The following is a 56,789-nucleotide window of genomic DNA, read 5'->3' as shown; positions in this document are numbered from 1 at the left end:
CTCTGGGGTTTCAGCCGCCACGGCATCGTGCCCGACATCGTCACGCTCGGCAAGCCGATGGGCAACGGAATGCCCATCGCGGCCATGCTCGCCAGGCGGGAACTCGTCGACGAGTTCGGGTCGACGACGCGCTACTTCAACACCTTCGGCGGCAACCCGGTGTCGATCGCCGCCGCACAGGCAACCCTCGACGTCGTGCGTGACGAGCGCCTTCACGACAACGCCGCTCACGTCGGCGGCTACCTGGCCGACCAGCTGCGTCAGCTGGCCAGCACGACGCCAGAGCTCGGTGCGGTGCGTGGGGCTGGGCTCTTCATCGGCGTTGACATCGTGGATGCCGCCGACGGGAGCCCCGACGAGGCACGCACCATCCGACTGCTCAACGAACTTCGCAGGCGGCACGTGCTCATCGGGGCATCCGGTCTTGGCAACAACACGCTCAAGGTGCGCCCGCCGCTGCCATTCAGCATCGCGGATGCCGACCTCTTCCTCACCGAGCTGGACGGCGCGCTCAGCGCCCTGCGCTAGCTCGTCGCCCATCGGCTCGGCGGGTCTCGAGACACTCGCTGGCGCTCGTTCCTCGACCAACGGGAGGGACAGAGGGCAGGCGGCTAGAAGATCCGAACGGCAACCTCCGCGGGCGCCGCGAGCAGCTCCTCGATCTCGTCGTCGAGCTTCACCAGGGTGAGCGAGGCGCCCGCCATGTCGAGCGAGGTGCAGTACTCCCCCACATAGCTCCGGCCCACGGTGATTCCGCGCTCGGCCAGCTGCTGGTGCGCGCGCCCGTACAGGATGTACAGCTCGCTGATCGGAGTGCCGCCGAGTCCGTTGATCATGAGGGCCACGCGGTCGCCCGACTGATAGGGCAGGTCATCCACCACTGCGTTCAGCAGCTCATCCACGATCTCATTCGCCGAGACCAGCTTCGCGCGGCGCCGTCCTGGCTCCCCATGGATGCCAACGCCCACCTCCATCTCGTCCTCACCCAGTTCAAACAATGGCGACCCCTTCGCCGGCGGCGTGCAGGAGGTGAGCGCGATGCCCATGGTGCGCGTGACGCTGTTCACCTTCTCGCCGATCCGAACGAGCTCATCGAGGTCTGCGCCCTTCTCTGCCGCAGCACCGACGGCCTTCATCACGAAGAAGTTGCCTGCGACGCCGCGTCTGCCCACCGTCCACGTCGAGTCCTTCACCGAGACATCGTCGTCGATGAACAGCGTCTTGACCGTGATGCCGTCGGCCTCACTCAGTTCCGCCGCCATTTCGAACGCCATCTTGTCGCCGGTGTAGTTGTTGACCAGCAGCAGCACACCCTTGGGCGAGGCCAGCAGCTTCGTCGTCTCGTAGACGTATTCCATGGGAGGGGCGGAGAAGATGTCACCGGGGCACGCGGCATCCAGCATGCCCTTGCCCACCGTCATCACGTGTGCGGGTTCGTGACCGGAGCCCGAACCCTGGATGATCGACACCTTGTTCGGGTTCGGGGCGTCTTTCCGCATGATCAGGTTGTACTCCGGCACATACGTGAGAGTGTCGGGGTTGGCCAGCGCAATGCCGGTGAGCATCTCTGGCACGTACTGCTTCGGGTCGTTGACGAATTTCTTCATGTCCTGGGCTCCATTGCCTTCAGTTGTTACTCCGCCCTGCGCCCCTCCGGCACAGGTTTGATCAGGGAAAACACGGCCGGGTCAGCGCCCGCCCATCCAACGCCGTTCAACGCGCCGCCCACTCGGAGCTCAGCCGCTCCAGCATCACGGCCACCGCAACGGCGCCGGGATCCGGAGACCCGATGCTGCGTTCTCCGGTGTAACTGGCGCGGCCACGCATCGCCTGCATCGGGGTGGTGGCATCGGCGCTGGCCCGCGCAACGAGCGCGAGCGCCGCGAGGGTGTCGGCAGCGTCGGCCGCGTCGCCGCCCGTGCCAGCCGCGTCCTCGAGCGCATCCGCTACCGGCACCAGCGCGTCGAGCAGGGTCTTGTCGCCGACATCCGAATTGCCGCGTGCCTTGATGCCGTCGATTGCGGCCCGCAGCATCTCCACGACGTCGGCGGCAGTGAGCTCGTCCTTGCCCCTGGCCGATGTCGATGCGCGCAGGAACGCGGTACCCCAGATCGGCCCAGACGTACCGCCGATCCGCCCCGAAATGACCATGGCAATCTTCTGCAGGAACACTGCTGGGCTGCTCCTGTCGTAGCTGTCCCAGTCGGCCAGCACGATCTCGAAGCCGCGGGCGAGCGAGTATCCGAAGTCGCCGTCTCCGACGACCGCATCGAGGTCGCCGAACTCCTTCTCGTTGTCGACCGCCGTCTGCGCGATGCTGCGCACGACGAACTCGGTGTCTGCCACGCCGGATGGGCTCATGTGAGGTTCCTCTCTGGTGCCTGGAGTATGGCGTCGAAATCGGCGAGGGTGACCCACGCGCCAGGGGTGAGGTTCCGCGGATCGCCCAGCGTCACCGTCGCTTCCCCATCGGGGTCGCCGAGGGAGGACACCACGAGGGATGCCCCATCGAAATGTTCGGCTGCTGTGTAGCTGCTCACGGTGATCACCGTCTTCAAGCCTGCGGCGAGCGCTGCGCGCAGTCCGTTCTCGCTGTCTTCGACCACCACGGCATCCGTAGCGTCGATGCCAAGCTCCCTGATCGCATGCAGGTAGATGTCGGGAGCCGGCTTCTTCGCGGCCACGATATCCCCGGCGAAGACGCTGAATCGTGCGGCCAGCTCGTCACCAACGGCATGGCTGAGCACGGCGCGAACGGATGCCTCAGCCGACGTCGACGCGACGGCCAGCGTCCAGCCTGCTGCCGCGGCATCCGTCACGATGCGCCTGATACCCGGACGCGCCGGCATCACGCCTGACGCTACCCGCTCTGTATAGATCGCCGTCTTTCGCTTGTGCCACGCGGCGACGGTGTCTGCCCACTCCGCGGGGTCGTCCGACAGGCCGATTTCGGCGGCAATGCTCGGTGTGAGGATGCTCGTCATGCGCTCCTTGCCGCCGCCGATCTTCACCTTCTCGGCGTAATCTTCGTCGCTCCAGTGCACTGGGACGCCGAATTCCTCGAAGGTCTGGTTGAACGCAGGCAGGTGGCCGTCACGCTCCGTGTCGGCGAGCACCCCGTCACAGTCGAAGATGAGCGCCGGCACGATCAGTCGGCCTTGCCTGCGCTGCCGAACTGCTCGGCCAACGCAATGGTCATGCTGACGATGTCACCGCGGACGAAGCTGAACAACGACGGCGGATCCCATTTGTCCCTGGCCTCGGCGTCTTTCAAGAAGGCCAGGTTCGATTTCATGTAGGTGATCTTCAGCGCCGTTGAAATGTTCACCTTGGCGCAGCCGCGCGCGATGAGATCGGCGAACTGGGCGTCGGTAAGACCGCTGCCGCCGTGCAGGGCGATCGGGATCGGATGCGCTTCGACGATGTCGGTGACGCGCTGGAAGTCGAGTACCGGCTCATGCTTGTACACGCCGTGGGCATTGCCGATCGCCGGCGCGAACACGTCGACCCCCGTGGCTTCGATATAGCGGAGCGACACCTCGAGCGTCTGCCTGGCTGACGGCGTCTCAGAGCCGATACCGTCTTCCACGCCCGTGATCGACTCGATCTCGCCCTCGACGTGGGCGCCGAAGGTCCTGGCCTGCTTGACCACCTCGACCGATTGCCGCTGGTTCTCTTCAACCGGCAGCGTCGAGGCGTCGAAGAGCACGGAGTTCCAGCCGCGCTCAAGGCACTCTGTGATGAGGTCGCGATCCGGGCAGTGGTCGAGGTGCAGGGCGACGGGCACGTCGATCCCTGCGGTCATCGACTCCCACATGGCGTACAACACCTTCGACCCGATCGATCTCACGGTCTTGACGGATGTCTGCACGATGACGGGCGAGCGGGCCTCAACAGCCCCGGCCAGTACGGCTTCCATCGTCAGGTCATTCACGATATTGATTGCCGGAACGCCGTAGCGCGCAGCAAATGCGCGGTCGACGATGTCTTTCAGAGTGGAAACAGCCACATTGCTCACCTACCCCATCTGGGGGTCATCCTAGGGCGAGTGGTGCGTGCCGGACAAGAGTGGACGGCGGGTCTCGAGACACTCGCCTGCGCCACATGGACGGAATGTCGCCCCGTTGGTCGAGGAGGCCGTTCACGGCCATCTCGAGACCTACAGTGAGGAGATCGGCCAGCCAGATTTCGAGACGCTCGCTGGCGCTCGCTCCTCAATCAGCGGTTGGCGGGTCAGCGTTCGAAGATGAGCAGCGTGGATGTCGCACTCGCGTACAGCCGGCCATCGGCATCCGTCAGCGTTGCCTGTGCGAATGCCACACGCCTGCCCGATGACAGCAGCGTGGCTTCTGCACGCACGAGCCCTGTGTCGGCGAGTATGGCGCGGTGGTACGACACCTTGAGCTCCAGCGTCGTGTAGCCCTGGGTCGGGCTGAGCTTGGACTGGGTCGCGCACCCGCACGCACTGTCGAGCATCGTGGCCGCATAGCCACCGTGCACTGAACCGATCGGGTTGTAGGCGTGGTGGCCTGGCACGCCCTCAAAGACCGCCCGGCCGTCGTCGACCTCGACGAGCTGGATGTCGAGCGACTCCGCGATCCCTGGGCGGCGGCCCGTCGAGATTAGCGCCCGCAACTGGTCAAGTCCTGACTGGCCGGGGGCGACCTCGTCGTTGAGCGTCACCGGTGGTCTCCTTCGCCTGCGCGGGTTGTTGCGGCTTGGGTTGGGGCCGACGACGGCGTCGCAGGCGGCGTGGCGAATCTCGACGCAACCTCCTCCAGCACCGATTCGGAGCCGGCGTAGATGCCGGTCTCCCGCGGCCAGTGGCTGATCACATCGGTGAAGCCGAGTTCTGCCGCGCGGCCGACCGCATCGTCGAAGGCGCCAACGCTCGACAGCGAGTATGCGCCGCCGCTGTCGAGTGAGAGGTAGCGGTCGAGTGTGGCCGGGTCCCTGTCGACCGCGACTGCGGCGTCGTCAAGCCGTCCAGCCAGGGCCTCGACGGCCTTCCACCAGTCCTCGCCCACGGCGCCGTCCTTGCCGGTGGTCACCCAGCCGTCGCCGAACGTCGCGACAAGTTTCAGCCCCTTCGGCCCGTTGGCTGCGATCACAAATGGAACGCGCGGTTGCTGGCTCGGTCGCCCCACCATGCGCGCCTTCACCGCGGTGTACCAGTCGCCAGAGAAGCTGATGCCGCCAGATCCCGGCGTCTCGTGCCTGAGCAGCTCGTCGAGTCTGGTCACAAACTCCGCGAACCGTTCGTGCCGCTCTGCTGGCGAGTATTCGGGCTGGCCGAGCACGTACGCGTCGAAGCCTGTGCCGCCAGAGCCGATGCCGAGCAGCAGGCGGCCACCCGAGATGTCGTCGATCGTCGCGACTTCCTTCGCAAAGGGCACCGGATGCCGGAAGTTGGGCGACGACACGAACGTGCCGAGGCGGATCCGACTGGTGACAACGGCCGCGGCGGCCAGCGTTGCCGTCGTGGCATGCCAGGGCTCGTCGGCCAGCGTCCGCCACGACAGGTGATCGTAGGTCCAAGCGTGGTCGAAGCCGAGGCTCTCGGCGCCCTCCCACTTTCGGCGGGCATCCGCCCACGAGTCTTGCGGAAGAATCGTGATTCCATATCGCATGATGCGAGTCTACGGATGCGGCATCCGCTCGCCACTCCCAGCGGCTCGTTTCGTGTGATTGGCCGTCGTCCACAGTTTCGTCGTCACTGTTCTTCGCCGCTGGCCTTCGTCGCTGAAATTTCTTCACTACTGTCGGTTGTCGGTGCCAGACTCTCGGCATGACAGGCATCCAGAGTTCAGCACCCCGTCAGCCGCACCCCACAGCGCACTGCGGCATTGTTCCGCCGTACCTGTTGGCACGACTGGCAGACCAGCGCGACCCGCAGTTCCAGGCTGCGGCTGAGGCGGCCAGGCGCTCGCTGGCGCATGACGAGCCGATCCGGTCAGCTCGGCAGTTCGTGCACCCTACGGTGACCGGTAGCGCGACGACAAAAAAGGACACGCACCCACTCAACGAACCGCAGCGCATTGTGTCGGATGCCGGCGGCCGCGAGACGCTGCCCGGCGCTGTCGTGCGCAGCGAAGGGCAGCCAGCCACAGCGGATGTCGCGGTGAACGAGGCCTATGACGGTCTCGGGCACACCTTCGACATGTTCCTGAGCGCCTTCTCCCGTGCCTCGATCGACGGAGCAGGCCTGGCGCTCGCTGCGACGGTGCACTACGGGCTCGAGTACGACAACGCATTCTGGAACGGCGAGCGCATGGTGTTCGGCGACGGAGACGGCGAGGTGTTCAATCGCTTCACCATCTCGCTCAGCGTCATCGGCCATGAGCTCACCCACGGTGTCACGCAGTTCACCGCAAATCTTGACTATCGGGGCCAATCTGGCGCACTCAACGAGTCCGTCTCCGACGTCTTCGGTGCTCTCGTTGAGCAACACGCCCAGCGGCAGACCGTAGCGGAGGCCAGCTGGCTCATCGGAGAGGGGCTGTTCACCGATGAGGTGCAGGGCGTCGCGCTTCGGTCGTTGAAGGCACCGGGTACCGCGTACAACGACGACGTTCTCGGCACCGATCCACAGCCGTCGAGCATGGCCGACTACGTGACAACGACGGATGACCACGGTGGGGTGCACATCAACTCCGGCATTCCGAACCGGGCGTTCTACCTCGTAGCGGATGCCATCGGCGGGTTCGCGTGGGAGGCGCCAGGCCAGATTTGGTACGACACACTGACCTCTCCAGACCTGTCATCCGACGCCGACTTCGCCGAGTTCGCCGCGGCGACGCTCACCGCTGCCGCTGCACGGTTCGGCGGTGACTCACCGGAATACGACGCGGTGGTTGCCGCGTGGACGACAGTGGGCGTGCCACTGCCGGATGCGCCTCCCCCGGCGGGGACACCACCGGTCACACCGACGCCGAGCGCGCGAACAAAGCGGAGTAGCATCGCGGCATGAGGGTCATGGTGTCGCGAAGCGGCGGAATCGCCGGCTTGCAGCGTGTCTGGGAGGTGCGGGTCGACGACCAGCCGGATGCTCTCGACTGGCGTGCACTTCTGGCCGCGCTGCCCTGGGATGACACCCCGCAGACCGCGCCCGAACCCGATCGGTACATCTACCGCATCCGCTGCGCGCCGCACGAGGTTGTGCTCGCGGAGCCGCAGGTCTCCGGCCAGTGGCGCGAATTGGTGGATCGGGTGCGAGCAGCGGCCAGCGGATGACGAAACGGACGTCGCGTGGGACGATGAAGCATGGCTAACGACGAGGGACCCGTAGAAGTACTCTCCGCCGACGAATGCTGGGACACGTTGCTGTCGACCAGCCTCGGACGTCTGGGCGTCGCCGTTGCCGGCGAACCCGAGATTTACCCGGTCAACTTCGTCACGGCAGACCGCAAGTTGTACTTTCGGACAGCTGAGGGCACCAAGCTGCTCTCCCTGGTGGTGAACCAGCGCGTGGCATTCGAGGCAGACGGCGTCGGCAACGACCAGGCCTGGAGCGTCGTCGTGAAGGGTACGGCGCGCATTATCGAGAAGCAGTCGGAGATCGACTCTGTCAACGCACTTCCATTGCAGCCGCTGATTCCCACCCTGAAGTACATCTTCGTGGAGATCACCCCAACCGAGATCTCGGGGCGCAGATTCGAACTCGGCCCTGAGCCTGAACGGTACTAATCCAGGAGCGCGAGGAGTGGGCTGCGGGGTAAACCGTCAGTCGCCCGCTCGCTTGCCTACCGCAGGACCAGTACCGACAGCAGCGCGACCGCGTAGGCGTCGGCCGGGCTGGATGCCTCGCAGACTGAGACCGTGTCATCGTGCTGCACATCGACTTCGAAGCGGTCATCCGCCAGCCGTCGCAGTGCGCGAAAACTCGATCCGAGAAGCTCTCTGAGCTGGTCTTCACGTGGCAGCCAGAGCGCATCCTCGAGGGCGAGCGAATCGAGCGCCCACTCCGTTGTTCCGTTGAATCCCAGGATCGTGCCCGTGTCGAACACGTGCGGCTCGATCGTCATGTCGCTGACGGTGAAGACGTCGCCCTCCAGCTCGGCGCGCTCAATGCGGAAGGCATCCCCAGACAGCGGATGCCACACCACTCCGAGCAGCCGCAGCTCGCGGGCCAATTCGGTGGAAATCATCCCCCATTATTTGCACCGTCCGACGCGGAATGGAAGAGCGGGCACGGAGATGCCTGCAGCGCGATCAGCCGCGTGCCGACGTGCGCCGCGCCACGGTGGCCAGACGCCGTCGTGAGCCCGCACAGCACAACGGCGTGGTCACGAGTGCCGTCGGCATCCGTGGCCACGCCGTGTGCGTGAAACAGGTCGAGTGGTTAGCTGACGCCCAGCAGGTCGATCACGAAGATCAGCGTCTGGCCGCTCAGGTGGTGTCCTGAGCCGGCGGGTCCGTATGCCAGGTGCGGCGGAACGATGAGCTTGCGACGGCCGCCGACCTTCATGCCGGGAATGCCCTGCTGCCATCCGGCGATCAGGCGGTCAAGCGGGAAGTTGATGGACTGGCCGCGACCCCACGACGAGTCGAACTCCTCACCGGAGTCGTACTCGACGCCCAGGTAGTGCACGTCTACCGTCGCGCCTGGCGTCGCTTCTTCGCCGTCTCCCACAACGATGTCAACGATCTCGAGGGCCTCGGGCGCCGGGCCATCTGGTGCGTCAAGTTCTGGCTTTGAATTCAAATCAGTCATGTATCCATCCAAGCGGATTCTCGCCCAGTTCGCACAACCGAGAATTCCTCCTTGCGCGAACGGATGCCCGGGTGCAGGCTGTTAACAGATGAACTCGTTGACCCGGGAGAGTCGTAGGCAGTGCCACACCACCGGGCGGCGAGTTCTTCCCGTTAAGGGCGATGTCTGCGCGCGACGGCGGTTTCGAGACGCGACCTCCTTTCCGCCGGGGCGGGCTACACGCGGTCGAACATCGTCTCCGGGTTCAGGATGCCGAGCGGATCGAACACGGCCTTCAGCTGACGCTGCAGTTCGTAGCTGGTGTCACCCAATTCCTCAGCGAGCCAGCGCTTCTTCAGGATGCCGACGCCGTGCTCTCCCGTGAGCGTGCCGCCGAGTGCCAGCGCCGCGTGGAAGAGTTCGCTGGCCGCATCCCAGACGGCGTCAGGTACGAGCGGAGCATCGACGGCGCGGTCGGGGTCGGCCTTGATCACGAAGTTCGGGTGCAGGTTTCCGTCGCCGGCGTGCGCGACGGTGGGGATGAGGATGCCGGTGCGCGTGCTGATCTCGTCGATCGCCGCGAACATCTCCGCCATGCGTGAGCGGGGCACGCTGACATCCTCGATGAGTACCTCACCAAGTGCGACGAGCGCCGGGTGAAATGACCGGCGAATCGCGAGCAACCGCTCCCCCTCTGCGGCATCCGTCGACAGGCGAGCGGTGCCGCCGCTCGCGGCGAGGATCTCCATGGCCAGCTCGGCCTCTGCGACGGCTGCGACGCCATCCGTTTGAACCAGCAGGAACGCACCATCATTGATCGGCAGTCCGGCCGTGCCCGCGTCGCCGAGGTAGGCGGCGATGGTGGTGAGCGCCATTGGGTCGAGGAGTTCCATGACGGCAGGTTGCACACCCTCAGCGATGAGGCGAGCGGATGCCGCCGCCGCTGTCGTCACATCGGGGAACACTGCGCCGATGGTCATGGTGACGCCCTGCACGATTCGTCGCGTGCGCACTGTCGCCTCGACGATGACGCCGAGCGTGCCCTCTGAACCCGTCATCAGGGCAGTGAGGTCGTAACCGGTGACGCCCTTGACGGTTCGATGACCCATTTCGAGCAGGCGGCCGTCGGCCAGCACCACCTTCAGGCCGAGCACGGCTTCCCTGGTGACGCCGTATTTGGCGCACAGTAAGCCCCCGGCGTTCGTCGCGATGTTGCCGCCGACGCTGGCGATGGCCTTGCTGGCCGGATCTGGCGCGAACCACAGTCCGTGTTCGGCGAGCGCATCGTTCAGGTTTTGGTTGATGACCCCCGGCTCGACGACGGCAAGCTCGTCTTCCGGCCTGATTTCGAGGATTCGGTTCATGCCGGCGACGCTCAAGACGATGGAGCCCTCGCCGCCGCAGGCGCCGCCGGCGAGCCCGGTTCCGCTGCCGCGGGTGACGACAGGAACCCTGAACTCTGTTGCGATGCGCAGCGTGGCCTGCACGTCCTCGATCGAGCGAGCGTGGACGAGCGCAATCGGCGTGCCGTCGGCGACCCAGCCGGATCGATCGACCCGGCTGGCCGCACGTTCGTGTGGATCGGTGCTGACAATGCTCCCGAGTTCGGCGACGAGACGGGAGAGGAGAAGAGCAGACATAATCGCTAAATTACACTGCGCCAGCAGGTCTCCCCCGACGCGTGACGCCCTCTTACCGAGAGGGCGCTACGGGGCGGACGCTATCTAGATGACGCCCTGGGCGAGCATGGCATCGGCCACGCGGGTGAACCCTGAGATGTTGGCCCCGAGCACGTAGTTTCCCGGCTCGCCATACTCTTCAGCCGTCTGGGCGCAGCTCTCGTGGATTCCGCGCATGATCTCGGCCAGACGTGCTTCCGTGTGCTCGAAAGTCCAGGAATCCCGCGATGCGTTCTGCTGCATCTCCAGGGCAGAGGTGGCAACCCCACCAGCGTTGGCCGCCTTGCCCGGCGCGAACAGCACGCCGCCCTCGACGAGGATGCGGACGGCATCCGGTGTGCACGGCATGTTGGCACCCTCAGCGACAGCGCTCACACCATTCGCGACCAACACGGCAGCGTCGTCGGCGTGCAGCTCATTCTGCGTGGCGCACGGCAGCGCAACGTGGATGGCCGTCTCTGCCGCGATGGACCAGATGTTGCCTGCTGCACGGTATTCAGATGCCGTGCCGCGCAGCTCCGCGTAGTCGGCGAGGCGACCGCGACGGTTTTCCTTGATCTCACGCAGCAGCTCGACGTCGATGCCGTCCTTGTCGTAGACGACGCCGGACGAATCGGAGCAGGCCACGACGGTGCCACCGAGCTGGTGCACTTTCTCGATGGCGTAGATAGCGACGTTGCCCGATCCGGAGACCAGCACGCGCTTGCCGTCGAAGTTCTCACCGCGGGTGGCGAGCATCTGCTCCGTGAAGAAGACCGCGCCGTAACCGGTGGCCTCCGTGCGAGCACGTGACCCGCCCCAGCCGACACCCTTGCCGGTGAGGACACCGGACTCGTAGCGGTTGGTGATCCGCTTGTACTGGCCGAACAGGTAGCCGATCTCACGGCCGCCGACACCGATGTCGCCGGCGGGAACGTCGGTGTACTCGCCGATGTGACGGTACAGCTCGGTCATGAACGACTGGCAGAAGCGCATGACCTCAGCGTCAGACTTGCCCTTGGGGTCGAAGTCGCTGCCACCCTTGCCGCCGCCGATCGGCATGCCAGTGAGTGCGTTCTTGAAGATCTGCTCGAAGCCCAGGAATTTCACTGTGCCGAGCGTTACTGACGGGTGGAAGCGGAGCCCGCCCTTGAACGGGCCGAGTGCTGAGTTGAACTCAACACGGAAGCCGCGGTTGATCTGCACGCGACCGGCGTCGTCGGTCCACGGCACTCGGAAGATGATCTGGCGTTCCGGCTCACAGATGCGCTGCAGGATCGACGCTTCCGCATACTGCGGGTGCCGGTTCACGACGCGGCCGAGGGACTCGAATACCTCTCGCGCGGCCTGGTGAAATTCCACCTCGCCAGCGTTGCGTCGGAGAACGCTGTCGAAAATGGGCTGGATTGCAGGGTCAAGCGAGTTCATAGGTGGATCTTCCTGACGGGAACGGAAGCTTCCAGACTAGCCCTCGTGCTGCGGCCCCAAACTGGGTGCCGCTCAACCTGAGCGTGCAGACCTCCAATGTCCGACAGTGCCAGTTGTGATATCGCGCAGTGGCAAGTGCAGAAGCGCCCGCTAGCCTAAGAATGTGAAATTTGCGCACCTCAAAGTTGAAGGCCAGTCCACCCCACGTCTTGCTGTGACCATTGGAGACTCGGTTCTCTTCCTTGACGAGGTGATGGAAGACGCGCCGCGCGACCTGCAGGAGCTCCTCGATGCAGGGGGAACGGAATACGACCGCGTGCGTGCGCACGTCGACAATGCGCGTGCCCAGAATGTCTCCCTGACGCCACTTGAGGGGCTGCGATACGCCTCTGCCGTGCTGCGTCCGCCGCAGATCATCGCCATCGGCGCCAACTACGCCGCCCATTCCTCAGAGTTGAAGCTGCGCTCGGAGACGGCGGCCACCGTGTTCTCGCTGTGGCCGAACTCGCTCACGGGACACGAATCGACGGTCACCTGGCCGAAGGATCTCGCCACCCAGGTCGACTACGAGGCCGAGGTCGGCGTCATCATCGGCAAGGCCGCACGCAATGTCTCTGTGCACAATGCCCTCGACTACGTCTTCGGATACACCGTGGTCAACGACATCACCGCGAGGGACCTGCAGTTCTCCGAGGCGCAGTGGTCGAGATGCAAGTCGTTCGACGGCTTCACGCCGACAGGCCCCATCGTCGTGACGGCCGATGAGATCGGTGATCCGCAGGACCTGTGGCTGACCACCCACGTCGATGGTCGCATTCTGCAGGATGCCTCAAGCGGCGACATGGTGCGCACCGTTGCCGAGCTCATCGCCTTCCTCTCGAGCACCGCGACATTGCTGCCAGGCACGCTGATCTCCACGGGTAGCCCAGGAGGTGCCGGGTACAGCCGCAAGCCGCAGGTTTTCCTGCGTGACGGCTCCACCGTCACCGTCTCGATCGACAAGATCGGCTACCTCACGACGTACTGCCGCGAGATCTAGGGCGGTTCCCGCGGAACCGGCAGCTGCACCGGCACACATCGCGCCAACCTGAAAAGGCGTGAAGAGTGCTCGTCAGCCTGCCGTTTTGAATGGCCAGAAGCGTAGGCTGTGAACCATTCTGCTGCCGCACGTGGGGAGGAGGCGGTTCATGTCACAGATCTCCGTGGTCATACCCGCCTGGAATGATGCCCGCATGCTCCGCGTGGCACTTGATGCACTCGCGCAGCAAATCAGGCCGGCCGACGAGATCATCGTGGTCGACAATGCGTCAACGGATGACACGGCCGAGGTCGCACGAGCGGCCGGCGCCACTGTTGTCTACGAGCCGCTCCAGGGCATCTGGCCGGCGGCATCCGCTGGATATGACGCCGCTAGTGGCGACATCATCGCCCGCCTGGACGCTGATTCGATCCCTCCCGTCGACTGGCTGATGCACATCGACGCCGAATTCACCCTGTCGCCGGAGGCCGATGTGATCACCGGTCCTGGCGATTTCTATGACTGCAATGCGTTTGTCGCGCTGCTGGGTGGAACCCTCTACATCGGTGGCTTCTTCTTCGCCATGGGATTTTGGCTGACGCAATCCCCGATTTTCGGATCGAACTTTGCCATGCGCAGGGGTGTCTGGCGAGACGTACGCGACCGGGTGCACCGCACCCTGCCTGACGTGCACGACGACCTCGACCTCAGCCTGCACCTCGGGCCGGCGGTGACCGTCGTGTACGAGCCGTCGTTGCGCGTGGGGATTTCGGCCAGGCCGTTCAGCACCTGGAGCGGCTTCAGCAGGCGCATCAGATGGGCATACCGCACGCTAGCCATGCACATGCCAGAGGAGACGCCGTGGCGAAGAGCCGCCGTGAAACGGGGCCTCGCTGCGGCGCAGTCCGACCGGGCCCGCCGGGCGGCATAGTCCGACGACCGGGCCTGCAGGGGGCCTAGGTCGACACTGGCTTCAGCTGGTCGGAGCCGCTCCCCGGTAGAGCTCAATGAGGTCGTACGCCAGCAGGTGCGGAGTGGTCTCGCACGGGCTGTGCCCGGTTGGATACACCCGGAACTCTGCGTTGATCCGATCGGCGAACTCGTGATGCAGATCAATGGGCCACAGATCGTGGTGACCGACAGCGATAAGCGCCGGCACTCTGCTCGCGCGCACGGCGTTGTCGGTGAACGGCACCTGTTTCATGAGCAGGGCGATGTCATCCACGCTCTGTCTGCTCGTGTATTGAAAACGCATCCGCACCAGGTCGAGTCTGCCCGGCGGCACTCGGTTCTTGTTGGTGACGATCCCCCAGACGAGGAGACTCGCGATGCCACGCGGTGGAATCACGTAGCTGAGCGGACCGATCCAGCGCACCCCTGCAAACGATTGCCCTGAGCGAGGGGGAACGCTGAGCAGGGCAAGCGTGGCGAACAGCTCCGGTCGTTTCGTGAGGGCCAGTTGAGCGACGACGCCGGCGAACGAGTACCCGAGCACGTGCGCGGGTGCTGCGCCTTCGTCCAGGAAGGCCACGAGGTCGTCGACGAACAGGTCGTAGCTGTAGTGGCCCTGCTCATTCGGTCCGGCGAGCGCCGACTCATATTGACCGGCCATGTCGTAGCTCTGCACGAAATACCCGGCATTTGCCAGCAGCGGCGCGAGGAGCACAAAGTCTTCCTTCGAGCCAGTGACGCCGGGAACCAGCACCACCCGCGGGGCCTCTGGTTTGCCAAGGGAGATGACGGCGAGCGATCCGCTTGGGGCAGCGAAAATCGATCGCACGGCGCCAGGCGGAAACACCGTCCAGTCGATGTCAGGCAACGTTTCATCACGCGTCGCGAGTTCTTCCCGCGTGCTCTCACCGATGTTCAGTCGGAATTGCTCCCAGATGGACACCTGCTCAGCGTATCGCTGCCGGGGAGAATGAACATGGCATCCGCCCCAACAGCGATCGAAACAGCTCGGTGCTGGCTACTCGATGATCGGAATCGCGGTCGTCGGTGTGGCCACCGTGACTCCCGACAGCCTGGCCGGCTCGAGTTCCCGCATGACGTCGACCCTGGTCATCAGCTTGGACTCGACGACGAGGTCGGCAACATTTCGACCGGTGAGCAGTGCGGTCTTCGCGAGAGCAGCTGCGGCCGAGTAGCCGATGTGCGGAATCAGCGCCGTGATGACGCCGACACTGGATCCCACCATCGCGTCGAGGCGGTCCTCGTTCGCGGTGATGCCGTCGACGCAGTTGACCCTGAGCGTCCACATGGCCTGCGTCATCCAGGCCAGGCTCTGCAGCAGCGAGTGCGCAATCACGGGCTCGAACGCGTTCAACTGCAGCTGTCCGCCCTCTGCGGCCATGGTGACTGTCACGTCAGCGCCGGCAACGGCGAATGCGACCTGGTTGACCACCTCTGGGATCACCGGGTTCACCTTGCCAGGCATGATGCTGGATCCGGCCTGCTTGGGCGGCAGGTTGATCTCGCCGAAGCCGGCCTGGGGGCCGGAGGACAGCAGACGCAGGTCGTTGCAGATCTTAGACAGCTTGATGGCGCTGCGCTTGAGGTTGGCGCTGAACGACATGAACCCACCGGCGTCGCTCGTGGATTCGATCAGGTCTGGCGCGGTCTCGAGGCTCAGTCCGGTGATCTCATTGAGATGACGGATAGCGGCAGCCGCGTACCCCGGATCGGCCGTGATTCCGGTTCCGATGGCCGTTGCGCCCAGGTTGATCTCCGCGAGCAGCCACACGGCCTCTGTGAGCCGGTCGTAGTCTTCACCGAGCGTGGTGGCGAAGCCGTGGAATTCCTGGCCGAGTGTCATCGGCACGGCATCCTGCAACTGGGTGCGACCAACCTTGAGAATGTGGTTGAACTCGACGGCCTTGTCGGAGAACGATCCCTGCAGCGCCTTGAGTTCACGCAGCAGGTGGCGGAGGGAGAAGGTCAGGGCGATCTTGATCGCTGTCGGGTAGGTGTCGTTGGTCGACTGGCTGCGGTTCACGTGGTCGATCGGGCTCAGGATGTCGTAGCGACCCTTGGCGTAGCCGGCATGCTCGAGGGCGATGTTGCAGATGACCTCGTTGGCGTTCATATTGGTGGACGTTCCCGCTCCACCCTGAATCACGCCGACGACGAATTCATCGTGGAACTGCCCATCGATGATGTCCTGGCAGGCGGCATCAATCCAGGCTGCCTTCTCCGGGGAGAGCGAACCGATCTCTTCGTTGGCGCGGGCGCAGGCCTGCTTCACAGAGGCGAGCGCAACGATGAAGTCGGGGTACACCGAGATGGGGCGCTTGGCGATGGGGAAGTTGTCCATGGCCCGCTTGGTGTGCACGCCCCAATATGCGGCCTCTGGCACCTCAAGCGGTCCGAGTGAATCGCTTTCGATGCGGAATCCGGGTCGAGCCACAGTCGAGCTCTCCATTCCCTGGCCATGGCCAGAATTCGTTGATTCGAATCGAAGTGGCGGGGTTGCTGACACGCTGGTTGACACACTGGCTCCATTGCCGTCGGTGGGATGAGCCGAAGCTCGTGACGTTTAACCCTATCGCGGGATGCACGCACGAAAACGGGCCGCAGCGCAGCGGATTGCCGCACCCCGGGGCCACCGCGCACGAAATCACCCGTTCGACGGCGAAATCGTGACTCTCTCGTCTGAGGTGATCACCCGCCAGCGAGTGCTGATGGCCGGTGGAGACGGGAATGTGGGACTATCAAGCCCAAGTATGAGATTGCCTCAACGAGGAGAACACCGTGACAGATCACGACACTGCCGCAGCCAGGGCGCCGGAAGCCGATCTCATCGGCTGGTCGCGGCATCCGTTCACCGCGGCTGGCCGCACCCACGACTGCTTCGAGAAGGGCAGCGGACCAGGAGTCGTACTCATCCCTGAGATCCCCGGCATGACCCCAGAGGTGATGGGGCTCGCAGAGCACCTGGTTGACTCCGGTTTCACCGTTGTCGTTCCCTCGCCTTTCGGCGAGCCTGGCCGCCCGGCGACCGCGGGCTACACGACAGGCGTGGTCGCACGCCTCTGCGTGTCGGCCGAGTTCCGTGCATTCGCGACGAACGCCCACCGACCCATTGCCGACTACCTGCGCGCCGTCGCCGCTGATTTGGCAGGGCGCACCCCCGGCGCCGGTGTTGGCGTGATCGGCATGTGCTTCACCGGTGGTTTCGCATTGGCGACGGCCGTCGACGATTCTGTGCTGGCATCCGTCGTCAGCCAGCCGGCAGTGCCCTTCCCGGTCAGCGCGGCGCATCGCGCAGACCCTGGGGTGTCCGCCGCCGAAATGAACCGCATCCTCGCGCGAACCAATGTGGGCGATCTCTGCGTGCTCGGCCTTCGATTCAGCGAGGACACCGCATCGCCCCGTGCTCGATTCACCGGCTTGCGCGCCCGCCTCGGCGACGCATTCGAGGTCATCGAACTCGATTCGTCGCCGGGCAACGCCAGCGGCTTCTCCCCGCGCGCGCACTCGGTGCTCACGCACGAGGTACGCGAAACACCCGGCCACCCTGCACTGCTCGCCCGTGAGCGCGTGGTGGCCTTCCTGCAGGAGCGCGTGCGCGTCGGGTAGAGCTCCCCCGTTGGCCGAGGAGGCCGGTCACGGCCGTCTCGAGGCCCCGCCCCGCGCACCGGCGCATCGGCGCATCGGCGCTGCGACTTCTCCCCCTGTACGTTCGGCGCGCCCATAACCGCGAACCGCGCCCGCTGTAGCGGGCGCGGTGGGCGATAGCGGGCGCGGGTTTCGAGACGGCCCTGGCGGGCCTCCTCAACCAGCGGTTGGGAGGCTAGACCTTCTCCGGTTCTGCGTCGTCGACGCCGCCGGTCTTGTCGACGCCGTCGATCCCGAGGATCTCCTCCTCAATGACTCCGCCGTAGCCGTCTGCCTGCGGGTCGCCGTGCAGACCGCCGGACACCGCGTACTCCTCCTCAGGAGAGAGGATGAGACGGTTGCGGCCCCAGAGCGCGAATCCGACGAGCATCACGACGTAGACGACGACGATGGCAACAATGGCGGGCTGGAACGTCTCATTGAGCAGGAACCCGACGAAGATCGCCGCGGACAGGATGCCGGCGATCACCGCACCAGGCACACCCCACGGGCTCACGTACGGGCGCTTGGCATTCGGGTACTTCCTGCGGAGGACCACGAACGAGATCATCTGCATGAGGTAGGCAAGCACCGCACCCCAGACGGCGATGTTCAGCACGATGGCACCGGCAACGGCGCCGGCCCCTTCTTCATCCAGGCTGCTGAGCACATCGACAACGACGAGGGCCACGAAGCCGATGACGGCGCCGGCGACCAGTGCCACCCACGGTGTCTGCCGCTTGCCGGTGAGAGACAGGAACTTCGGGTAGTAGCCGGCGCGTGACAGCGAGTACATGTTGCGTCCGTAGGCGAACATGATGCCCTGCAGCGACGCGAACAGGCCGATCAGGGCGAACAGCGCCAGCACGGCAGCAGCCTCGTCACCGACCATGACCCTGAATCCGTCAAGCAGCGGCTCTCCGGCGGTGCCCGTCGCTTCAGCGCCGAGGATTCCGGTGTTCAGGAACAGCACGAGCAGGCCGGTGATGATCAGCGTGCCGCGAGCCCACAGGCCGGCGCGCGGGATGTCCCTCACGGGGTCGTGTGCTTCTTCAGCGGCCAACGGCAGCTCTTCAATGCCGAGGAAGAACCACATCGCAAACGGCAGTGCGAACAGGATGGGCAGCACGCCGTGGGGCAGGAAGGCGCTCTGGCCGGCATCCGGAACGATGTTGAACAGGTTGTCCCACGAGAAGTGCCCGGTGAATGCGGCCATGACGGAGAACACCAGCAGGATGCCGATGGAGATGATGGAGACGACGATGGCGAACTTGAAGGAGATGGCGGCACCAGCGGTATTGAGTGCGATGAAGATCAAGTAGAGGACCACCCACCAGATCCAGGCCGGCATCGAGAAGCCGAGCAACTCGCTGGTTATGCCGTCGGCATACGACGCGGAGAAGAACACGATGACGGCCGTCGTCGCGACGTATTCAATCGTCTCTGCGAGGCCCGTCACGAATCCGCCCCACGGGCCGATTGCCGCACGGGAGAACGAATATGCTCCCCCGGTGTGTGGCATGGCGGAGGCCATCTCACCGATCGAGAAGATCATGCCGTAGTACATGACGATCAACAGGGCGAAGGCGATCAGCATGCCGCCGAACCCGGCATAGTCGATGCCGAAGTTCCACCCGGAGAAGTCACCGGAGATCACGGCCGCAACGGCGAGGCCCCACAGCCCCCAGACGCCGGCTGAACGCTTGAGCTTTCGCTTCTCGAAGTATCCATGCTCTGCCGTCGTGTACGTCACGCCCGACACCCGCAGTGTGTCCTTTGCCATCTCGATTCCTTCTCGATTGGGTTGCACACGCGACGAGCGCCAACGTATACAAAGCTGACAGTTGCTGGCATGACTATAGGGCCATCAATGGTCGGCGTAACTACCTTTGGAAGAAATATCTGCCGAAATCGTTGAAATAGTTCCCCTGACCAGTGGACTTATCGCGGCGCCCTTGTGATGTAATGGTCTGCGTCACACCGAATTGAAGCTGCACCATCGACGTTCTCGCTGAGGAGAAGTTCCATGACACAGGCCTCCGGATTCATCTCCATCGACCAGCTCACCGAGCAGGTGCGCACCGGCGTGACCGACACGGTGATCGTTGCATTCACCGACATGCAGGGCCGACTGGTCGGCAAGCGAGTGTCTGCACGCCTGTTCCTCGAGGACATCGCCGCGCATGGCGCAGAATGCTGCAATTACCTGCTCGCCGTCGATGTGGAGATGAACACCGTCGACGGCTACGCCATGTCGAGCTGGTCACGCGGCTATGGCGACATGGCCATGATTCCCGACATGAACACGCTCCGCCAGACGACCTGGCTGCCGGGCGCCGTGCTCGTCACCGCTGACCTGCACTGGCTCGATGAAGCGCCGGTCGTGGCATCCCCGCGGCAGATCCTCAAGAACCAGCTGCAGCGGCTGGCCGATCGCGGGTTGACCGCGTTCGTCGGCACAGAACTCGAGTTCATCGTGTTCGAAGACAGCTACCGCCAGGCCTGGAAGGCCGGGTACAAGGACCTCACCCCCGCCAGCGATTACAACATTGACTACGCACTGCTGGCCTCCACCCGGATGGAGCCGCTGCTGCGCGAGATCCGGTTGGCGATGGACGCCGCCGGCATGTACTGCGAGGGCGTCAAGGGTGAGTGCAACCTCGGCCAGCAGGAGATCGCGTTCCGCTACGACGAGGCACTCGCCACCTGCGACAACCATTCGGTGTACAAGAACGGGGCCAAGGAGATCGCCGACGCCCATGGCAAGAGCCTCACATTCATGGCCAAGTTCAACGAGCGCGAGGGCAACAGCTGCCACATCCACATCAGCCTGCGGGGCACAGACGGTTCCGCCGTCTTCGCCGACCCTGATGCCGCCGACGGCATGTCCACGATGTTCAGGCAGTTTCTGGCCGGTCAGCTGGCCGTCATGCGCGAACTCACGCTGTTCTCCGCGCCCAACATCAACTCGTACAAACGCTACGTCGACGGCAGCTTCGCCCCGACGGCGATCGCGTGGGGGCATGACAATCGCACCTGCGCCCTCCGCGTCGTCGGCCATGGACACGGCATGCGCGTTGAGAACCGGGTGCCGGGGGGCGACGTGAACCAGTACCTGGCTGTCGCCGCACTGATCGCCGCCGGCCTCCACGGCATCGACAACGAACTCGAGCTGGACGACGCGTTCGAAGGCAACGCCTACGTGAGCGACATGGTGCGGGTACCGGCGACGCTCCGCGAGTCTGCTGCACTGTTCGGTGAGTCCGCCGTTGCCAGGGAGGCATTCGGCGACGAGGTCGTCGAGCACTACCTCAACAACGCGCGTGTCGAAGTAGCAGCGTATGACGCCGCCGTCACCGACTGGGAAAGGGTTCGCGGCTTTGAACGACTCTGAGGTGAACAGCACTGGCACCGGTGCCCGTCGACCTCCGGTCATCGGGCTCACCACGTACCTGGAGCAGTCAAAAACCGGCGTCTGGGATGTGCCGGCATCGTTCCTGCCCAAGGTGTACTTCGAAGCGGTCACTGCCGCAGGCGGCATCGCCGTACTGCTGCCACCGCAGCCCGTTGACAACGTGATCGCCGACCGGGTGCTCGACGGGCTCGACGGGCTGATCATCACCGGGGGCAAAGACCTGGATCCGGCCAGGTACGGCCAGGAGCGGCATCCGCTGACCGACGAGCCACGCCCGGATCGCGACGCGTGGGAAGACACCCTGCTGCGGAGGGCCATCATCAGGGAGCTGCCGTTCCTCGGCATCTGCCGCGGAGCCCAGGTGCTGAACGTCGCGCTCGGCGGCACCCTGCACCAGCATCTGCCCGACGTCATCGGCCAGGGCAGCTACCAGCTCGGCGGTGGCGTGTTCAACGACGTCGGCATCACTGTGGCGTCTGACACCACACTGCACGGCTTGCTTGGGGACGACCTGTCGGTGCCGGTGTACCACCACCAGTCGATCGACCGGGTGGCCGATGGGCTGGTCGTGAGCGCCACGACCGCCGACGGCGTGATCGAGGGCGTCGAGCTGGCGACGGTGCCGTTCGGGGTCGCCGTGCAATGGCATCCGGAGGAGGCGAGTGACGACATCCGCTTGTTCGCCGGGCTCGTGCAAGCGGCAACGACATACGCGGCAACGACGTACGCCACGAACAACGCAACGCCCGGGGAGGCACACGCATGACCAGCTATACGATCATCAACCCGGCCAACGAGTCGGAGGTCAGCAGCGTTGAGTTGCTCGACGCCGACGCCACCGACGAGGCCGTCGATCGAGCAGTTGCTGCCCAGCAGGACTGGGCGAGGGTCGCCCCTGCAGACAAGGCCAGGCTGCTGCGCCGCTTCGCGGAGGCTGTCGACAGCGACAGCGAACGACTGGCGCAGCTCGAGGTGTCGAACTCCGGGCACCCGATCACGCAGGCGCGTTGGGAGGCCAACCACGTGCGCGACGTGCTCACCTACTATTCGGCGTCGCCAGAGCGGATGTTCGGCCAACAGATTCCAGTTGCCGGCGGCATTGACGTCACATTTCACGAACCGCTGGGTGTTGTCGGCATCATCACACCGTGGAACTTCCCGATGACCATCGCGGCCTGGGGGTTCGCCCCCGCCCTCGCGGCCGGCAACGCCGTGCTGCTGAAGCCGGCGGAGTGGACGCCGCTCACCAGCATCCGTCTGGGTGAACTCGCGCTCGAAGCCGGGCTGCCTGAGGGATTGTTTCAGGTGTTGCCCGGGCGTGGCTCAATCGTCGGCGAGCGATTCGTCACGAATCCTGCCGTACGGAAGGTGGTCTTCACCGGTTCGACGGAGGTGGGCAAGAAGATCATGGCCGGCTGCGCTGACCAGGTGAAGCGGGTCACGCTGGAGCTCGGCGGCAAGAGTGCCAACATCGTCTTCGCCGACGCCGACCTGGAGAAGGCCGCAGCGACCGCGCCGTATGGCGTGTTCGAGAATGCCGGACAGGACTGCTGCGCCCGGAGCCGCATCCTGGTGGAGCGAAGCGCGTACGACCGCTTCATGGAACTGCTCGAACCGGCGGTGCAGGGCGTCACCGTGGGCGACCCCACCGACGAAACCACCGAAATGGGTCCGCTCGTCTCAGCCACGCACCACGCAGCGGTTTCAGCGTACGTGCCAGACGACACCAACGTCGCTTTCAGGGGCAGCGCGCCCAGCGGGCCAGGCTACTGGTTCGCGCCGACAGTGCTGACGCCTGCGTCTCGCACGGACCGCGTCGTCACAGAGGAGATCTTCGGGCCGGTGGTCACGGTGCTGCCGTTCGACGACGAAGCGGATGCCCTCCAGCTGGCCAACGACACAGAGTACGGCCTGTCTGGGTCGATTTGGACCCGCGATGTCGGACGCGCGCTGCGGGTGGCGCGCGGCGTCGAGTCTGGCAACCTGTCGGTGAACTCGCACTCCTCCGTGCGGTATTCAACACCGTTCGGCGGCTTCAAGCAGTCGGGGCTCGGCCGAGAACTCGGGCCGGATGCCCCGCTCGCGTTCGCAGAGACCAAGAACGTCTTCATCGCCATGGACTGACTGACTGACTGACTGACTGACCGACTGACCGACTGACCGTACCCCGCACGTTTTTTCACACACCAAACGTTTCAGCACCACGAAGGAGCACTGGATGAGCAGCATCACCCCTATTGACCTCACTCAGCGACTGGCCGGCAAGGTCGCCGTTGTTACCGGAGGGGCAAGCGGAATCGGCCTGGCCACGGCCAGGCGGTTCGCGGCGGAGGGCGCCACGGTTGTCATCGGCGACATGGACGAGGTCGCCGGCCCGGCAGCGGCCGAGCTCGTCGGCGGTCTCTTCGTCAAGGTCAATGTCACAGACGAAGACGAGGTCAACGCCCTCTTCGACACCGCCAACGACACGTACGGCTCTGTCGACATCGCTTTCAACAACGCGGGGATCTCGCCGCCGGAGGACGACTCCATCGAGACCACTGAGCTGCCGGCGTGGCAGAAGGTGCAAGACGTCAACCTCAAGTCGGTCTACCTGTGCTCGCGCGCCGCCCTCCGCCACATGGTGAAGCAGCAGAGCGGATCGATCATCAACACCGCGTCGTTCGTCGCTGTTCTCGGGTCGGCCACCAGCCAGATCTCATACACCGCATCGAAGGGTGGCGTGCTGGCCATGAGTCGTGAGCTCGGTGTGCAGTTCGCGAGGCAGGGCATCCGCGTGAACGCACTGTGCCCTGGACCGGTGAACACTCCCCTGCTGCAGGAACTGTTCGCGAAAGACCAGGAGCGCGCCCAGCGCCGGCTGGTGCACATTCCGGTTGGCCGTTTCGCCGAGCCGGAGGAACTCGCTGCGGCGGTTGCCTTCCTGGCCAGCGATGATTCCTCGTTCATCACGGGGTCGACGTTCCTGGTGGATGGCGGCATCAGCTCGGCCTATGTCACGCCCCTATAAAATCAGACCGTGATGACAGACGAGGCGGTACACCCGAGCGGTGAGGCGTTGTTGCGACCCGTTCGCGGCAGCAACGCCTTCGAGGAGACCGTGCAGCGGTTGCTCCAGACGGTGCGCCTCGGCATGATGGCGCCCGGCGAACGGCTGCCGGCCGAGCGTGACCTCGCCGGCATGCTCGCGGTGAGCAGGGACACCCTGCGCGATGCGATCGCTGCCCTCGCCGACGCCGGCTACCTCGTCTCCCGCCGCGGCCGCTACGGCGGCACGTTCGTGAGCGACGAGCTGCCAATTGGGACGCCCGGTGTCGATGCATCGGGCGAGCTCGTCACGCGGCGGCATTTCCCCGTCGACGAGATCGAAGACACCCTCATCCTGCGCGACATCCTCGAAGTGGGTGCCGCCCGCCATGCCGCCAGCCGGTCGCTCAGTCAGGCCGAACGCGAACTGCTGTGGACAAGCCTCAGCGAGGCGAAGGGTGCAGGAGACGACGACTACCGGCGACTGGATTCACGCCTGCACCTGACCATCGCAGAGGTGGCGGGGTCACCGTCGCTCATGCCGCTCATCGCCGAGGTGCGGATGCGCGTGAACGAAATGCTCGACAGCATCCCTTCGCTCGGTCCGAACATCGCCCATTCAGACGCCCAGCACGAACAGATCGTGATCGCCATCCTCACCGGCAGCCCCGACGCAGCGGCGACCGCCATGAGCGAGCACGTCGCCGGTTCCGCCGCCCTGCTCCGCGGGTTCCTGCAGTAAGTCACTGGCACCAGAAAACGGATGCCGTCCTGCGTGTGGCAAGGACGGCATCCGTTTGTAGATTGTGGTGGAGATCCTAGATGAATGCCAGCGGCAGGAACGGCAGCAGGGCGAGTCCGAAGACCAGCATCAGCACGACGCCAAGCACGGCGCCGGCCAGGATGACGCCGTTCAGCACAATGCCCCAGATGGCGATGGTGCGGCCCGCCGGCTCACGCTGGAGCGCGAGGACACCGGCGACGAGGCCGGCGATCGGCGCCAGGAAGGTCCAGCCGGCGAAGATGGAAACGAGTCCGAGAACCAGGCTTGAAATGCTGAGCGCATTCGTCGTCTGAGACGCAGTCGTCGGACTCTGGTAAACGGATGAGGTAGTCATGAGTGGTTGTCTCCTGTGTAGTGATGCCGGAATGGCACAGCTACAACGCTACGGATCGTGCCGCGGCGACAGTATCGGGTTACCCCCCTGATCTCAACTGGGGCTGGCCGGGGCACGCGCCCCGGCCGCGATGACTACAGGCCCATCAGGCTTTCGATCGGCCCGCGCACGAAGAAGAGCACGAATCCGGCGGCCACAATCCACAGCAGCGGGCTGATTTCCTTCGCCTTACCGGAGAGCGAGCGCACGAGCACCCAGCTGATGAAGCCGGCACCGATACCGTTGGCAATCGAGTAAGTCATCGGCATGACAACGATGGTGAGGAACACGGGCAGCACGATCGAGAAGTCATCGAACTCGATGAAGCGAATCTGCGAAACCATCATCGCACCGACCATGACGAGGGCCGCGGCGGCCACCTCGAGGGGCACGATCTCGGTGAGCGGCGTGAAGAACATGGCGGCCAGGAACAGCAGACCGGTGACCACGTTGGCGACACCGGTGCGTGCACCTTCGCCGATGCCAGCTCCCGATTCCACGAAGACGGTGTTCGATGAAGCGGATGCTGCACCACCGACGACGGCGCCGACGCCCTCGACGACGAGCGCCGACTTCAGTCGGGGGAAGTTACCGTCCTTGTCAGCAACGCCTGCCTCATTGGCGAGGCCCGTCATAGTGCCCATGGCGTCGAAGAAGTTGGTGAAGACCAGGGTGAAGACGATCATGAGCGCGGCAAGGGCACCGATCCGCTCGAAGGCGCCAAAGCTCACGTCGCCGACCAGGCTGAGGTCTGGAATCGACACGATGCTCGTAGGCAGCTCTGGGGCGTTCAGGTTCCAGCCGGCCGCGTTGGTACCGAGCGACGGGCCCACCTTGAAGATTGCCTCGAGGATGACCGCGATGATGGTGGTTGCGACGATGCCGATCAGGAGCGCTGCCTTGGTCTTGCGCGCGACGAGCACGCCCATGATGATGACGCCGATCACGAAGACCGCGGTAGGCAGGGTTGCGACGGAACCGCCCTCACCCAGCTGGATGGGCGGCGATGATGCCCCACTGGTGCGCACGAAGCCGGAGTCGACCAGGCCGATGAACGCGATGAACATACCGATACCGACGGTGATCGCCAGCTTCAGCTGCCGCGGAACGGCGTTGAAGATCATCGAGCGAAGACCGGTGGATGCCAGCAGCACGATGATCAGGCCGTTGATGATGACGAGGCCCATGGCCTCAGGCCACGTCACTTCGCCCACCACGCTGACGGCGAGGTAGGAGTTGATGCCGAGACCAGCGGCGAAGCCGAACGGCAGTCGTGCGACGATGCCGAACAGAATGGTCATGACACCGGCGGTGAGCGCGGTGACGGCGGCGACCTGGGCGGCGGGGAGCCAGTTGCCCGCGATATCCGTTGCCGCCTGGTCTGCACTGAAACCGCCGAGGATCAGCGGGTTGAGGATGACGATGTAGGCCATCGTGACGAAGGAGACCAGCCCACCCCGCACCTCACGGCTCCAGGTCGACCCGCGACGGGTGATCTCGAAGTAGCGGTCGAGACGAGCCTTCAGGCCGCCTTCCGGTGTCGACTTTGGTGAGTCGGTCTCTGTACTGGAAATGATGGGGCTCCTGGTGCCTGCGCGACGAAATCTAAGCGTTAAGTCTAGGCGAATCGCCGCTTTTCAGGCGCCACTCAGGTGAGAGGGCCTCCGCCCGTCTGATCCGCTCACCTGCCCGTGTGTCTGGGGAGCAACTGGCGGGCAAGTACCATCATCAGAGTTGATTTTCGAGAAATGAGAAATAGTGGCACTGCCCTGGAAACTGCACGGCGACGGAAAATCGGTCGACGCGCTCGATGTCGTCGGCCCTGATGAACGACTGACCTGGCCGCGAACAATCGGAATCGGCGCCCAGCACGTCGTCGCGATGTTCGGATCGACATTCCTGGTGCCCATCCTCACGGGCTTCCCACCAAGCACCACACTTCTGTTCTCCGGAATCGGCACGATCCTGTTCCTGCTCATCACGGCGAACAAGGTTCCGAGCTACCTGGGTTCGTCGTTCGCGTTCATCGCGCCGATCACCGCAGCGATGGCCTCGCAGGGCATGGGCGGTGCACTGTTCGGCATTATCGCTGTCGGCCTGCTGCTGGCCATTATCGGCGCCGTTGTGCACCTCACGGGATCCGGCTGGATCGACGTTGTGATGCCTCCGGTGGTGTCTGGAGCCATCGTTGCCCTCATCGGGTTCAACCTGGCCCCAGCGGCGAAGGCCAACTTCCAGCTGGCTCCGCTGACCGCGCTCATCACCCTCGCGGCCGTCATCCTGAGCACCGTGCTGTTCAAGGGCATCCTCGGTCGGCTGTCGATCTTCATCGGCGTCGTCGTCGGCTACCTCGTCGCCGTTCTCTCCGGCGAGGTCAACTTCGACGCGGTCGCGGAGGCAGCCTGGGTCGGCCTGCCCGACTTCAGCATGCCCACCAACCCGTTCGAGAACCCCGCCGTCTGGGCTCTCCTCCCGGCGTTCCTGCCTGTCGTACTCGTGCTGATCGCCGAGAACGTCGGACACATCAGGGGTGTTGCCCAGATGACGGATGCCAAGATCAACCGTTACACCGGACGCGCCCTGTTCGCAGACGGCCTGGCAACCATGTTCGCCGGCTTCGGCGGTGGCTCTGGAACGACCACATACGGCGAGAACATCGGCGTCATGGCCGCAACGCGCATCTACTCGACGGCGGCGTACTGGGTTGCCGGTGTCTTCGCCATCCTGCTCGGCCTCTCCCCCAAGGTCGGCGCTGTCATCAACACGATTCCCGCCGGGGTTCTCGGCGGCGTGACGACGGCGCTCTATGGCCTCATCGGCATCATCGGTGTGAAGATCTGGCTCGACAACAAGGTTGATTTCTCCAAGCCAGTGAACCAGTTCACTGCCGCGACGGCACTGATTGTCGGCATCGCCGACTTCACCTGGAACGCCGGCACCCTGAGCTTCAACGGAATCGCACTCGGCACCGTTGCTGCCATCGTGATCTACCACGTGATGACCGCGATCGGCCGCCTGCGGAAGACGCTGTAACAGCTGGACAACAGAACGCGGGCCGGGTGATTTCACCCGGCCCGCGTTTTGTGTCTCCGGGAGCCAGCACTGCGCTCCTGAGAACTCTGCTCCGTTGCCGGAGCACTGCCTGTTACTTCACTGCGCCTGCTACTTCACTGCGCCTGCTACTTCACTGCGCCGTACAGCCGGTCGAGCCGGGCCACCTCGTCGACTTCTATTCGGAGTTGTCTCACGAGGGTGTTCATACCCTGAATTATCCTCGGCACCACTGACGCTCCTTGGGGCCGGAAATGCGCCTTGATCTGGGCATTTTTCCGTGGATGACTGTCGCGAGGGGCGGCCTGTGGAGGAGCCTGTCGGGCGTGGAGTGAAGGGTCTCGAGACGCTCGCTGGCGCTCGCTCCTCGACCAGCGGGGCGGTTCAAGCGGAGAAAATGCGACACGCCGCGTGAAGGTGGCGGTTGCGCTCGGCGTGTCGCAAGAACTCCGCCCGAAGCCGTGCGGTGCGGAGATTGCCCAGGCCAGAACGAATCCGCCGGCCGGATCAAGAGCATCCAGACCAGGCCAGTGAACCGATATCTGAAAGCAAACCTCGGCATCGCTGGCCCTCGCCATCTCGCACACCACAGACAACCATCCGCCATTTGCCCAATAGGCACGCGCTGACGCGGGCTCCTCGACCAACGAAACCCGGTGGTCGAGGAGCCCTGCTACGTGAAACTAGCCGTGCAGCGCGGGAACGATGAGGTACACGCCGTAGAGGACGGCACACGCGGTGAGAGCGAAGCAAACGTACGCGCCAACCAGGGCGAAACGCTTCTGCACCGGGGTCAGCGGATTGGCCGCAGCGGCCTTACGCGCCCGCTTTGCGGCCTTGGCCGCCTGTGCCGGCGTCAGGATCGAGATGGCTCCGGTGAATTCCAGGGGCTCAACGACCGGTGCTCGACCGCCTGTCACGAGTAGGCGCAGGCCCAGAGAGTAGAGGCTGACGACCACGGCCGTGGAGAACAGTGTGACAACGGCAACGGTCAGGAAGGAGACGAAGATACTCACTGTGACACCTTCTTCCGGTCCTTGCGAGCGGGCTTCCTGGGGGTCTTGCGGATCTTGACGACGCGACCAGCGTCATCGATATCGTTGACCGCGTTGTGGTGAGAAACCTTGTCGCGACGCGAGTACCAGAAGATGCCACCGATGACTGCGGCGCCAATGAGGGCGTCGAGTGCGACACCAATCGGACCAATGAGAGCGAGTCCGGCAGCGAACGCGCCCATGATCGCCGAAGCGGGAAGCGTGATGAGCCAGCCGAGCGCGATACGCCCTGCCGTGCTCCAGCGCACCGTTGAGCCACGGCGGCCGAGGCCTGAGCCGATGACCGATCCGGAAGCAACCTGGGTGGTCGACAGGGCGAAGCCGAGGTGGCTGGACGCGAGAATTGCGGCAGCCGTGCTGGTTTCTGCCGCAAAGCCCTGAGCTGGCTTGACCTCGGTGAGGCCGGTACCCATGGTGCGGATGATGCGCCAGCCGCCGGAGTATGTGCCGATGGCAATGGCCAGCGCACACGAGGCGATGACCCAGAACTCAGGACCGCTGCCCGCGACCTGGAAGCCACCAGCGATCAGCGTGAGGGTGATGACACCCATGGTCTTCTGCGCGTCGTTAGTTCCGTGCGCCAGAGCCACGAGCGACGAGGAGAAGATCTGTGCGTAACGGAATCCGCCACGGCCATCCGGCTTGTTGAGCTCACGCCGGGTGATCGCGTACGCGAGCTTGGTGGCGGTGTATGCCACAACGCCGGCGATCACCGGGGCGATCAGGGCCGGGAGGATGACCTTCTCCACGACTACGAGATAGTCGACCGCCTGGAACCCGGCGCCGATGATCGTCGCGCCGATGAGACCACCGAACAGCGCATGGCTGGAACTCGACGGCAGGCCCTTCAGCCAGGTGATCAGATTCCAGACAATGGCACCGATCAGACCGGCGAAGATGATCTCCGGCGTGATTTGGATCCCGCCTGGGCCTTCCTTGATGATGCCGCCAGACACAGTCTTGGCGACCTCAGTCGACAGGAACGCACCGACCAGGTTGAGGATGGCAGCGATGGTGACAGCAACCTTCGGACGCATGGCACCGGTTGCGATGGGCGTTGCCATCGCATTTGCCGTGTCGTGGAATCCGTTGGTGAAGTCGAATATGAGTGCCAGTACTATGACCAGCACGACGATGAGGGTGAGATCCACCGGCGACTTTCTCTGGGGCCGACACAAATGGCCGGGTGTTCAGACGATGTACATGAGCCGTTAATCGGACCCGCATAATCCTGACACTCGCGGGGGTCGAGGTCAACTTAGGACGAGCCCACCACAGAGGCTAAATCTGGGCCGAAAGTAAATGTCTTCTGCACGGCAATTCCGGACAAAACTCCCGGTAACCAGTATTTCGCGTCATCCCACATCTCGTCGAGCGGGAGGGCATCCACGTCGAACCACTCCGGATTTAACTCATCAGATTCACATGGGATGCCACGGAATTCACGGCAAACGAAGACCGTCGAACCCTGGCTCCACGCGTCCTTGTATGGGAACAGATAGGTGAGGTGCCCCATCGGTGTGAGGTCTGATGCGGCAACAATCAGGCCTGACTCTTCTTCGATCTCGCGCACAGCGGCATCGACTGGCGTCTCCCCCGGTTCGAGTTTGCCGCCGAGGCCAACGTAGTTTCCCTGACCGAGGCCCTTCTTCTTGCGTCCGAGCAACACCTGAAGGCTGCCGTCATTGTGGTTTCGGAGAAGGTAGCTCACGCACACCTGGGGCAGGATCATCCGCTTATCGTAGCCGGGGGCCACCAGAAGAATTATCTGCAGCGTCGCACATTCACATCTGACGGGCTTACGCTTGGCAGATGGATTTTGTCCCTGAAACCGGAACCATCACTATGTTCACGACCAACTGGTGCGGCTACTGCACGCGCCTCAAAGGTCAGCTGACGAAGGCCGGAATCGGCTTCCGCGAGGTCAACGTCGAAGAGGTAGACGGCACCTCTGAACTCGTGATGAGCCTCAACGGCGGCAATCGCACCGTGCCGACCGTATTGTTCCCCGACGGCTCGTCGGCGACGAACCCGTCACTCGCCGACGTGCAGGCAAAACTCTCCTAGCCGAAGAGTACGGCTGCTTCGTCGTAGCGCGCCTGCGGAACCGTCTTCAGGCCCCCTGTGGCGTCTGCAATGCTCACGATGTTGATATCGGTTCCCGTCAACGACACCATCGATCCCCAACGCGCGTCATAGACGGCATCGATCGCGGCCATGCCGAGGCGGGTCGCCAGCACGCGGTCGTAAGCGGATGGCGCTCCACCACGCTGCGTGTGACCAAGGACCGTGGCACGCGACTCAATACCAGTGCGCTCTTCGATCATGGGCGCGATGATCTCGCTGATGCCGCCGAGGCGCGGACGGTTGAACGCGTCGAGCCCCTTGTCGGAGTGTGCCTCTTCCATGCCGGCGAGGCGGAAGCCCTCTGAGACCACGAGGACGGGTGCACGGCCGCGGTCCCGCACGTGCTCCACCCACTCGCAGATCTGCTCGATGGTCTGGGGCTGCTCAGGGATGAGGATCGCGTGCGCGCCCCCTGCCATACCGGAGTGCAGGGCGATCCACCCGACGTGGCGGCCCATGACCTCGACCACCATGCAGCGGCCGTGCGATTCGGCGGTGGTACGCAACCGGTCGATGGCTTCCGTGGCGATCTCGACGGCGGTGTCGAACCCGAATGAATAGTCGGTGGCCGCGAGGTCGTTGTCGATGGTCTTGGGGACGCCGACAATCTTGAGTCCGGCATCCGTGAGCCGGCGTGCAGCGGTGAGGGTACCTTCGCCACCGATAGCGATGACGGCGTCGATGCCGTGCGCGTCGAGCGTGCGCTGGATGTTCTCCGGGCCGCCGTTGTCGCCTTCAAAGGGATTGGTGCGGGAGCTGCCAAGAATTGTGCCGCCCTGACGAGAGAGGCCGCGCACGCTGTGACGGTCAAGCGTCATGAAATCGTCCTGGACGAGGCCACGCCATCCGTTGCGGATGCCGACGAACTCGGTCTCGTGGACGCGGACCCCCTTGAGGACTGCTCCACGAATAACTGCGTTGAGGCCTGGGCAGTCTCCACCGCTGGTGAGGATACCGATCTTCATTTCTGACGCTCCTTCATGCGCATGAACGATGACGGCGTCTTCACCGTCTACACATCATGGCGGGCAGCAGCGTCCGACTCAAATCGGTCGCGGCCGAGCCCACACAGGGCTCGGCCGGCATCCGTTTACAATTCGCCGTCGAGCGCCTGCGTGAGCAGGTAGATCAGCGCGCTGGCCTGCACGGAGTCTGCGGTCGACACCTCTTCTTCAGAGCCATCGAGCGCGCGGGCGGCCAAGCCCTGCTTGCTGCCGATGAGCTCGGCTATCCGGGCATCGATGGTGTGTGCCGCGATGATGCGCCAGGCCGTGACGGGTTCTTCCTGGCCAATGCGGTGAACGCGGTCGATGGCCTGCGTCTGCTCAGCGGCGGTCCAGCTGAGCTCGGCGAGCACAACGTTGGATGCAGCCTGCAGGTTCACGCCAACGCCGGCTGCGGTGAGCGAACAGACAATGATCGCGACCTCAGGGTCGTTGTTGAAAGCGTCAATGGCCGCCTGGCGCTCAAGCGTCGACTGGTCGCCACGGATCGAGACGGTGCGCAGGTCACGCTTGGCGAAGGTGTCCTCCGCCAGGTCCATGACGTCGATGTGCTTGGCGAAGAAGACGACCTTGCCCACCGAACGCGCCAGCTGGGCGGCGTAGTCGGCGGCGAGGCCTGCCTTGGCCTGGCCGATCTTCCGCACCATCGTGAAGACGTTCTCGCCGGTCGTTGCACCCTTCGACTCTTCGAGTTCGGCGTGCGCGACGGCACGAATGAACGATGCGCGCTGGTCTTCGTCTGGCACCATCTTCTTGCTGCCGGTTGACCTGGCCTGCACAAGTGCGTTGTAGCGGACGACGAGTCGGGCTGCGAGCTCACGCTCAGCCTTCTGGATCGAGCGACCGAGGTCGTCGTCAAGTTCGACGGGCAGGTCGGCGATGCGCTTGGCAGGCAGGTCTGCAGCGACATCCACCTTGCGACGCCTGACGATGCCCATGTCGATGACGGCAGCGCGGGCCTCAGCGTAGAAGCCGAGGTCGGCCGGCGTCAGCCCGGTGGCTTCGAGCTTTGCCATCAGCTTCGCGGTCGGCTTGTCGCCGTCGATCCAGCCGAGGAACTGCCAGATGGCCCTGAAGTCATCGACATCGTTGATGAGGGGGGTTCCGGTGAGTGCCATCAGCAGCGGGTTTCCGCCAGGAGTGCGGCGTCGGATCTGCTCGGCGAGCGACAAGACGTGCTTCGACCGCTGCGACTGCAGGTTCTTGATGAAGTGCGCCTCATCGACGACCATGCCCTTGAAACCGAGGGTGCCGAGCCACGCCAGGTGGCGGTCGAGCACGTCGTAGTTGACAACGACAACGTCGGCGAACGCGTCAAGCGTGTCGCCGTCGCCATGGATGACTGTCGCCCTGCGGTGCGGTGTCCACAGTTCAACCTCGCGAGCCCAGTTCATCTTGACGACGTTCGGCACGATCGCGAGCAGCGGGTACGAGTTGGTGACGGATGCCGCGAGCAGGCTCTGCGCAGTCTTGCCGAGGCCAGGCTCGTCAGCGAGCAGGTAACTGCGGTGGCCGAGTCGTGCGCTTTCAACGAAGCGCGCCTGGTGCCGCATGAGCTCCATGCCAGCCGGTGACAACCGGTCGATGGGCGGCGCCTCTGGCAGGTCCATGCTGGCAGCCTGGCCGCCTGAGCCGTATTCGAACGACTTGAAGAGCGGGCCGAGCAGTTCCCAGTTGGCGAGGCGTCGCACTGGGACGACGGGCGCTGGCGCTGCGGCACTGAAGTCGGGGGCGAGGAACGGGTTGGCAAGGGCTCTGGCCTTCACCGACTGAGGGATGACCTGGTTGATCGGTACCTCAGGCTTAATCTCGGCCTCACGGGTGATGATCAATTCGTCTGGGGTGAGGTCTGCGCCGGATTCGAGCAGCCAGTCCCGACGGAAACGCTGGGCGACAGTCGATACACCCGCATCGGGTTCGAGCAGCGTGATGAGGCTGGTGTCGCGCCCCGCGGTCTTCGCGAGAATCTGGGCGATGCCATCCAGGCGCTTCAGCAGTTCGGCGCGGTTGGCGTCGGTGAGTTCGGGGTCGGTCTTGACCCTGGCACGCTCCTCGCGCATCAGCAGGGCGATGACCTGGTACTTGGTGCGGTTGGTCGGGCCGAGCTTTCCGCTGGCCTGCGCCTTCGCTTCGACCTCACGCACCTTGCGGGCAAGGATCGGGATGATCGGTGCATCGTCGTCGCGAGACCGCGTGCGCGGTCGATTTCGGCTATTGCTGCTGCTTCCGCGGCTGCTTGAACCCGACGACTGTTGGCGCGTATTTGCCATTCTTCTCCACTTCGCGGGTGCCGCTATCGCGGATACAGCCCGCTGATTGCTCAGCCAGCGGCCTGGAATGACCGCCCTCGCTTGGCCCTCAGCGTCGAAGCTGCAGACTCAACCGATACGCCGAACCCTGAATCGAGCAGCGCGTCTACTGCATATGAATGCAGCGGCACGGTCGAGACGGTGACCGGGTTCTTCCGGCGTCCTGCCAGTCTACGCCCGCGGCCTACAGCTCGCGTACAGGAACTTTGATCCTGATGCCCGCGATGATGAACACGATCGCCGCAATGAACTGGATCGACACCCAGCCCTGGCCGTGCAGTTCGATGACAACGACGGGGTTCCAGATCACGGCGATGGGCACCAGCCCGATCAGCCACCACCACGCCTTCGCCTGGATAGCGAACACGCACATGATCACCGCGAGGATGCTCACGACGTAGCGAACGATGATGAAGCTGTCGACATCCAGCAGCGCCAGCCCGCCGAGCAGCGCGATCGCACCGAGTAACCCTGGTGCCAGCGCAGACCGACTGAACGTCGGTTTCTTCGGCGTGCCATATTCCTTAACGCCCACTAGACGCCTCCTCCTCCACCGCCGCCTCCGCCGCCTCCGACGGAACCGCCTCCACTGAATCCTGAACTTGATGAACTGCTCGCGGTCCCAGACCACACCGCTGTGGTCGATGAGGCGAAGGCGCCGATGCCAGTGGCAAAGAGCGCAGCGTTGAATCCGTGGGAACCGACATACCAGTCCGGCTGGGCGCCTGACCTGTCGTAGTAGTCGCCGAGCACCTTCGACCAGTTCTTCTCAAGGCCGAACAAGACGGCGAACGGCAAGACGCGTTCGTACAGCTTGACGATCTTCAGCGGGGAGTCCGGCGTGCCGGCATCCGCTTCTGGCACGAGGGATGCGTCGAGCACAGGGCGATAGGGCGAGGTGAGTGCGCCTGCCGGGCTTTGCAGCACCCGCAGCCTGTCTGACTCTGCGAGGTCGATGTAGCGACGAAGTCCGGCCAGGTAGTCGCGCAGCTCAGAGCCGGCCGGGGTCAGTGGGCGCACGCTGGCCAGCGCTGCCATGGCGGCGATGAAACCGATGACCCCGACGAACAGGGTGAGCAGCGGCCAGAGCCCGGCGACCTCGGTGGCGAACGCGCCGATCGAACCGACCAGGGCGATGACGAGCGAGATGATGCTTGCCGCAATCAGCCAGGAGCGGATGGCACCGCCCCGCTGCCGGCGGAGCCCGTGCGTCACGACGGTCTTCTTCACAGCGGCGACGTGTTTGTGCACCTTGCTTGCGACGGCAGGGTCCTTCGTCTTGAGGTCACGTCGCGCTCCCGGGGTGAGCGTGGGCATCAGATCGGACAGCAGCGCCAGCTCTTCGGCGTCGAGTCCTTCTGTGTGCACGAGCTCCAGGATGTAGTGACCATTGCCGTCCGCCTCCAGGACGCGCACATTCCCGCGAACGGCGAAGCTCAACAGCTGGGCAGGCATGGCCCTGCCCATCGCACCCGCGATATCGCCGGACACCAGCAGATTGACGCCCTTCGGCGGCAGGTACTCGGCGATGATCGTCGGCCGGCCCGGTGCGTTGCGCCAGCGCGTGAGGCGCGCCACCCACGCCAGGATGGCCGTAATCACGGCCAGGACGGCGCCGATCAGGCCTACCGTCGGGAATGCATTGGCGAGGAAGGAGTCGTCACGGGGAACGAACGTTCCATCGTCGAACCCGACAACGATGGTGAGGCCCTGGTATTTGTCAAGGTCTGTGGCCGTCGCCTCGAAGCTGGTGCCGGCATCCGTGTCGGTCTGCACCAGAGATTCGCACGGATCGCTCGACGTCGCCCAGCCCTGGAAACAGGCCGACTGGCCGTTCAGGGCTGCCGCAAGGTTGGCATCCATCGACAACGTTGCGGTCACCGAGCGGAACGGCTGCGCCCACCCTGTGCCGTTCACCTCCCAGAAGAACTCGTTGTCTGCCGCGTCATCGGGGAACAGGATGACATTGTGCTGGGTGTACGTGATGACGTAGGTCTGGAGGCCGTGCACGAACTCATCGGCCGCGATGGTGAGGGTGAGGAATTCGCCGTCATCGTCGGACGATTCGCTGTCGTAGCTGCGCGCCGCGCCATTCTCATCGGTGACGCTCACGATGTCGAGGTCGGTGGTGTGGCCGTCGTAGTGGGTGGGGATCGCGCGGCGGATCCCGTGGTTCTGATCTGTGTCAGGGAAATCGGCGACGATCGTTTCCGTCGTGGTGAGTGTGGCGCGACCGTCGTCGTCTCTGCCCAGGTCGAGGTCGGAGTGCCAGGAATCGAACGTGAAGTCATCGACGCCCGTTGAGAGTGCCTCGAGCTCGACCGGCGCCAGGGCTGCTGTCTCTGCCGTAGCCGAAGTCGCCTGGTTAGCCGTCGGTGCCGCACCGATGAAGACCATCGTGGAAAGGGTCAGAGCAACCGTGGCTATGAGGAACCCCGTACGTCGACGCATTCTTCCAGACTAGCGAGCGAATGAGGCCTGCTGAGCCGCCGCTCGTCTGCCCAAGCGGATGCCGACAATACCCCTCCACGGTATTTCGACGAGCGGGTAGCCTGTAGCCATGATCGAAGACATCAAGCGCCGGGCCCTTCACCGCACGCGCATCCTCGAGGGGCAAATGCGCGGGCTCGAGAAGATGATCGAAAACGAGGACTACTGCGTCGATATCCTCACACAGTCGCTGGCCATCCAGAAGTCGCTTGGGTCGCTGAACAAGCTCCTGGTCGAGAACCATCTGAAGACCCACGTCACGCAGATGTTCGAAGCGGGCGGCAACGAGCGCGACAACGCGATCGAGGAGCTCCTGAAGATATTCGAACTGAGCAACAACCGTGGCTGATGGCACGGTGGATGCGGTCGATGCGGTCGATGCGGCGCCTGGGGCGGAGACCGTGCATGCAGACGAGGTGTCGACATCCGTTTCTCGCTTGCAGGCGTTGATTCGCATTCCGACCATGTCGCGCCTCGACGAGACGACGACGGATTGGGCGCAGTTCGACCTCTTTATTGCAACGCTGCCGGCGCTGTATCCGGCGTTGCACGCGACGCTGACCCTGGAGATTGTGGCCGGCCATTCACTGCTCTATCGCTGGGCAGGCCAGAGTAGTCAAGCAGAGCAGGGTAGTCAGCCAGAGCAGGGCAGTCAACCAGAGCAGGGCAGTCAGCCAGAGCAGAGCAGTCAGGCAAGGCAGAGCAGTCAGCCAGGCCAGAGCTCGACTGGCCCGACCGTGCTGATGGCGCACTACGACGTCGTGTCGGCAACCGATGATGACTGGACGTACCCGCCGTTCGCGGCTGAACTCGTCGGCGAGGGCGCCGATCAGCTCATCTGGGGCCGGGGAACGCTCGACGACAAGGGCTCACTCGTTGCCGTTCTCGAAGCCGTCGAAGCGCAGGTGCTCGCAGGCTTTCAGCCTGAGCGCGACATCTACCTGAGCTTTGGCCACAACGAAGAGACAACGGGCGCCGGTGCGTCAGCGATCGTCGACCTGCTGCAGAGCCGCGGCATTACGCCTGGCCTGGTGCTCGACGAGGGCGGCGCGGTCGTGCAGGACATCTTCCCCGGCGTGACCAAACCCATCGCGGTGGTCGGCGTCAGTGAAAAGGGCATCACCAGCGTGATCCTCACGGTGGAACAGGCCGGCGGTCACGCGTCCACTCCCCCACGGATGCCGGCGCCGGTGCGTCTGGCCCGCGCGATCACCCGACTCAACGCCCGTCCGTTCCCTGCAGGCCTCACCCCGACCAACTTCGAGATGATCACGACCCTCGGCGCCCACAGCACCGGCATCCTGCGCTTCGTCTTCGAGCGGGCACACCTGTTCCGGATGCCGCTGACCATGCTCCTCGGTCGGCTGAGCGATGAGACCAGTGCCATGGTGCGCACCACGGCCGTGGTCACCCAGCTCTCCGGTGCGCAAGCAGCGAACGCCCTGGCCGAGAAGGCCAGTGCCGTCGTGAATGTGCGCATCGCGCAGGGGTCGAGCATCGAGAAGATGCTGCGGCACGTCACGAAGGCCATCGGTGACAAACGGGTACACGTCGCAGCTGAGCACGCGAACGAGCCGTCCGCGGTCTCGCCGACGCACGGCGCGGCCTGGGACCTGGTCACGGGCAGCATCGAGCAGGCCTTCCCCGGCACCGTCGTGACCCCGTATGTGATGCTCGGTGCCAGCGACAGCCGACACTTCACCCGTATCAGCGATCACGTCTACCGGTTCAGCCCGTTCGAGATGAGCGGCGAGGAGCGCGGCACCCTGCATGCCGTCAACGAGCGTATCCACGTGGCGACGTTCCTCCGCGGCATCAACTTCTACACGCGCGTGATCGCGGCCAGCTAGCGCGGTCTCCAGCGCAGGCGCAACCCGTTTACCCGCACCTGCTACGCTCCCCCTGATAGCGCCTAGGGTTCCGGGACGTAACTGTCTGACTGGTTCGAGCGGCGCCACGGCTGACTGCGATCGGTGAGCCGTCATCTAAAAGGATAGAAGCCTGGAGGACTCCTGTGTCGCGCCCCCGTGCGGCGGGAAGGGTCCTCGTGTCTGTATTTGCTTTGTTCCTTGTCCTTTCGGCAGCGATCTGTCATGCGGCATGGAATGTGCTGGCTCACGGTGTGAGTCGGATCGGCGTGCCGTTCTTATGGTGGGGAGCTCTGGCGAGCACCCTGATCTGGGCACCGCTCATCCCGCTCACGGGCGGGTTCGGTGTCGGCGGGCCCCAGCTCTTCGTGGGTTTCGCTGTGGGTGCCGGGGTGTCCGGTGTTTTACACGTGCTGTACATGCTGGTGTTGCAGCAGGGCTATGCGCGGGGTCGGTTGTCGACGGTCTATGCGACTGCCCGCGGGACGGGGCCGGCGTTGAGCTCGTTCCTCGCCGTGGTGTTGCTCGGGGAGCACCTCGATGTGATTGCGATGCTCGGAGTCGCCGTCATCGTCGTCGGGGTGATCGCGACAGGACTGATCGATCGAACAACACCCGCGGCAGGTATGCGGCGGGGGCTGGATCTGAGCATCGTGTTCGGGGTGTTAACAGGCGTGGCGATTGCTTCATACACAATTTGGGATGCGCATGCGTTGCGCACGTGGGGACTGTCGCCGGTGGCGTTCATGGTTGGGTGCACGGCGGTGGAGCTTGTGCTCTATGCACCTCAGGTGTTCCGACGCAGGGGCGAGATGATCGCTGTAGCCCGAGCGCACTGGCCGCGCATTGCGGCGTTCGGGGTGCTGTCCCCGCTGTCGTACATTCTCGTGCTGACCGCCATGACGGTGGCGCCGGTGGCGCTGGTGGCACCGGTTCGAGAGGTGAGCGTTGTGCTGGTGTCGCTGTTCGGAGTGTTGGTGTTGCGCGAGGGCTCTGCTGTCCGGCGCGTCACAGCGTCGGTCGTGGTCGTGTTCGGTGTACTGCTGCTGGCGTCGTGAGCTCTGCGTCAGATGCCAATTGGTCGGATGAAGTGGCCGCCTTCAAAATAGCGCCCTGATGCTGAGACGGTGAATCGGACGATGTCGCTTCGGTAGCGGTCGTCCGACGCCTCGATGGTGCGTCCATCGGTATGGCGAGTGATTCTGCGCAGCCGGAGGATCGGCGCTCCACGTTCCAGGCCGAGCAAGGATGCATCTGTTGAATCCGCTGCGACGGCGTCTATCTCATGATCCACGTCGGCCGATTTCCAGCCACGGGATTCAAGGAACTCAGTGATCGAGACGGTATCGAGGTCGACGTCGAAGAGGTGCCGACCGACCGGTTCAATGTAGGTCAACCGTTCGACCATCGTCGGCCGGCCGTCGAGTGAGCGCAGTCGGAGCACGTCGACGACGAGATCGCCCTCTGTAATTCCGAGGAGCGCAGCCTGTTCGCTGTCGGAGCGGCGAAGTGCCACGTGTTGGGTCAGGGCTCCGGGGTTTGCGCCAATCTCGCGAGCCCACTTGGTGAATGGGATCGAGACGTCTACGGCCTGGTACGCCTTGCGTTCGGTCACCCGGCTGGGGCGGCCCCTGGTGCTCTCAATCAGCCCTTCAGCCCGGAGGACGGCGAGGGCGTTTCGAATAGGCCCTCTCGATGTGCTCCAGCGGTCGGCGAGCTCACCCTCGGTCGGGATCTCGTCGCCCGGACGGAGGCGACCCGTCGTGATAGCGGAGCGCAGATCGTCGGCGATTTGCTTGTACATAACATCGGCCACGTAGGCACCCTACTGGCCCTGCGGTATTCGAGTGGCACGGACACGCGCCGTTCATCTAGCGGATACATAGGTGAACACGTCGTGAACTAACGGCCAGATAGGTATACATCTTGACGACAGGTCGGGCAGAATTTCAGACGACCCTCGATCCCGCCCGGAAAGGCAATCATGATCACACGTACCCGTATGTCCGTCGCGACGCTCGCCGTCGCCAGTGCTCTCACCCTCGCGCTTACCGGATGCTCCGGCGCCACATCCTCCGACGATGCGGCCGCCGCAGACGCTGAGGGCGGCTACGCCGTCGATTCAAGCACCCTCGTCTTCGGGGTTGTCCCCGACTCCGTCGACACCGAGACCAACTACCAGCCCCTGATGGACTACATTGCCCAGGAGACCGGCAAAACCGTCGAATACCACGAGTCGACCGACTATGCGGCTCTGATCGAGGCGGCTATCGCCGGCCAAATCGACGTCGCCTCCTTCTCCGGTTTCACCTATGTGACCGCGACGAACAATGGTGCAGAGCTGACACCGATTTCCTCGATCATCACCACAGAGGGCCAGGAGCCCGGGTACTACTCAGAGGCGATCGTGCCAACGGGAAGCTCCATCACATCGATCGAACAGATGAAGGGCAAGAAGATCTGCTTCGTCGACCCGTCGTCGACCTCTGGCTATCTCTTCCCCAGCTACAACCTGCTTGAGGCCGGCGTCGACCCGGAGGCCGACGTGACGCCGGTGTTCGCCGGCAAGCACGACGTCAGCGTGCAGAAGGTGGGCGAGGGCGTCGAGTGCGAAGCCGGCTTCGCCGAGGACAGCGAGGTTGAGAAGTCAGACAAGGTCAAGGTCATCGCCAAGACGATGGTTCCCGGTGCCCCGATCGTCGAGTCGAACACCCTCCCGGCAGACGTCAAGCAGAAGCTTCGAGACATCCTCTCCGAAGTCACCGCAGACGACATCGTTGCAGCTGGCATCGACAGTGCAGACTCCGAGGGATTCCGGAGCGTCTTCTACGCCACCGTTCCCGTCGACGACTCGTACTACGACCAGATCCGCGACATCTGCGAGGCAACCAAAGCCACTCAGTGCCAGAAGTAGCTATCGGCTGACGCTGACGAACCGACTCGGAGAATCCCATGACGACCACACCACCCGCTGCACCTGAGAAGGTCATAGAAATTGCCGGCCTCACGAAGCAGTTCGGCACCACCACCGCTCTCAATGGCGTCTCCCTCACCGTGCGCCGCGGGGAAATCGTCGTCTTACTCGGACTCTCCGGGTCGGGCAAGTCCACCCTCCTCCGCCACATCGACGCCCTCGAACTCCCGACGGCAGGATCTGTGGCGGTCCTCGGGGAGAATGTGCCCGCTCTGGGCGGCCGCCGTCTGCGCACGCTCCGCAGCCGAATCGGCTTCATCTTCCAGCAGTTCGAACTCGTGCCATCGCTGACTGTCCTCGAGAACGTGCTTACCGGCGCCCTCGCCGAGCTTCGCGGTCCCCGGCTTGGCCTCTGGAGCTACCCGAAGTCAAGCAAGCTGCGCGCGCTGCGCCACCTCGAACGCGTCGGGCTTCTCGACCGTGCCTACCAGCGCGCGGACACGCTCTCAGGAGGACAGCAACAGCGCGTGGCAATTGCCCGTGCACTGATGCAGAACCCGAGCATCCTGCTCGCCGACGAGCCCGTCGCGTCTCTTGACCCAGAGTCGAGCGATCAGGTCATGGCACTCATCAGGGAGATCGCTTCCGAAGAGGGTCTCACCGTGCTCTGTAGCCTGCACCAGGTCGACCTCGCGATCGCGTGGGCCGACCGCATCGTCGGCCTCCGTCATGGCGCTGTCGTGCTCGACCTGCCGACCGCCGGACTATCCAAAACCCAGGTCATGGAAATCTACGGTCGCGTCGCAACCACAACGTCAGAGCTGGAAGCTGTTCAGATCGAGCTGCTGGCTCCGGAGGCAGCGCTGTGACCGTTACCCTTCCGTCCAGACGGGCGACACAAACGCCCGACTCCGGCGTGGCCGAGCGTGCTCCACGGCCGCGTCGTTCTCCCCAGCGAATCGCCGCCGTTCTCACACTTGCCGCTCTCGTGGTGCTGGCGGTCGGCGCCCTCGCAGAGGTCGACATTTCTCTCCCGCGCATGGTGCAGAGCTGGTCAAACGCAGAGCGTTTCTTCGTTCGTGTTGGCCCCATCACGTTCCCAGACCGCGATGTACTTATCGCGCTCACGGCACAGACCCTCGGACTCGTGTTCACCGGCACGCTGCTGGCCGCCGTGCTGTCGGTCCCCCTGGCCTACCTCGCTGCGTCCAACACCTCTCCCAGCAACAGTTGGCGCGGCCTGGCCCGCTTCCTCGGTGTCCTCGCCAGGGCGGTTCCCGACGTCGTGCTGGCGATGGTGTTCGTGCTGATGTTCTCGCTCGGCTCCCTCCCTGGCATCCTCGCCATCGGAATCCACTCAATCGGCATGATCTCGAAAATGTTCGCCGATGCCATCGAGCAGATTGACGAAGGCCCGAGACTCGCCATCCGAGCAGCGGGCGGCTCGAAGCTGCAGGAATTCACCGCCGGTGTGCTGCCGCAGGTGCTCCCATCGTGGGTGGCCACCGTCCTGCACCGCAACGACATCAACCTGCGCGGCTCCGTCATCCTCGGCTATGTCGGGGTGGCCGGGCTGGGTTTGGAGATGTCCTACGCGTTCAAGTCGCTCGAATATGGCCGAGGACTCGGCATTGCACTCATCATCTTCGCCCTCTGTGTCGTCATGGAGATCGTCTCGAGCTCTGTCCGCGCGGCCATGCTCGGGCCAGGCAACACCGCTACAGGGCCGTTCGACAGGCTGTTTCGCCGGATCCGCCCGCCGCAGCCCGCACGAGTGCCAAACGTCCCTGCCATCACCAGCGAATCAGCGCTGCGACGTCCGTGGAATGCAACGCGTGTGCGCAACACCATCGCCGGCATTATCACCGTGGCAGTAGTCGTCGCGTCTGTCCTCGTCAGCGACATCCACTGGGCCGACTTTGTCACATTTTGGGGACGGGTTCCCGCAGTAGCGGTCCAGTTCTGGCCGCCATCATTCGGCAGCTATGAGGTCGCCACGATGGTCGAAGCCATGCGTGAGACAGTCGTGATCGCGCTGGCGGCCGCCCTGTTGACGGTGGTCGCTTCATTCGTCATCGGTTCCCTCGCTGCGCGGAACGTGGCACCGAATCGGACCGTCCGGAGTGGCTTCCGGCTTCTCCTTGTTGTGGTGCGCGGCATTCCAGAGTTGATACTGGCGATCGTATTGATCGTCATCAGCGGGTTGGGGACGCAGGCAGGCACGATCGCGCTTGCCGTCGGCGGTGTCGGACTGCTCGGCAAACTGATCGCCGACTCGGTGGAGGAAGTTGCCAGCGGACCAGAACGGGCGCTGACCGCGACCGGCGCAACCCGGCTGCAGATCTACGCCGGCGCAACCGTGCCGCAGTCGGCCCTGGCAATGCTCGGGCACACCTTCTATCTCATAGACACGAATATTCGCGCGGCAACCCTGCTCGGCATTGTCGGCGGTGGCGGCATCGGCTACTACCTGCTCAACGCCAGCCAAGGCTCGAACTACGCGACGGTGACCGCCATCGTGCTGATGATCCTGGTCACGGTCCTTCTTGTCGAAGGGCTCGCCATGTGGATGAGGAGGGTATTCCGATGAGTGAACGCTTCGATATCGCCATCGTCGGTTCTGGCATTGTTGGGCTCGGCGCCGCCTACGCTGCGGTGCGGCGGGGACTGCGAGTTGTGGTCATCGACCGGAGCACCGAACCAGTCGGTGCGACTGTTCGCAACTTCGGCCACCTCTGCTTTACCCCGCAGGCCGGCGACGCACGCCGCTACGGGATCGCATCGAGGGAAATCTGGCTGCGCCTCTCCCGCGACGCCGGCTTTTGGCTCCGCGAATCCGGCACACACGTTATCGCCAGGCACAGCGACGAGCTCGCGCTTCTCGAGGCATCCGCCGCTCATATGGCGCACGGGTTCGGCGAGGAGCCGGCGATCCGGTTGCTCGACGCCACCGAAATGGCGGCCGTTGTGCCCGTAGAATCGCGCCAGCTGACCGGCGGCGCGGTGCTTCCCTACGACTTGCAGACGAATCCGCGTACGGCGGCGACGGCGATTGTGCGCCACCTCGCTTCCCTCGGCGTCGAATTCCGGATGCGCGCGTCAGTGGGCAGCGTCACCACCGGCACCGTTCACACCAGCAGGGGCGTCATACACGCGGATACGGTCGTGGTCGCGGTCAACCACGACATCGACCAGCTGCTCCCTGACCTCGCCGAGGAGCACCGCATTGTGCGCTGCTCGCTCGACATGCTCCGCGTAGACCTGCCGCTCCCCCGTCCGCTGGCGGCACCCCTGCTGACCGGTTGGTCCCTCATTCGCTACAGCGCCTTCGCGACGCTGCCTCAAGCGGATGCCGTACGCGAACGACTGCACACGCAGCGTCCGGACCTGGCGGCCATCGACCTCAACCAGATGTACACCCAGCTTCCCGACGGCAGCGTCATAGTCGGCGATTCCCACCACAAGGCCACTGCGCCGTCCCCTTTCCAAAGCGAAGCAACAGCCGGCCTTCTCCTGGAGGAAACGTCGAAGCTCTTCGGCGCACCGGCCAGGGTGCTCGAGCGATGGCAAGGCATCTATGCCAGCGCCCCAACCGAATTCCTGGTGGCGGAACCAGAACCCGGAGTAGTCGCCCTCGCCGCGACCACCGGCATCGGCATGACCACGGGGCTCGGCCTGGCCGAAACAATTCTGTCCGAGCGTCTCGGCGCTCTCAACCCCATGAAAGGCATCTGATGTCGCTTAACACCGAAACCCCGACCGCCACCTCCCACGCTCTCGACGGCATCGAGCTCGTCGTCTTCGACATGGCCGGAACCACCGTCAGCGACGACGGCGTTGTCGAGATGGCCTTCCAGCGTGCCGCCGAGCGCACGAACGTCGTCGCGCAGCTCTCACAAGCAGAAGCGCTCGCCTACGTTCGCCAGACCATGGGAATGTCGAAGATCGATGTCTTCACTCACCTTGCCGGCGGCGACACTCACGCAGCGGCACGCGCCACCGTCGCATTCGAGGACGCATATGCCGAGCTGATCGTCGAGCAGAACGTCACCGAGATCCCCGGCTCCGAATCGCTGATCCGTCGTCTCATCGCTGATGGGGTGAAAGTGGCCCTCACCACCGGATTCGCACCCGTGACTCGCGACGCGATCCTCCGTTCCCTCGGGTGGATCGATCTCGTCGACATCGCTCTCTCCCCCGTTGACGCCGGTCGCGGACGCCCAGCCCCCGACCTCGTCCTGGCCGCGGCGCTGCGAGCGGGAGTCAGCGCAATGAGCGCCGTCGCCGTGCTCGGCGACACTGCCAGCGATGTCCGCTCCGGCCGAGCAGCCGGGGCCGGCCTGGTTGTCGGGGTCCTCAGCGGATCCCACGGTCGGGCCACCCTCGTCGAGGCCGGCGCAGACGCCGTCATCGAAGATCTGACGCAGTTGCCCTCGCTTTCCCCCGTGGCAGCACGATGACCCTCCAGACAATGGCAGCACCGCACAGCATTCTGCTTGAGCCGGCGGCATTGGCAATGGTCTGGGTCGCGCCAGACCGTCCGCACGAAAAGGCAGCGTTCGTCAGCGTCGACCTTGACCCGCTCGAGGTCCTCGTCGAGATCGAACTCGCAACCATCTGCGGGTCTGACGTTCACACAAGCCGCGGCGACCGTGCAGCCCCGTCTCCTCTGGTGTTGGGGCACGAGCAAGTTGGTCGGATCGTCGCCATCGGCAGCGGCTCTCCACGGGCGGTCGACGGGGCGCTCCTCACTGTCGGCAATCGCGTCATCTGGTCGATAGCCGCAAGTTGCGGCGCCTGCGATCGCTGCGTATCCGGCCTGACCCAGAAGTGCCGCACCCTGCGGAAATACGGGCACCAGAAGATCGAGAAGCGGTGGTCGCTGTCCGGTGGATTCGCCACCCACACCCACCTGCTCGCCGGCACCCCGATCGTGTGCGTGCCCGAATCGGTACCGGCCGAAGTACTCGCACCGGTCTCGTGCGGCACGGCAACTGCATGGGCAGCGCTCGACGCGGCCGCTCGCACCCACCCTCACCAGAGCCCCGATGTGCTCATCAGCGGAGCGGGACTCATTGGACTCACGGCAACCGCGATCGCAACCGACAGGGGGTCGAAAGTCGTCGTTGCCGACCCCGACCCCGTTCGCCGGGAGATGGCGCTCCGTTTCGGCGCAACTGCGACCTACAACCCGCTCGCAGACCCGGACGAGATTGCACGCATCCTCAGCGCGGCCGGTGTCGACGACGGCTTCGATGTCGTCATCGAAGCTTCTGGATCCCGCGCTGCGGTCGCCGACGCGTTCGGCTCTGCCGCGGTCGGCGGCACGATCGTGCTTGTCGGCAGCGTCTCCCCGACCGAGCCTGTGCCACTCGATCCCGAGGACATGGTTCGCCGACTTTTGACCGTGACCGGCGTCCACAATTACACGGAAGCGCACCTGATGGGCGCCGCGGCATACATAACTGAGCGATGGGAGACCCGACCATTCCATGAACTCGTCGGCGCAACCATCGCGCTTGATCGACTCGACGAGGGAATTCGTCAGGCCGGTCCAGGCGGACCAGTTCGTGTCGCGATTGATCCGCGGATCCAGTAGACGCTCGCTGGCGCTCACGTCTCGGATTCCCGACCGCTCAGGGGTCTTCGCATCGACAACGACGCCGGGTCTGGTCAACACAGACGCGACCGGCAGGCCGGCGGCAGTGAGCCTCCGAAGGATTTCGAATGCGAAGACCTCCGTCGCGGTCTTCGCCTTCGTGTACGCGCCGATGCTGGTCAACGGGAGACGTCAAATGTGGTCGGTCGCGTATCGGGATGTGCCCACGCATGAGCGGAAGTCCGTCATCCGTCTTTGCACGACGGCTCATCGAACACGCGGTTCGTCTCGGCACACCCGCTGACCGCACGCTGATGCTGGACATCTTCTCCACGGCCTCCGCCCCGCCGCCGGGTAGCCAGCATCACGCCGTGAATTGCGCGGAAACACCTCTGACCGCGCTGACGGCTTGGTCATAGAGGTCGGCAAGCCTCAAGCCTCCGCCCAATCGTGTCCATAGTTCGCCGGCGACATCGAGACACGCGATGGCGCTGGCAACAATGGCGTCAGCTGCCGGATCATCGTGGTCAGCGCCGACACCGAGTCGTTCGCGGATGTTCGGCACGAGCAGCGACTGCCAATGCAAGTGCTTTTCAATGCTGCGCGCGCGCAACGACGGCGTCTCATACATCATCTTCGAGATTTTCAGAGTGATACCAGGCTCGACTTCAAGGGCGTCCACAGCGTTCAAGGCGGCGCGAAGCGCTTCCCAGGGCGCGACAGTCAGGGGAACAGCTTCGAGAGCCTGTTGGACTAGCAGGCCCTGGTTTGCGAGGTCGCCGAGCACAACGTCTTCCTTCGTGCCGAAGTATCGGAAGAAGGAGCGTCGTGAGATGCCAGCTGCCGCGACTATCTGATCAACGGTCGTCTGCTCGAATCCCTGCTCAAGGAAAAGACGCATCGCAACGCCCGTAATTTCGATATAGGCCGCTTGCCGCGATCGCTCCCATAGTGATGCATCAGTACCCATGGTCGAACCTTATCCTAGATGCCCTGTTGACACTCAGTGCCAGCTAGACATAGAGTTCTGCATCTACCGACATTGGAGCCTTCATGCCGACCATCGACCACCGAACCCAGACCGTTCTCATCACCGGAGCCAGCTCCGGAATCGGAGCATCGTTCGCTCGCGCACTCGCCGCCCGAGGATCCAATCTGATCCTGGTCGCGCGCCGGCTCGATCGCCTCGAGCAGCTTGCGGCAGAGCTCGAACAGGACCACGGCATAACCGCCACGGCCATCGCCCAGGATCTCGGCTCGCCGACAGCGGGAACCGAGCTGTACACCGCCGTCTCCACCGCAGGTCTGCATGTGACGAGTCTCATCAACAACGCCGGGTTCGGAACGTTCGGTCCGTTCATCGAGGAGGACCCGGCGCGGCTCGCCCAGGAAATCGCAGTCGACGTCTCCACGCCTGTGCAACTCAGCGCGGCATTCCTGCCTGACATGATCGCAGCCGGCCACGGCTACCTGATCAACGTCGCGAGCATGGCCGCATACACGCCAGCCCCCCGCATGGCCGTCTACGGGGCAGCGAAAGCCTTCATACTCAGCTTCACCGAGTCGCTCTGGGCTGAGCTCCAGGGCACAGGAGTCACGGCGTTCGCGCTGTCCCCTGGTGCGACGAGCACCGAGTTCAACTCCGTCGTCGGCACGGACGACGCCACCGCGGGTGCCAAGATGCGAACTCCAGACGCTGTTGTCGCGACCGCCCTCGCGCATCTCTCCCGCCACAACCCAGGGCCGAGCGTCATAGACGGCACATCCAACTGGGTCGGCGCTGGCGTCTTCCGGCTCGTGAGCCGGCGAACCACCGCCCGGTTGATGTACCGGCTCACAGATCCTGCACGTCGCAACGAAAGCACCCGGGTCTCAGCAGCCCGGTGATCGCCACGCCACGACTCGACAGTTCGGAGCACGTGCTGGCGTTCGTGTGCATAGAGCTGCTGAAACTCCCACGTTTAAGATTTCCAAGCCCTAGATGTACTGAACCGGGATCGTCGTAGTCGACGTCGGTGTCTCGAAGAGCACCTCGAGCGCCGGCTTCAGCTCTGCGACCCAGATCGCATACCCTGCCTCGTTCAGGTGCAGCCGGTCTTCGGAGAATCCCACGCCGATTTCCCCGTCTGGGTCGGCGAGCATCGGCCACAGGTCGAGATAGCCGGCATGCAGCGTTGGCGCGTATTGCCACACGTGCCGATTGATTGAGCGGATGAGATCGACGTGATCGCGTTCGCGTGGCGGTATCGACTGCGCCAGGATTCGGGTCTCTGGGAGCCGTCTCCGCAGCGTGTGCAATATCGTCTCAACGTTGCGCACGATGTACTCGTCGCTTCGTCGCCAGCCCACGTCGTTTGTGCCGATCTGAACGACAACTGCGTCTGGCTCAAGTTCGATAACCGACTCCAGCCTGTCCAACAGTGCGTCCGTCGTTTCGCCGCTCACACCTAAGTTGTGAACGGTGAACTCTGGAAACCATTCGTCCCAGCGACCGCCTGTTGTTAGGCCATCGCCGATGAATACTAGTGATCCGGTCATAGTGGCCTCCTCATATCCATCATGCACTGAACCGCAAACATACGACAGAACTCACAGTGGATGCGCACGCAATCGTCTTGCGTGCCCACCGTCAAGCGGGTATGAACGAGCTAGTCGCGCACGATATCGGCGCTGTCAGTCGGCGATTCCGTTGTCAGTCGGCGACTCCGCTGCGGGCTCCGACGCCGCTGTAGCCGTTGATGTGGCAGTTGACGTGGCAGTGGATGTGGCTGTCGGCTGCGACTCAGCCGTTGCGGTGATGCGGTTGGCCATGCCCGTGAAGATGACGCCGTGGAACGGCAGAATCGACCACCAGTACAGCCGCCCACCGAGGCCACGAGGGAAGAAGATCGCGCGCTGCTTGTAGATAGAGCCGCCGGCTGGATCGGTTTCGGCACGCATCTCGAGCCAGGCGCGCCCCGGCACGCGCATCTCGGCACGCAGGCGCAGCAGGTGGCCGCGCTCGATCTTCTCCACCCGCCAGAAGTCGAGGGCGTCTCCGGTGTGCAGCCTGTCGGGGTGCACGCGGCCACGACGGAGTCCGACGCCACCGGCGAGCTTGTCCATCCAGCCACGCACCGCCCAGGCGAGCGGGAACGAATACCAGCCGTTCTCTCCGCCAATCGATTCAATGACACGCCAGAGGTCGGTTCGGTCGGCGCTCGTGTGGCGTTCCTTCACATCGGTGTAGACGATGTGGCCGGCCCAGTCTGGGTCGCTGGGCAGCGGGTTGCTTGATGCGCCCTCGATGGACGCGTTCTGCCAGCTGGTCTCGACCTCGCCGTCGCGCATCCGCCCGAGAGCGAGGCGGACCGCGCGTCGATACGGAGTGAGTCCGTCCTCTGGCTGGGGAATGTAGTCGTCGATGTCGTGCTCGTGCATGACGCAGTCGTATTGCAGCGATGCAATGATCGGGATGGCCAGGCTGCGCGGAATCGGCGTCACCAGATTCACCCACTGCGAGGCCAACCATGGAGTCAAGACAGGGAGGGCTGCGATCGGTCGCTGGTGGAGGCCGGCCTCCAGCGCATAGCCATTCATCATCTGTCCGTAGCGCAGCACGTCCGGACCGCCGATGTCGAAGGTGCGGTTCACCTCTGGCGGCAGTTCGGCCGCATGGATCAAGTAATAGAGCACGTCGCGCACGGCGATCGGCTGGATGAAGTTGCGCACCCATTTCGGCGCCGGCATATACGGCAGAACGTCGGTGAGGTGCCGGATCATCTCGAACGAGGTCGACCCGGACCCAATGACGACCCCGGCCTGCAGCGCCACCGTCGGCACGCCAGAGTCCAGCAATATCTTGCCGACCTCGACGCGGGAGCGGAGATGCGGCGAGAGGTGTTCGGCATCGGGATGCAGCCCGCCCAGGTAGACGATGCGCGACATCCCAACCTCGGCAGCAGCCTGCGCGGCATTCCGCGCCGCGCGCAGCTCCATGCTTTCGAACGCTGGGCCGCTCGACATGGAGTGAACGAGGTAATAGAGCACGTCGCATCCGTCACAGGCACGTCGAACGGATGCCAGATCGTCCAGGTCGCCTGCCACGATCTCGACCTCTGAGGCCCAGGGAACATCGGTGAGGCGCTGCGGCGATCGCACGAGCACGCGCACCTCGTAGCCGGCTTCGAGCAGGCGCGGAACCAGCCGGCCGCCGATGTATCCGGTTGCTCCTGTCACGAGTACGCGTCGTGGGCTCATCACCTCAGCCTACGTTCGTGGCCGCGGTCTCGCTGGGGAGATTTCGCAGCGGCCGCAGCGGTGCAGTGGCCAGGTACCGTGCAGTCGCCGCTACAGTTCTGGCTCGTCGCGCCCGCTGCAGCGGGCGCGACGAGCCAGAACGGGCGCGCTCGCGAGACTCACCTCGCGAGGCAGCTGCGTTAGATCAGCGCCTTGGTGTGCCAGACCGTCTTGGTCTCGGTGAGGGCGACGATCCTGTCGAGGGAGGGAACGGCGGCATCCGGTCCGTTCTCCGGGGTGATCACTCGCTTGAGCGTGTCGGCTGCCGCGATCTGTAGGTCGACCCAGTCGAGGGCCCCTGCGCCGGTGAGGTCGAGGGCGTTCACGTCGGCGTGGCTGGCGAGCCACGGAGCGATTTCAGCAGGCGACCCGGTGAGTACGTTGACGACTCCCCCTGGCACGTCACTGGTGGCGAGCACCTCGGAGAGGCTGATGGCTGAGAGCGGCATCGTCTCGTTGGCGATCACGACGACGGTGTTGCCGGCGACGAGTGCCGGTGCGACGACGCTGACCAGGCCGAGAAGCGAGCCAGCGCCCTGAGGGGCGACGATGGCGACAACACCCGTGGGCTCTGGAACCGACAGGTTGAAGTACGGGCCGGACACCGGGTTCGCATTGCCCGTGACCTGCACGTACTTGTCGGCCCAGCCGGCGTACCAGACCCAGCGGTCGATGGCGGCGTCGACCTGGTCGGCGGCCATCTGCGCTGTGACGCCCTCCGAGTGCATGATCTCGTCGATGAACTGGGCTCGACGGCCTTCGAGCAGCTCGGCGATGCGGTACAGCACCTGCCCGCGGTTGTACGCGGTGCTGTTCGACCAGCCGCTGACGGCTGAGCGCGCGGCGACGACGGCATCGCGGGCATCCTTGCGGGACGCCAGCGCTGCGTTGGCGAGGAATTCGCCTGAACGGCTGGTGATCTCGTACACACGGCCAGACTCGCTGCGCGGGAACTTTCCGCCGATGTAGAGCTTGTACGTCTTGGGAACGGCGAGGCGGGTCACTTGGCGGCCTTCTTTCCTGCGGGAGACTTCTTAGGTGCGGCGGTCGCGGCGTTGGTCGACGCAGCGCCAGTCGACTCGGTGACGGCCTTCGGCGCGGTGCCGGCAGCACTGTCGAGGGCAGCTGCCTGCTCTGCGACCATCGACGGGCGAGCGGATGCCGGCTTCAGGTACGCGGTCAGGCCCTGACGGCCGCCCTCGCGTCCGTAGCCGGACTCCTTGTAGCCGCCGAACGGGCTGGCCGGGTCGAAGCGGTTGAACGTGTTCGCCCAGATGACCCCGGCGCGCAGCTTGTCGGCGACGGCCAGGATGCGGCTGCCCTTGTCTGACCAGATGCCGGCTGACAGGCCGTACGGGGTGTTGTTCGCCTTAGCGATGGCCTCGGCCGGGGTACGGAAGGTGAGCACGGAGAGCACGGGACCGAAGATCTCGTCCCTGGCGATGCGGTGACTGGTCGACACGTTCGTGAAGATCGTCGGCGCGAACCAGAAGCCGTTCTCCGGAATCGCGCAGTCTGGACTCCAGCGCTCCGCACCTTCCTGCTCGCCGATGTTGGAGAGCTCTGTGATGCGCTGCAACTGCTCGCGGCTGTTGATGGCACCGATGTCGGTGTTCTTGTCGAGCGGGTCGCCGAGGCGGAGGGTGGACATCCGCTCTTTCAGGCGGTCGACGACCTCGTCGTGGATGGACTCCTGCACCAGGAGGCGGCTGCCTGCGCAGCACACGTGGCCCTGGTTGAAGAAGATTCCGTTGACGATGCCCTCAATGGCCTGGTCAATGGGTGCGTCGTCGAACACGATGTTCGCTGCCTTGCCACCGAGCTCGAGGGTGAGCTTCTTGTCGGTGCCGGCAACCGAGCGCGCGATGGCGCGGCCGACGGCGGTCGAGCCGGTGAAGGCGACCTTGTTCACGTCGGGGTGGTTGACGAGCAGTTCGCCGGTGTCGCCGGCCCCGGTGATGATATTCACGACGCCGTCGGGGAGGCCTGCCTGCTGGCAGATCTCCGCGAACAGCAACGCGGTGAGAGGAGTGGTTTCGGCGGGCTTCAGCACGACGGTGTTGCCGGCGGCCAAGGCCGGGGCGATCTTCCACGCCAGCATGAGCAGCGGGAAGTTCCACGGGATGACCTGGGCTGCGACACCGAGCGACGCCGGGTTCGGGCCGAGGCCGGCGTGATCGAGCTTGTCTGCCCAGCCTGCGTAGTAGAAGAACCAGGCGGCGACGAGGGGCACGTCGACGTCGCGGCTCTCCTTGATCGGCTTGCCGTTGTCGAGGCTTTCGGCCACGGCCAGTTCGCGGGCGCGTTCCTGCACGAGGCGTGCGATGCGGAACAGGTACTTGCCGCGGTCGCTGCCGGAGAGCTTGGACCAGACGTTATCGTGGGCACGACGGGCGGCGGCGACCGCGGTGTCGACATCCGCTGCATTCGCGTTGCTGATCATTGCGATCTGCTTCTCGGTGGCGGGAGAGATGGTGGAGAACGGCGTACCGCGACCGGCGACGAAGTCACCGTTGATGAAGAGGCCGTAGTCGCTGCGGAGATTCAGGACCGCCTGCGACTCGGGCGCCGGAGCGTATTCGAGAAAGTTCATGTCAGAGGTCCTTAGTCAATCGTCACGTAGTCGGGGCCGGAGTAGTGCCCGGTCGACAGCTTCTGGCGCTGCAGCAACACGTCGTTCAGCAGGCTGGATGCACCGAATCGGAACAGGTGCGGCTGGAGCCACTCTTCACCGACGGTCTCGGCGACCGTGACGAGGTACTTGGTCGCATCCTTGGCGGTGCGGATGCCGCCGGCCGGCTTCACGCCGATCTTCTCGCCGGTAAGACGGTGCCAGTCACGGACGACCTCGAGCATCGACAGCGTGACCGGGAGCGTGGCGGCCGGAGCGACCTTGCCCGTCGAGGTCTTGATGAAGTCTCCGCCGGCGATGATGGCCAGCCAGGAGGCGCGGCGCACATTGTCGTAGGTGTTCAGTTCGCCGGTCTCGAGGATGACCTTGAGGTGGGCGTAGCTGCCGTCGGCGCGCTTGCAGGCTTCCTTGACGGCGACGATCTGGTCGAAGACCTCGCCGTAGCGGCCGGACAGGAATGCGCCACGGTCGATGACCATGTCGATTTCGTCTGCGCCTGCGGCGACGGCATCCGCGGTGTCTGCCAGCTTGATGGCGAGCGACGCGCGGCCGCTCGGGAAGGCGGTGGCCACGGCGGCGACGTTGATGCCGTCGTCCTTGCCGGCCGAGTGGGAGGCGCCGAGTGCCTCGACGGCGTACGGCACCATGTCGCCGTAGACGCAGACAGCGGCGACGCGCGGGCAGCTCGGGTCTGTCGGGTCTGGCATGAGCGCCTTGCCGACGAGCGAGCGCACCTTGCCTGGAGTGTCTGCACCCTCGAGGGTGGTGAGGTCGATCAGGCGGATGATCGTGTCGATCGCCCACTTCTTCGAGGTGGTCTTGATCGAGCGGGTGCCGAGGGCGGCCGCGCGCTGTTCGAGGCCGACGGCGTCGATTCCGGGGATGCCGTGCAGGTAGCGGCGCAGGTTCGCATCCGTTGCCTCACCGCCGAGAAGCGTCAGAGTGCGCTCCCTGGTGGCCAGTTGACTGCTTGTCATGAGTTGTCCTTGCGGTTGTGGTCGTTCAAAATAGCGTTCGCGGTCTCTTCGTCTGTCACGAGCACCGTGCACAGTCCGCTGCCCACGATTGCCCTGGCGACGGCGTGCTTGCTGCGGCCGGAGATCACGGCGATGGCCGTTTTCGCGCGGCGCAGCTGCTCAAGTTGGATGCCGAGTGTGCGCTCATCGAGCTCGGGGTCGACGATGTTGCCGTTGCTGTCGATGTAGCGGCCGACAATGTCGCCGACGGCGCCCTTCCGCACCAGCTCGCTCACCTGCTCTGCGGTGAGGTAGCCGCTGTCGACCAGGGCGGAGTTCTCGTCAGCTTGGCCGGCGCTGTACAGGTAAGCGGATGCTCCCGCGGCCATGTCGAGGACGGCCGCGACGGCGCGGTCAGACTCGATGGCGCGCTTGGTGTCGAGGCGCTCGAGGATGGCGGGGCTCGGCAGCAGTGTCGCAGCGCCCATGGCTTTCTGCGCGATGGTGACCGCGGTCGTTGCCGCGGTGCCCGCTCGCTTGTTGAGGCTGACGCCGCCATTGATCTGCACGACATTGACGCCGGGCGCCCATCCCTGCTTGAGATGCAGCGAGACGTCGTGGAGGGTGCGGCCCCAGCTGAGTCCGAGCGTGCGCGGGATCGGGCGGAGGCTGGTGAGGTAGTCGGCAGCTGCCTGGGCGGTGCGGGATTGCAGCTCTTCGTCGCTTGCAACTCCGGCAGAGGAGACGACTATGGCATCCGTGAGTCCTGTCACCTCGCGGAGGCGACGTTCGACGGGCAGGCGCCGGGCGCGCGGGTGCACGATCTCGATCCGGATGAATCCGCTGGCCTTGGCCTGGGCGAGCAGCCGACCCACTTTCCAGCGGGTGAGGCGAAGGATCGACCCGATCTCGTCCTGGGTCTTGTTCTCTTCGTAGTACAGCTCGGCCGCACGGATAGACAGCAACTCGTCGGTTTCACTCATGCCGGGGGCCTCCATCCTGCTGACATCGCTCAGCACTCGTTCCAGCGTAGATGGCATAGCCGACTCGATCAACACGTGTGGGCGTAGTTGCTCATATGAGCAGCGAGCCGAAGAACGAATGTGAATCAGCAGCCCGCGCCCGGCACTCGTGACATCCATAGGACTCATTGGGCAGAGATCGCTCGGTTGCACCGAGAGTCGCCACGGCTCAGTTCAGTGGCCAGCGGGCAGGGTTAGTGACACGCGACGAGAATCGAAGCAGGTAGCCGTCTGGGTCCTGCACCAGGAACTGGGACACGTCCGTGGTCGTGTCTCCGGCTTTGTAGCGCTTGATTTCCGGATCCATGAACAGCGGCCAGTTCGCCGCTGCCAGCCGATCAACAATGGGGTCGATGCCCTCTGGCAGTGAAATCTCAAAGTTGACTCCGCGGCCGCGCGGCCCCTCGAGTGGCCCTGTTGCCCAGGTGCGACCGAGGTTCATCTGATCGAGCATGACGTGCGCCGTGCCCATGTGGAGATACGAGAACCCTTC

The 56,789-nt window shown here is 64.5% G+C and carries 55 protein-coding genes (2 of these 55 running past the window's edge); 24 read left to right on the top strand and 31 right to left on the bottom strand.

The genetic code is table 11. The features are described from left to right. A protein-coding gene (locus AC25Z0_RS13760) for an aspartate aminotransferase family protein (protein ID WP_488133558.1) crosses the window boundary here: on the top strand, positions 1–528 show its end. The gene continues 849 nt to the left of window position 1, outside the view; the window shows 528 of its 1,377 coding nt (coding positions 850–1,377); its start codon lies off the left edge, out of view; it ends in the stop codon at positions 526–528. 83 nt (positions 529–611) lie between these two features. Here AC25Z0_RS13760 and dhaK read toward each other — a convergent pair whose 3' ends face one another. The 6 genes from dhaK to AC25Z0_RS13730 form a co-directional block, all read right to left on the bottom strand. After that, positions 612–1,607, bottom strand: a complete 996-nt coding sequence (gene dhaK, locus AC25Z0_RS13755; protein ID WP_488133557.1) for a dihydroxyacetone kinase subunit DhaK — start codon at positions 1,605–1,607, stop codon at positions 612–614. 106 nt (positions 1,608–1,713) lie between these two features. Beyond that, a complete protein-coding gene (dhaL, locus tag AC25Z0_RS13750) occupies positions 1,714–2,361 on the bottom strand; it encodes a dihydroxyacetone kinase subunit DhaL (RefSeq protein ID WP_488133556.1) in 648 nt (215 codons plus the stop codon). Beyond that, complete coding sequence (locus tag AC25Z0_RS13745) at positions 2,358–3,146, bottom strand: HAD-IA family hydrolase (protein ID WP_488133555.1); 789 nt, start codon at positions 3,144–3,146, stop codon at positions 2,358–2,360. The genes dhaL and AC25Z0_RS13745 overlap by 4 nt, the downstream gene beginning before the upstream one ends. A gap of 2 nt (positions 3,147–3,148) precedes the next feature. After that, on the bottom strand, positions 3,149–4,009 hold the full coding sequence (locus tag AC25Z0_RS13740; RefSeq protein WP_488120214.1) for a class II fructose-bisphosphate aldolase: 861 nt from the start codon (positions 4,007–4,009) through the stop codon (positions 3,149–3,151). Positions 4,010–4,233: 224 nt separating this feature from the next. Continuing rightward, positions 4,234–4,683 (bottom strand): PaaI family thioesterase, encoded by a 450-nt coding sequence (locus AC25Z0_RS13735; protein ID WP_488120213.1) that lies wholly within the window; start codon positions 4,681–4,683, stop codon positions 4,234–4,236. Then, positions 4,680–5,630 (bottom strand): LLM class flavin-dependent oxidoreductase, encoded by a 951-nt coding sequence (locus AC25Z0_RS13730; protein WP_488133554.1) that lies wholly within the window; start codon positions 5,628–5,630, stop codon positions 4,680–4,682. The genes AC25Z0_RS13735 and AC25Z0_RS13730 overlap by 4 nt, the downstream gene beginning before the upstream one ends. Before the next feature lie 158 nt (positions 5,631–5,788). Here AC25Z0_RS13730 and AC25Z0_RS13725 point away from each other — a divergent pair, with 158 nt between their 5' ends. The 3 genes from AC25Z0_RS13725 to AC25Z0_RS13715 are packed head-to-tail and all read left to right on the top strand — an operon-like array spanning position 5,789 to position 7,686. Then, positions 5,789–6,970, top strand: a complete 1,182-nt coding sequence (locus AC25Z0_RS13725) for a M4 family metallopeptidase (RefSeq protein ID WP_488133553.1) — start codon at positions 5,789–5,791, stop codon at positions 6,968–6,970. Then, entirely contained in the window at positions 6,967–7,233 is a 267-nt protein-coding gene (locus tag AC25Z0_RS13720; protein WP_488120210.1) for a protealysin inhibitor emfourin, read from the top strand. Before AC25Z0_RS13725 ends, AC25Z0_RS13720 begins: the two co-directional genes overlap by 4 nt. Positions 7,234–7,263: 30 nt before the next feature. Beyond that, positions 7,264–7,686 carry a pyridoxamine 5'-phosphate oxidase family protein gene (locus tag AC25Z0_RS13715; protein ID WP_488120209.1) on the top strand — a complete coding sequence of 141 codons (423 nt, stop codon included), beginning with the start codon at positions 7,264–7,266 and terminating at the stop codon, positions 7,684–7,686. Between the two features lie 56 nt (positions 7,687–7,742). Here the strand turns inward: AC25Z0_RS13715 and AC25Z0_RS13710 are convergent, their stop codons facing one another. The 4 genes from AC25Z0_RS13710 to gdhA all read right to left on the bottom strand — a co-directional run bounded on the left by AC25Z0_RS13710 (position 7,743) and on the right by gdhA (position 11,778). Then, complete coding sequence (locus AC25Z0_RS13710) at positions 7,743–8,147, bottom strand: pilus assembly protein CpaE (RefSeq protein WP_488120208.1); 405 nt, start codon at positions 8,145–8,147, stop codon at positions 7,743–7,745. A 194-nt stretch (positions 8,148–8,341) separates the two neighbouring features. After that, entirely contained in the window at positions 8,342–8,713 is a 372-nt protein-coding gene (locus AC25Z0_RS13705) for an FKBP-type peptidyl-prolyl cis-trans isomerase (protein WP_488120207.1), read from the bottom strand. A gap of 215 nt (positions 8,714–8,928) precedes the next feature. Then, positions 8,929–10,332, bottom strand: coding sequence for an FAD-binding oxidoreductase (locus AC25Z0_RS13700; RefSeq protein WP_488133552.1), 1,404 nt, complete (start codon positions 10,330–10,332; stop codon positions 8,929–8,931). Between the two features lie 84 nt (positions 10,333–10,416). Then, positions 10,417–11,778, bottom strand: coding sequence for an NADP-specific glutamate dehydrogenase (gene gdhA, locus AC25Z0_RS13695; protein ID WP_488120205.1), 1,362 nt, complete (start codon positions 11,776–11,778; stop codon positions 10,417–10,419). A 163-nt stretch (positions 11,779–11,941) separates the two neighbouring features. Here gdhA and AC25Z0_RS13690 point away from each other — a divergent pair, with 163 nt between their 5' ends. Together AC25Z0_RS13690 and AC25Z0_RS13685 are read left to right on the top strand one after the other, a co-directional pair. Next, a complete protein-coding gene (locus tag AC25Z0_RS13690) occupies positions 11,942–12,817 on the top strand; it encodes a fumarylacetoacetate hydrolase family protein (RefSeq protein ID WP_488133551.1) in 876 nt (291 codons plus the stop codon). 148 nt (positions 12,818–12,965) lie between these two features. Then, a complete protein-coding gene (locus tag AC25Z0_RS13685; RefSeq protein ID WP_488120203.1) occupies positions 12,966–13,727 on the top strand; it encodes a glycosyltransferase family 2 protein in 762 nt (253 codons plus the stop codon). A gap of 42 nt (positions 13,728–13,769) precedes the next feature. Here AC25Z0_RS13685 and AC25Z0_RS13680 read toward each other — a convergent pair whose 3' ends face one another. Together AC25Z0_RS13680 and AC25Z0_RS13675 are read right to left on the bottom strand one after the other, a co-directional pair. Then, complete coding sequence (locus AC25Z0_RS13680; protein WP_488120202.1) at positions 13,770–14,690, bottom strand: alpha/beta fold hydrolase; 921 nt, start codon at positions 14,688–14,690, stop codon at positions 13,770–13,772. Positions 14,691–14,765: 75 nt separating this feature from the next. Further along, positions 14,766–16,217, bottom strand: coding sequence for an aspartate ammonia-lyase (locus AC25Z0_RS13675; protein WP_488120201.1), 1,452 nt, complete (start codon positions 16,215–16,217; stop codon positions 14,766–14,768). Between the two features lie 329 nt (positions 16,218–16,546). Here AC25Z0_RS13675 and AC25Z0_RS13670 point away from each other — a divergent pair, with 329 nt between their 5' ends. Next, positions 16,547–17,374: a dienelactone hydrolase family protein gene (locus tag AC25Z0_RS13670; RefSeq protein WP_488133550.1), complete on the top strand. Its 828-nt coding sequence runs from the start codon at positions 16,547–16,549 to the stop codon at positions 17,372–17,374. 214 nt (positions 17,375–17,588) lie between these two features. On the opposite strand, the gene AC25Z0_RS13665 is transcribed toward AC25Z0_RS13670, so the two are convergent. Then, positions 17,589–19,175, bottom strand: coding sequence for an amino acid permease (locus tag AC25Z0_RS13665; RefSeq protein ID WP_488133549.1), 1,587 nt, complete (start codon positions 19,173–19,175; stop codon positions 17,589–17,591). Positions 19,176–19,418: 243 nt separating this feature from the next. On the opposite strand from AC25Z0_RS13665, the gene AC25Z0_RS13660 reads away from it, so the two are divergent. From AC25Z0_RS13660 to AC25Z0_RS13640, 5 genes are all read left to right on the top strand, one after another. Then, on the top strand, positions 19,419–20,786 hold the full coding sequence (locus AC25Z0_RS13660) for a glutamine synthetase family protein (RefSeq protein ID WP_488120198.1): 1,368 nt from the start codon (positions 19,419–19,421) through the stop codon (positions 20,784–20,786). After that, positions 20,773–21,573 carry a gamma-glutamyl-gamma-aminobutyrate hydrolase family protein gene (locus AC25Z0_RS13655; RefSeq protein ID WP_488133548.1) on the top strand — a complete coding sequence of 267 codons (801 nt, stop codon included), beginning with the start codon at positions 20,773–20,775 and terminating at the stop codon, positions 21,571–21,573. The genes AC25Z0_RS13660 and AC25Z0_RS13655 overlap by 14 nt, the downstream gene beginning before the upstream one ends. Next, a complete protein-coding gene (locus AC25Z0_RS13650; RefSeq protein ID WP_488133547.1) occupies positions 21,570–22,931 on the top strand; it encodes an aldehyde dehydrogenase family protein in 1,362 nt (453 codons plus the stop codon). Before AC25Z0_RS13655 ends, AC25Z0_RS13650 begins: the two co-directional genes overlap by 4 nt. 94 nt (positions 22,932–23,025) lie before the next feature. After that, positions 23,026–23,817: a 3-oxoacyl-ACP reductase gene (locus AC25Z0_RS13645; protein WP_488133546.1), complete on the top strand. Its 792-nt coding sequence runs from the start codon at positions 23,026–23,028 to the stop codon at positions 23,815–23,817. 12 nt (positions 23,818–23,829) lie between these two features. Beyond that, complete coding sequence (locus AC25Z0_RS13640; RefSeq protein ID WP_488133641.1) at positions 23,830–24,576, top strand: FadR/GntR family transcriptional regulator; 747 nt, start codon at positions 23,830–23,832, stop codon at positions 24,574–24,576. Positions 24,577–24,652: 76 nt separating this feature from the next. Here AC25Z0_RS13640 and AC25Z0_RS13635 read toward each other — a convergent pair whose 3' ends face one another. Together AC25Z0_RS13635 and AC25Z0_RS13630 are read right to left on the bottom strand one after the other, a co-directional pair. After that, positions 24,653–24,952 (bottom strand): hypothetical protein, encoded by a 300-nt coding sequence (locus AC25Z0_RS13635; RefSeq protein ID WP_488133545.1) that lies wholly within the window; start codon positions 24,950–24,952, stop codon positions 24,653–24,655. Between the two features lie 134 nt (positions 24,953–25,086). Further along, the gene (locus AC25Z0_RS13630) at positions 25,087–26,565 is read right to left on the bottom strand and encodes an NCS2 family permease (protein WP_488120467.1); all 1,479 of its coding nucleotides are present in this window, start codon (positions 26,563–26,565) and stop codon (positions 25,087–25,089) included. 184 nt (positions 26,566–26,749) lie between these two features. On the opposite strand from AC25Z0_RS13630, the gene AC25Z0_RS13625 reads away from it, so the two are divergent. Further along, a complete protein-coding gene (locus AC25Z0_RS13625) occupies positions 26,750–28,024 on the top strand; it encodes a uracil-xanthine permease family protein (RefSeq protein ID WP_488120193.1) in 1,275 nt (424 codons plus the stop codon). Between the two features lie 701 nt (positions 28,025–28,725). On the opposite strand, the gene AC25Z0_RS13620 is transcribed toward AC25Z0_RS13625, so the two are convergent. From AC25Z0_RS13620 to AC25Z0_RS13610, 3 genes are all read right to left on the bottom strand, one after another. Then, complete coding sequence (locus tag AC25Z0_RS13620; protein ID WP_488120192.1) at positions 28,726–29,058, bottom strand: peptidase; 333 nt, start codon at positions 29,056–29,058, stop codon at positions 28,726–28,728. Next, positions 29,055–30,248, bottom strand: a complete 1,194-nt coding sequence (locus AC25Z0_RS13615; RefSeq protein ID WP_488120191.1) for an anion permease — start codon at positions 30,246–30,248, stop codon at positions 29,055–29,057. The genes AC25Z0_RS13620 and AC25Z0_RS13615 overlap by 4 nt, the downstream gene beginning before the upstream one ends. Positions 30,249–30,355: 107 nt before the next feature. Further along, entirely contained in the window at positions 30,356–30,829 is a 474-nt protein-coding gene (locus AC25Z0_RS13610) for an 8-oxo-dGTP diphosphatase (protein ID WP_488120190.1), read from the bottom strand. Between the two features lie 80 nt (positions 30,830–30,909). Between AC25Z0_RS13610 and AC25Z0_RS13605 the strand changes: the two genes are divergently transcribed. Next, entirely contained in the window at positions 30,910–31,164 is a 255-nt protein-coding gene (locus AC25Z0_RS13605; protein ID WP_488120189.1) for a mycoredoxin, read from the top strand. Here AC25Z0_RS13605 and AC25Z0_RS13600 read toward each other — a convergent pair. The 4 genes from AC25Z0_RS13600 to AC25Z0_RS13585 form a co-directional block, all read right to left on the bottom strand. Further along, positions 31,161–32,189 (bottom strand): 6-phosphofructokinase, encoded by a 1,029-nt coding sequence (locus AC25Z0_RS13600; RefSeq protein WP_488120188.1) that lies wholly within the window; start codon positions 32,187–32,189, stop codon positions 31,161–31,163. The two genes, AC25Z0_RS13605 and AC25Z0_RS13600, sit on opposite strands and share 4 nt — an antisense overlap. Before the next feature lie 125 nt (positions 32,190–32,314). Beyond that, positions 32,315–34,498, bottom strand: coding sequence for a DEAD/DEAH box helicase (locus tag AC25Z0_RS13595; protein ID WP_488133544.1), 2,184 nt, complete (start codon positions 34,496–34,498; stop codon positions 32,315–32,317). A 223-nt stretch (positions 34,499–34,721) separates the two neighbouring features. Then, a complete protein-coding gene (locus AC25Z0_RS13590; RefSeq protein ID WP_488120186.1) occupies positions 34,722–35,072 on the bottom strand; it encodes a DUF6804 family protein in 351 nt (116 codons plus the stop codon). Further along, positions 35,072–36,988, bottom strand: a complete 1,917-nt coding sequence (locus AC25Z0_RS13585) for a DUF2207 domain-containing protein (RefSeq protein WP_488133543.1) — start codon at positions 36,986–36,988, stop codon at positions 35,072–35,074. The genes AC25Z0_RS13590 and AC25Z0_RS13585 overlap by 1 nt, the downstream gene beginning before the upstream one ends. 109 nt (positions 36,989–37,097) lie before the next feature. On the opposite strand from AC25Z0_RS13585, the gene AC25Z0_RS13580 reads away from it, so the two are divergent. The 3 genes from AC25Z0_RS13580 (at position 37,098) to AC25Z0_RS13570 (ending at position 39,953) form a co-directional block, all read left to right on the top strand. Beyond that, positions 37,098–37,376 carry a metal-sensitive transcriptional regulator gene (locus tag AC25Z0_RS13580; RefSeq protein ID WP_488133542.1) on the top strand — a complete coding sequence of 93 codons (279 nt, stop codon included), beginning with the start codon at positions 37,098–37,100 and terminating at the stop codon, positions 37,374–37,376. Then, the gene (locus AC25Z0_RS13575; protein WP_488133541.1) at positions 37,369–38,877 is read left to right on the top strand and encodes a M20/M25/M40 family metallo-hydrolase; all 1,509 of its coding nucleotides are present in this window, start codon (positions 37,369–37,371) and stop codon (positions 38,875–38,877) included. Before AC25Z0_RS13580 ends, AC25Z0_RS13575 begins: the two co-directional genes overlap by 8 nt. A 197-nt stretch (positions 38,878–39,074) precedes the next feature. Continuing rightward, the gene (locus AC25Z0_RS13570; protein WP_488133540.1) at positions 39,075–39,953 is read left to right on the top strand and encodes an EamA family transporter; all 879 of its coding nucleotides are present in this window, start codon (positions 39,075–39,077) and stop codon (positions 39,951–39,953) included. A gap of 8 nt (positions 39,954–39,961) precedes the next feature. Here AC25Z0_RS13570 and AC25Z0_RS13565 read toward each other — a convergent pair whose 3' ends face one another. Beyond that, complete coding sequence (locus tag AC25Z0_RS13565; protein WP_488120181.1) at positions 39,962–40,711, bottom strand: GntR family transcriptional regulator; 750 nt, start codon at positions 40,709–40,711, stop codon at positions 39,962–39,964. Positions 40,712–40,879: 168 nt separating this feature from the next. Here AC25Z0_RS13565 and AC25Z0_RS13560 point away from each other — a divergent pair, with 168 nt between their 5' ends. From AC25Z0_RS13560 to AC25Z0_RS13535, 6 genes are read left to right on the top strand one after another with little or no spacing between them, the layout of a single operon-like run. After that, positions 40,880–41,809, top strand: a complete 930-nt coding sequence (locus AC25Z0_RS13560; RefSeq protein ID WP_488133539.1) for a phosphate/phosphite/phosphonate ABC transporter substrate-binding protein — start codon at positions 40,880–40,882, stop codon at positions 41,807–41,809. 38 nt (positions 41,810–41,847) lie between these two features. Continuing rightward, positions 41,848–42,678, top strand: a complete 831-nt coding sequence (gene phnC, locus AC25Z0_RS13555) for a phosphonate ABC transporter ATP-binding protein (protein WP_488133538.1) — start codon at positions 41,848–41,850, stop codon at positions 42,676–42,678. Further along, a complete protein-coding gene (gene phnE, locus AC25Z0_RS13550) occupies positions 42,675–44,399 on the top strand; it encodes a phosphonate ABC transporter, permease protein PhnE (protein ID WP_488133537.1) in 1,725 nt (574 codons plus the stop codon). The genes phnC and phnE overlap by 4 nt, the downstream gene beginning before the upstream one ends. Then, complete coding sequence (locus AC25Z0_RS13545; protein ID WP_488133536.1) at positions 44,396–45,544, top strand: TIGR03364 family FAD-dependent oxidoreductase; 1,149 nt, start codon at positions 44,396–44,398, stop codon at positions 45,542–45,544. Before phnE ends, AC25Z0_RS13545 begins: the two co-directional genes overlap by 4 nt. Next, on the top strand, positions 45,544–46,269 hold the full coding sequence (locus AC25Z0_RS13540) for an HAD family hydrolase (RefSeq protein WP_488133535.1): 726 nt from the start codon (positions 45,544–45,546) through the stop codon (positions 46,267–46,269). Before AC25Z0_RS13545 ends, AC25Z0_RS13540 begins: the two co-directional genes overlap by 1 nt. Beyond that, positions 46,266–47,408 (top strand): zinc-binding dehydrogenase, encoded by a 1,143-nt coding sequence (locus AC25Z0_RS13535; protein ID WP_488133534.1) that lies wholly within the window; start codon positions 46,266–46,268, stop codon positions 47,406–47,408. Before AC25Z0_RS13540 ends, AC25Z0_RS13535 begins: the two co-directional genes overlap by 4 nt. Positions 47,409–47,772: 364 nt before the next feature. Here the strand turns inward: AC25Z0_RS13535 and AC25Z0_RS13530 are convergent, their stop codons facing one another. Further along, positions 47,773–48,378, bottom strand: a complete 606-nt coding sequence (locus tag AC25Z0_RS13530) for a TetR/AcrR family transcriptional regulator (RefSeq protein ID WP_488120174.1) — start codon at positions 48,376–48,378, stop codon at positions 47,773–47,775. Between the two features lie 83 nt (positions 48,379–48,461). Here AC25Z0_RS13530 and AC25Z0_RS13525 point away from each other — a divergent pair, with 83 nt between their 5' ends. Continuing rightward, positions 48,462–49,295 (top strand): SDR family NAD(P)-dependent oxidoreductase, encoded by an 834-nt coding sequence (locus tag AC25Z0_RS13525; protein ID WP_488133533.1) that lies wholly within the window; start codon positions 48,462–48,464, stop codon positions 49,293–49,295. Between the two features lie 90 nt (positions 49,296–49,385). Here the strand turns inward: AC25Z0_RS13525 and AC25Z0_RS13520 are convergent, their stop codons facing one another. The 7 genes from AC25Z0_RS13520 to AC25Z0_RS13490 all read right to left on the bottom strand — a co-directional run. Next, positions 49,386–49,946 carry a GDSL-type esterase/lipase family protein gene (locus AC25Z0_RS13520; protein ID WP_488120172.1) on the bottom strand — a complete coding sequence of 187 codons (561 nt, stop codon included), beginning with the start codon at positions 49,944–49,946 and terminating at the stop codon, positions 49,386–49,388. 135 nt (positions 49,947–50,081) lie between these two features. Continuing rightward, a complete protein-coding gene (locus tag AC25Z0_RS13515) occupies positions 50,082–51,647 on the bottom strand; it encodes an SDR family oxidoreductase (protein WP_488133532.1) in 1,566 nt (521 codons plus the stop codon). Between the two features lie 179 nt (positions 51,648–51,826). Then, positions 51,827–52,690, bottom strand: coding sequence for an aldehyde dehydrogenase family protein (locus tag AC25Z0_RS13510; RefSeq protein ID WP_488133531.1), 864 nt, complete (start codon positions 52,688–52,690; stop codon positions 51,827–51,829). Continuing rightward, entirely contained in the window at positions 52,687–54,279 is a 1,593-nt protein-coding gene (locus AC25Z0_RS13505; protein WP_488120169.1) for an aldehyde dehydrogenase family protein, read from the bottom strand. The genes AC25Z0_RS13510 and AC25Z0_RS13505 overlap by 4 nt, the downstream gene beginning before the upstream one ends. A gap of 11 nt (positions 54,280–54,290) precedes the next feature. Continuing rightward, positions 54,291–55,295: a deoxyribose-phosphate aldolase gene (gene deoC / locus AC25Z0_RS13500; RefSeq protein WP_488133530.1), complete on the bottom strand. Its 1,005-nt coding sequence runs from the start codon at positions 55,293–55,295 to the stop codon at positions 54,291–54,293. Continuing rightward, positions 55,292–56,257 (bottom strand): sugar-binding transcriptional regulator, encoded by a 966-nt coding sequence (locus tag AC25Z0_RS13495; RefSeq protein ID WP_488120167.1) that lies wholly within the window; start codon positions 56,255–56,257, stop codon positions 55,292–55,294. The genes deoC and AC25Z0_RS13495 overlap by 4 nt, the downstream gene beginning before the upstream one ends. A 208-nt stretch (positions 56,258–56,465) precedes the next feature. Then, positions 56,466–56,789, bottom strand: partial view of a bleomycin resistance protein gene (locus AC25Z0_RS13490; RefSeq protein WP_488133529.1) — the 3' portion only. The gene runs 135 nt beyond the window's last position; only the last 324 of its 459 coding nucleotides appear in the window; its start codon lies off the right edge, out of view — the gene reads right to left on this strand; the stop codon is at positions 56,466–56,468.

The organism is Leifsonia sp. Y862, assembly GCF_057669585.1.
Note: the sequence above shows the minus strand (reverse complement) of the source record. Positions and strands in the feature narration are given on the sequence as shown.

Coding starts and splice junctions, on each gene's coding strand:
- AC25Z0_RS13675 (WP_488120201.1), bottom strand. CDS start 16,217: ATGGAGAGCTCGACTGTGGCTCGACCCGGATTCCGCATCGAAAGCGAT.
- AC25Z0_RS13505 (WP_488120169.1), bottom strand. CDS start 54,279: ATGAACTTTCTCGAATACGCTCCGGCGCCCGAGTCGCAGGCGGTCCTG.
- AC25Z0_RS13515 (WP_488133532.1), bottom strand. CDS start 51,647: ATGAGCCCACGACGCGTACTCGTGACAGGAGCAACCGGATACATCGGC.
- deoC (WP_488133530.1), bottom strand. CDS start 55,295: ATGACAAGCAGTCAACTGGCCACCAGGGAGCGCACTCTGACGCTTCTC.
- AC25Z0_RS13705 (WP_488120207.1), bottom strand. CDS start 8,713: ATGACTGATTTGAATTCAAAGCCAGAACTTGACGCACCAGATGGCCCG.
- AC25Z0_RS13715 (WP_488120209.1), top strand. CDS start 7,264: ATGGCTAACGACGAGGGACCCGTAGAAGTACTCTCCGCCGACGAATGC.
- AC25Z0_RS13605 (WP_488120189.1), top strand. CDS start 30,910: ATGGATTTTGTCCCTGAAACCGGAACCATCACTATGTTCACGACCAAC.
- AC25Z0_RS13525 (WP_488133533.1), top strand. CDS start 48,462: ATGCCGACCATCGACCACCGAACCCAGACCGTTCTCATCACCGGAGCC.
- AC25Z0_RS13720 (WP_488120210.1), top strand. CDS start 6,967: ATGAGGGTCATGGTGTCGCGAAGCGGCGGAATCGCCGGCTTGCAGCGT.
- AC25Z0_RS13595 (WP_488133544.1), bottom strand. CDS start 34,498: ATGGCAAATACGCGCCAACAGTCGTCGGGTTCAAGCAGCCGCGGAAGC.
- gdhA (WP_488120205.1), bottom strand. CDS start 11,778: ATGAACTCGCTTGACCCTGCAATCCAGCCCATTTTCGACAGCGTTCTC.
- AC25Z0_RS13650 (WP_488133547.1), top strand. CDS start 21,570: ATGACCAGCTATACGATCATCAACCCGGCCAACGAGTCGGAGGTCAGC.
- AC25Z0_RS13560 (WP_488133539.1), top strand. CDS start 40,880: ATGATCACACGTACCCGTATGTCCGTCGCGACGCTCGCCGTCGCCAGT.
- AC25Z0_RS13535 (WP_488133534.1), top strand. CDS start 46,266: ATGACCCTCCAGACAATGGCAGCACCGCACAGCATTCTGCTTGAGCCG.
- AC25Z0_RS13730 (WP_488133554.1), bottom strand. CDS start 5,630: ATGCGATATGGAATCACGATTCTTCCGCAAGACTCGTGGGCGGATGCC.
- AC25Z0_RS13545 (WP_488133536.1), top strand. CDS start 44,396: ATGAGTGAACGCTTCGATATCGCCATCGTCGGTTCTGGCATTGTTGGG.
- AC25Z0_RS13530 (WP_488120174.1), bottom strand. CDS start 48,378: ATGGGTACTGATGCATCACTATGGGAGCGATCGCGGCAAGCGGCCTAT.
- AC25Z0_RS13520 (WP_488120172.1), bottom strand. CDS start 49,946: ATGACCGGATCACTAGTATTCATCGGCGATGGCCTAACAACAGGCGGT.
- AC25Z0_RS13600 (WP_488120188.1), bottom strand. CDS start 32,189: ATGAAGATCGGTATCCTCACCAGCGGTGGAGACTGCCCAGGCCTCAAC.
- AC25Z0_RS13610 (WP_488120190.1), bottom strand. CDS start 30,829: ATGATCCTGCCCCAGGTGTGCGTGAGCTACCTTCTCCGAAACCACAAT.
- AC25Z0_RS13700 (WP_488133552.1), bottom strand. CDS start 10,332: ATGTCTGCTCTTCTCCTCTCCCGTCTCGTCGCCGAACTCGGGAGCATT.
- AC25Z0_RS13585 (WP_488133543.1), bottom strand. CDS start 36,988: ATGCGTCGACGTACGGGGTTCCTCATAGCCACGGTTGCTCTGACCCTT.
- dhaL (WP_488133556.1), bottom strand. CDS start 2,361: ATGAGCCCATCCGGCGTGGCAGACACCGAGTTCGTCGTGCGCAGCATC.
- phnC (WP_488133538.1), top strand. CDS start 41,848: ATGACGACCACACCACCCGCTGCACCTGAGAAGGTCATAGAAATTGCC.
- AC25Z0_RS13725 (WP_488133553.1), top strand. CDS start 5,789: ATGACAGGCATCCAGAGTTCAGCACCCCGTCAGCCGCACCCCACAGCG.
- AC25Z0_RS13580 (WP_488133542.1), top strand. CDS start 37,098: ATGATCGAAGACATCAAGCGCCGGGCCCTTCACCGCACGCGCATCCTC.
- AC25Z0_RS13635 (WP_488133545.1), bottom strand. CDS start 24,952: ATGACTACCTCATCCGTTTACCAGAGTCCGACGACTGCGTCTCAGACG.
- AC25Z0_RS13710 (WP_488120208.1), bottom strand. CDS start 8,147: ATGATTTCCACCGAATTGGCCCGCGAGCTGCGGCTGCTCGGAGTGGTG.
- AC25Z0_RS13645 (WP_488133546.1), top strand. CDS start 23,026: ATGAGCAGCATCACCCCTATTGACCTCACTCAGCGACTGGCCGGCAAG.
- AC25Z0_RS13660 (WP_488120198.1), top strand. CDS start 19,419: ATGACACAGGCCTCCGGATTCATCTCCATCGACCAGCTCACCGAGCAG.
- dhaK (WP_488133557.1), bottom strand. CDS start 1,607: ATGAAGAAATTCGTCAACGACCCGAAGCAGTACGTGCCAGAGATGCTC.
- AC25Z0_RS13640 (WP_488133641.1), top strand. CDS start 23,830: ATGACAGACGAGGCGGTACACCCGAGCGGTGAGGCGTTGTTGCGACCC.
- AC25Z0_RS13665 (WP_488133549.1), bottom strand. CDS start 19,175: ATGGCAAAGGACACACTGCGGGTGTCGGGCGTGACGTACACGACGGCA.
- AC25Z0_RS13540 (WP_488133535.1), top strand. CDS start 45,544: ATGTCGCTTAACACCGAAACCCCGACCGCCACCTCCCACGCTCTCGAC.
- AC25Z0_RS13495 (WP_488120167.1), bottom strand. CDS start 56,257: ATGAGTGAAACCGACGAGTTGCTGTCTATCCGTGCGGCCGAGCTGTAC.
- AC25Z0_RS13685 (WP_488120203.1), top strand. CDS start 12,966: ATGTCACAGATCTCCGTGGTCATACCCGCCTGGAATGATGCCCGCATG.